Origin of the sequence: Nonomuraea africana, from assembly GCF_014873535.1 — a bacterium.
GTDB classification, from domain to species: domain Bacteria; phylum Actinomycetota; class Actinomycetes; order Streptosporangiales; family Streptosporangiaceae; genus Nonomuraea; species Nonomuraea africana.
On record NZ_JADBEF010000001.1, the window covers coordinates 2,549,866 to 2,603,139 of the forward strand.

Genomic DNA, 53,274 nt, shown 5'->3' on the forward strand with positions numbered 1-53,274 from the left:
TGCCGCGTGTGACGCACCCCGTCCAGCGGGGTTCGCCGGGTCACCCGCTCACCCCGGGGACCCAGAATCTGTCGTTTCTCGAGAAGGCCCTCCGCTCCCGAAGGTGTCCCCAGTATCAGGGAGGGGCTTGAGCAGCAATGGAACGGCCAGCGGCGCTGGCCGAGCCGTAGGGGCTCGCCTTGTCGCCGCTGGCCGTTCCGATGCAGGTGGGCTGTTCAGGGGGTGGGACTGGTCGAGGAGCCTCCTTCGCCTTCCCTCCAGTCGAACCACACGCCCGCGCCACCGCCCTCTACATCGCCCGACAGATGACCAAGATCGCCTCCCCTCAGGACTATCGGGAACAGATCAGCCGACTCCACCAGGCCGAAAGAGGTATCTCCAAGGCCATAGCCAAGGCCATCGAGGAGAAGACCGAACTCCTCGCACAAAAGACCATCTTCGTCTCCCGCTACCTGCGGCTCCGTGAGCTGCAGCGGGAGATCCAAGAAGGGCTCAACGTCGTGGAGTCCTCCAACGGCGCCAACAGCGTCATCTTCTACGGCAAGGGCGGTGACATCGCCGCGAACCGGCGTGAGGAGTTGGTGACGACCGTCTTGTGCCTGCGGATCCTCCAGGCGGCGCTCGTCTCCATCAACACCCCTGATGCTGCAAGACGTCCTCGCCGACCCTGCCTTGGCCCAGCTGCTCAAGCCCGCCGACCGGCGTGGGCTGACTCCCCTGTTCTGGCAACATGTCCAGCCCTACGGCGAGGTACGGCTCGACGTGGCCAAGCGCCTGCCTCTCGGCGAAAGCACCGGCCCGGTCCAGACAGGCAATCAGGCGTAGATCACGACTTGGGCCGGGGCACCCGATGGGCGCGGACCCGGCAGGCGGTTGAGCGCCGTCGTTGCGGCGATGAGTTCGGCCAGGCCCGGCGCTTCGAAGACCGATCCGTTGGTTGCCGTCCGGGTGGCGCCGGGAGCAACCGCGTTCACCGTGATTCCTCGGACTCTGAGCTCGTTGGCCAAGGTCATGCTCATCGCCTCGGCCGCGCTCTTCGTCATGGCGAAGGACATCTGGTGGGGGCCGGCCGGCCGTCCGGGTCGCCACGGACGAGATCGTGACGATGCGGCCACTGTCGCGGAGTCGACATGTTGGTTCGTCGTGTGGATGTCGATGTCTCAAGGCTCTATCGGGCCCTTCGCGGAGTACGCCTCGCATCTGGTCCAGCGACACTGTTTCCGGCGGGAGCTCCGCCAGCCACCAGGTGGCGCCCGCCTTGGCGGAGAGCGTCGGATCGGCGCTGGGCGAGAGGGCGACGGCGATGTCAACGGGCTCGTCTTTTGCTGGCGGAGATCGGTGATGGTGACGACGATCTCGGCGTGCCGGAGCTGACGCTTGGCGGCGGTCTGCGCGGGCCGCGTCCATGCCTCGACGCCTCGTGCAGCTGCTGCAGGGTCGCCGTCGACGGCACGTGGACGCGCCGCCAGACGGGCGGGTGAACCCCGCGCAGGGTGATCTTCAGCTGGTGGATGGTGCCCACGGCGGCCCTTTCCTCGAGTCCCCCGTACCGTACGGCTGCGCCAGAGGTATCCAGCCGCGGTCTTCGGGCGAGGTCGACTTCAGGCCGCCCTAAAGCTTTTCGAGAGGAAACCGTAAGGCTCTGCGGGCACTGTCGAACCATCAGCGACAGCGCTAAGGAGATAGAACATGGAACTCAGCGTTCACACCATGATCAGCCTCGACGGCGTCATGCAAGGGCCAGGCGGGTTCGAGGAGGACCGTGACAACGGCTTCGAGCGAGGCGGCTGGCTGGTGCCGCAGAGCATGGAGGGCCAGCTCGCGCCCATCGGCGAGTGGTTCAAGAAGGCCGGCGCCATCCTGCTGGGCCGTTCCACCTTCGAGATGATGCGCACCTACTGGTCGCAAGTGACCGACCCCGACAACATCGTGGCCACCGCCCTCAACAACTGGCCGAAATACGTCGTCAGCAACACGCTGTCTGACGCAGACGCGGCCTGGGGGAACACCACGGTGCTGCGGGGCGGCGATGTGATCGAGCAGGTGCGCAAGCTCAAGGAGCGGCCCGGCGGTGAGCTTCAGGTCCACGGCAGCTGGCAGCTCGTGCGCAGCCTGCACGACGCCGGCCTGGTCGACGTCTACCGCCTGCTTCAGGTCCCCGTGGTCGTCGGTGACGGCAAGCGCCTGTTCGCCGACGGCGCGGTACCGGCCACCTACCGGATCACCGAATCCGAGGTGCTTAACGGCGGCGGGGGCGCACTCGCGCTCACCCTGAGCAGTGCCGCGTTCGGCACCACCGGCGTCGGTGAGTTCGTGGTCGAGGACGGAAAGGAACAAATCGCCTAACTCGATCGTTAAGTGGGCCTGCAATGGAGCTGGTTTCGTAGAGTATGCGCCTTCCTTGCAGGTCAGGACTGAAATAGGCCAAAAGCGGGCTTTCGTCGACCACCGCGGCGGGCGGCGGCGCGCGACGAAAGGCCGGCGTCGCGGAGTCACCCGCGCGCGTAGGGGTGTCGGGAATCGGAAAACGCGGGGGCGGCATCGGCTCGTGTTCACAGTGCCGCTCCGGTTTCGTCGTCCGCCGCGGTGGGCGCTGGGGCGCGACGAATCCCGGCCGGCATCCCGGCGGTGCGGGCGGCGTGGCGCCAGTCGGCGGTGACGGCCTGGTGCTCGCGGGCGGTGGCGCTGATGGAGGTGGCGAGCCTGGTCAGGCGGTGGGCCAGCTCGCCGAGTTCGGCTTCTCATCCGGTCGGAGGCTCGACATCGGCGCCGCCCTGGCCGTCGTCGACGGCGTCGGTGGTGGCCGTAACGGTGGGGATGCCGGCCAGCTTCACCGCCAGCTCGGCGGCGAACTGCTGGGCCCGGGTCGCTTCGGCGGCCAGGCGGCCGCGCAACCATGTCACCCCGGCCGCGCGCGACTACACCGCCTGCCGGTTGATGGCCGAGGTCTGGGCTGCGCGGCATCCGGTGCTGCTGCTGGGGGTGACGGTGCTGGAGGGCTAGAGGGAATGCCCGGCCGCGCCGGAGCATGCCAGGTCAGGTCAGGAGGCGAGCAGATCCAGGCCGAAGCCGATGATGAACAGCACCACGGCTATCTTGCGGAAGGCGTGCAGCGGGCGGGTTTGGTCGAGCAGGTGGGTGGCGAGGTACCCGGCGACCAGCGCGGGCACCTCGCGGGCCAGGCCAGGAAGGGCTGCCACGTAGGCGCCCGCCGGAGACATGAGCGTGAAGAAGCCGACCATGAGCACACCATGAAGGAGCATCCATTCCAGCGAGGACCCCGCCGTCAGGTGGTAGACGACGCTGCCCAGCAGGGCCACAACGACTACCGCGAACAATCTCTCCCATTTCTTCTCGCTCTGCTCGTACAGGACTTTGTCCTGCGCCGACAGGTGCTCCTTGAAAAACACGCCGACCTGCTCGCTGATCTCCTCGGTCTGTTCGTTGGACAGCCGGCCATCCGTGCGGATGTCCAGACCGGCCAGCACCCGCTCGCGGAAGCCGAGGTAGTCCTCGAGGGTGAAGGGCGCGTCGTGGCCGAAGCCGGTGGGTGGTCGGGTGTTCAGGGACACGACGGCATCCCCGACTCTGCCCCCCACCACGGGCCGGACGTCGACGAAACTGTCGTAAAGCCTGCGCCGCAGAGCGGACAGGCGATGGGAGCGGAGCTTGGCCAGCCGCTGTGCCCGGCGTTCCCGCAAGCGCTGGCTGGCCCCCCGCCCCTTGGCGCGCAGCTTGTCGGGATCGAGCAGATCGATGATGACGGCCAGTCCCGCCGCGAACTGCAGCACCTTGCCGATCCGGCCCCAGACGAGGACCGGCACGTCCCAAAACAGCGGCAGCTCATCGACCGGCTTACCCGCAAACCACAGCCCCCACAGATGACGAGCCGGCACCACGACCACGACCACACCAGCAAGGGCCGAGACGACGATGACCCCGTTGAAGACACGCCCGCGAGGAGGTGACGGCACCCGGCAATCTTGGGCCGTACACGCTGTCCATGTCCACATCCACCGTGTGTGACGTGCTCACCTGACAGTGGCGCCATCGCGTGCAGTTTCCTGCACACCGTATGTTGGGTCGGGCCGGGGCGCGGTGCTGACCTTGCGATCAGTCCGTTTCCCCGGCCCGCCCGCCGAACCCGGCGTGCCCCTCTCAAGGCACCGGGCTCTCCACGTGTCGTGACCGTTGGTCAGCCGCTGGCTTGGGCGGCTGCCGGTGTCGGGGTCCACGGGGTTGGGATCTTGGCCCCGCGGTAGCGGTAGCGAGTCACTGCGACGCTGGCGGCGCCGGTGAATTCGATACCGTCATGGGCGATCTTCCAGGTACCCGGCAGGCAGAATCTGCGGCGCATCTCCTGCCTGCTGAGCCGGGAGTGCTTGCGGAAGATCCAGTTCGCGATACGACCCCAGGCGAGGCTGTCGATCGTGGTGCACACATCCTTGGACACCCCGTGCCGAAAATAGTTCGCCCATCGGCGCAGAGTCCGGTTGAGATCGACAAGCAGCTCAGCCAGACTCATATTGCGGGTTGACCTGTAGGTCTTCGCCTTCACCTTGTCCTTGATCGACTAGATGGCCTTCTTGGACGGCATGGTGTAGACGTAGCGCTTATTCGTCCCTCTCTTCCGCATCCGGCGGATGTGGAAGCTGAGGAAGTCGAAGCCCTCGTCGATGTGGACCACGCGGGTCTTCTCCGGCGACAGCCGTAACCCCAACGGGGTGAGCACGGCCGCCACCTGTTCGCGCAGGGCCTCGGCGTCGTGGCGTTCTCCGATCACCATGACGACGAAGTCGTCGGCGAAACGGATAAGCCGCCAGTTGGCCAGGCCGTTCTTCCTGCGCTTCTCCCGCTTGTAGCTGGTGCCCATCAACTCCTGCCAGTGCTGAGCGAAGTGCTCATCCAGCGCTGACAGGGCGATGTTGGCCAACAGCGGGGAGAGGATCCCGCCTTGCGGAGTGCCTGCCGGTGTCTCCTCTCGATCTCCGGCGGTCGTCATGACCCCAGACTTCAAGAACGCCTTGACCAGTGTGCACACGCGCTTGTCCTTGATCCGCACCCGCAGACGGTCCATCAGCGCCGTGTGATCGATCTCGTCGAAACACGCGGTGATGTCCGCCTCCAGCACCCACGTGTAATGCGTGGGCTCTGAGGCCAGGTGGTGGATCTCGGCAATCGCATCATGCGCGCGCCGGTTGGGGCGAAACCCATACGAGCACGGCAGGAAATCCGCCTCGAAGATGGGTTCGAGCACCGCCTTGAGACTGGCTTGGACCACCCGGTCGGCGACGGTGGGGATCCCCAGCTTGCGGAGCTTGCCGCCCGCTTTGGGAATCATCACCTGCCGCACCTGGACCGGCTCGAACTCGCCCGTCTTCAGCGCGGTCCGAATGTCTTCCAGGAAGGCCTACGACGGCGGAGAGATGGACGGTCTTCCACCTCCATCCGGATAAAACAGCGCCTCGTGGCGCACTGCGGCTGGTGACATGATCCTTAACGTGGATCGAGACGGGTCGAAGGAGTGCTTGCCGGGATGGCCTTCGAACAGCAGGCATCGCTCGGGGTCGTCGACGGGGCCGTCCTCGGCGAGGCAGGGTGGCAGGTCGACCAGCTCCCGGACGCCGCGGTCGGCCCAGCGGAGCCAGGTGTCGCGATCAGCGAAGGACTGGGCCAGCGACAAGGTGCGGGCCCGGGTGGCCTGGCTGTTGCGCTCGTGCGCTCCCAGGTCAATCGATAGGCGGGCCCACTCGGCGTCGGTGAGTACGTTGTAGTGCGGGCACTCGGCTTCGTGGGCATCGCGCTGCAGGCCGATGGTCAGCGAACCGGCCAGCCCTACCGTGGTGAAGGCGCGGTGCACCGCCTCCTGGGGGTCCAGCCCACATAAGCCCAGAACCCATATTGGGATGATCTTGATGGGTGGAGTGCGGGTCCAGCCGAGCTACGGGTAATACCGGCCATGGGTGGATCTTGAAGACGCTGGCCTGGGCAGACGGCAGCGTGCGCGTACGGCTGAGCGCCGCCGCGGCTTCCGAGATCAACCAATCGCGGAAGTCATCTCCAGGCTGGACTTCCGAGATTCCGTATCCCAAGGCCTCGAAGAGGCTCCAGTCCTCTTCCGAGATTACGAACATGATTCCTACCCGACACCCTGCAACTGCGCGCCGACGGCGAGTCGCTGCTCGGCTGCGGCACCGCCCGCACCGGGCGCGGTCGCTGTTCGAGATGCTGGACGGCCAGCCGAACGGACTACGGACGTCGGCCGGGGTCACATCTTGTAGCTGAATTCGTCCGCCGGGCTCGCGGGGGACGAGTAGCCGTCCGACAGCACGGTCACGTTCACGGTCATGGGCTTGCCCACACCGATGCTGGGCGCGGGCGCGGTGGCAACGATCTGGTCGGGCGGGGTGACCTGGACGGACTCGGCTGCGTTGTCGCCGAAGTAGACCTTGGCGTCGGAGCTGAAGTTCACGCCGGTGATGGTGACCGAGGTATTGGTCCATCCGCTGTCCCGGCTGATGCCGGTGACCACCACGGGCGCGGGGCCGCCGTAGGCGAGCTGGCCGAACGGGACGGCCGGGGAGGTGCCCAGGATGGTGGTGACGCGGACGGCGACGACGCCGACGCCCTCGGGCGCGTAGGCGGTGATCTGGGTGCCGTCGTTGCTGACGCTGAACCGGGGGCACGGCACCGTGCCGAAGTCGACCGCGGTGCCGGCGCCGAAGCCACTGCCGGTGATGGTGACCTCGGTGCCCGCCACGCCGACGCTAGGGCTGATGGCGGTCACCACCGGACCTGACGGAACGTCGGGCGCGCCAAGCAGGCTCAGGTAGGTGGAGTTGGCGTGCTGGAAGGCGACCTGACCCATGAAGTCCTGGAGCGACTTCTTGACCACGCTCGGGTCGTAGCTGCCGTCGCTGCCGTAGCTGCCGTTCAGCGGGAAGGCGTCGCCCGGCTGCTCGTAGACGTTGGGGCCGGGGAGGGCGGCAATCGCCGAGATGACCCCGGTGACATCGTCGTCCGCCGCCGGGCCGGGCGGATCGGGGTAGTAGCACTTCTTGACGCAGTCGAGGTCGGTCCAGGCCTGCGGTACCAGGTCGTAGGCGTTGTAGTAGCGCTCGTTGGCGACCCAGTCCACGGAGTTGACGTAGGCCGCGAAGTCCGAGCCGCCGGCGGTGGGCGCGGCAAAGGTGTAGAGCGCGAACTGCGGGGTCGTATCGGGCCAGGGCTGCGCCTGGAGGTAGGGCGCGACCATGGTCGCGATACAGCCGCCGAGGCTGTGGCCGATCACGTAGACCGTCGGGTTCGGCGGTGCCTGGCAGAACGCGTTGGTGAGCGCCTGCACCAGGGTGACACCCACCGTGCTCATGGTGATGACCTGGGTGAACGCCTCCATCGCACCCTTGGAGACGGAGACCGGGCTCGGCGGCGATCCGACGGCGGTGAACGGGATGACCGTGCCGACGTCGAGGTCTTCGAGGATGTCGGTCACGTTGGCGACCGTGCCACGGATGACCACGGCGAACTCGTTGGAGCCGTCGGTGTTCTTCGCGAGGTACGCCATGTTCGCGTTGTCCGCGCTCAGCCCGACCCACTGCAGGATCCAGGTGCCCCGGGTCGCGAGGGAGGAGTCGGCCAGCTGCTGGTTGATGCCCAGGAAGACCCGGTTGGTCTGCTGCGCCAGCGTCTCCCCCGACGGGCGCGGGGTGGCCGCGGTCGCCGCGATCGCCGCCAGCGTCATGGCCACCTGGGGTACCGTCGATTGGAGCGGTTCGTTCGACATGCTCACTCCCCTGGGCTCGCCCGATCGAGCCGAAGTAGGTCGTCCAAAGCGCACCTTTTGCACGCCCCGAAACTACGGAATGTATCATTCCCGCTACTAATAGTGACAAACGATAGAGAGTCGCCCGGTCGCAGCAGGTGAGCGGGGCGCAGCTCAGAAGCGGGTTTCGGTCGGGACAGTCGGGGATGAGTCCGGCGTTCGCGGGCCCGCGATAACGCTGTGCGACGCGTTCTTCCCAGGTCGGCGTGCTCGGTAAGTGCTTTATGTCAACCCGCGCCTGGTCTGTCGGATCCACGTCAAGATCGTGAATGTGGGTTTTGGGCTTATGTCGGCTGACCCCCTCCTGGACGCGCTCGGCGTCGTCGCGCAGCTGTTCGGCCAGCAGGGCGACGTGAGTGTGAAAGCGATCGCAGGCGATCAGCAACGCGGCGATCGGGTCGGCGCTGTGGGGGGCGCTCAGCGGTCATGACGCCGGCTCGCGACCTGACCCGGGTCACGCTGGTGCGCGATGACACCCCGACCGAGACCACCAAGCGCTACCCACACGCCGGGCCGCTGCTGGGCGCTCGGTGGAATGAGGATCTGGTGGCCGGCTGCTGGCCGGACCTGCTGCGCATGGCCGGGTCCCTCAAGTACGGCCAGGCCACCGCCTCCCTCATCGTCGGCAAGTGGTCGGCCGCCTCCCGGCAGAACACCCTGGCCGCCGCCCTGAAGGAGTGGGCATGCTACGCAGGACCGTCCACCTGGCCAAATACCTGTCGGACCCAGCCTTCAGAAGGAAGATCTCCCGGCCATTCAGGGGGACGGCGAGAGACTGTTTCGGTGGCTCGATCTGCCGCATCTTCCCTGGTGATGGCGATGCTAGACCGTCGGCATGCTTGATCCATCTCAGTGCTGAGGCTGCTCAGCTTCGGGGAGAACCCGCGCAACGGCGCGCCGGAACCCTTCCGAGCATTCGGACATGTTGGCGTGGTAGCGCCGAATCCAGCGGGTGCGATGGAGATTGTAGGGGCGAACGTTCGGAGGTCGGCCCATGCTGGCGATGGCAGCCGGGTTGAGGTGGTGGTGCAGGTCGAGCCAGGCCTCTTCGAACCGCGCCAGGACGTCGCAGACGGACTCGGCCTTGCCCTGATAGCTGCCTCCCGAGACCATGACGCCGGGCCGGGTCGTGGGCTTTCGCTTCAACGCGTTGATCATCAGTTTGTTGAAGAAGAGCTTGGTACCGTGCTCATCGGCGTCTCCAGCAGCGGCAGATTCGCATGGGTTGCGGCGCGTTGCAGGTCATGAAGGATGCTTTCCTTCTCGCTCAGCGTCCGCCAGCCCGCCCCATCCAACGGTCCGGTGAAGAGGCGTGGGGTCATTCGTCGTCTGGATCTGTCAGCGCCACGATCGGTGCGATCTGCAGTGGTGTCGCGGCCCTGCCGGCGATCTCGCGCCCTTGATTCAGTGTGTAGTCAAGCTGCCTGGCCAGGTGTGGGAGGGTCGCCGGAGGTAGATACGCATCAGCGCCGGCGTCGAGCAGGCGTCGGACCGGGCCGTGGTACTGAACTCCGAGCTCGTGGTCCTCGATTTCGGTGACGATGACGCGAGCCTTCGGGAACATTGATCGAAGCCCTCCGATCAGTTGCGGGCTGCCTGGGGGTACCAGCAGCACATCGGCTGTTTTGGGGGCTGCGCGCAGGTCGAGCACTACGTAGTCCGCCCCGAGCTGTGTCGAAAGCGCAACCCGGGCCTTCTTCGACAGTGCCATCGCGGTGACCACGACTGTCACGCTCTCGTTGGCCCTCGGTGCTTGATCGGTGGCCTCATCCGACGCGCCGCGATCGACGATGGCGCCTTGCACCACGTCGACGGTGCTGGAGATTGTCGCTATCGACGCGCCGTCACGCGTGATGACCACGTTCTCACCGGGCCCGAGGGCGTCGATGAGCGCCACGACGTCTTCAGGGAGGCGGGTCACGTCGATTCGCTTGGTGGAACGCGGGGCCCGTCTGCGGATCACGATGCCTGGGACAGGCGGGGAGCTGCCGTGCGCAACGTGGGCGAGAACGTGGCCGCAACACAACACAGTGCCAGGCAAGCCGACAACCCAAGGATGGCCGGTACGGCTCCCGCGTACTGGGTGAGCAGGCCGCCGAGCAGCGGGGCGAGCGGGGTGGCGCCGGAGAAGGCGAGCATGAGCACCCCGTGAATGCGGCCTTGCAGGTGATCGGGAGTGGCGCGGGCGATCTCGACCCCCAGCGCGACGTTCAGCGCGGGCGCGGCCAGCATGGCGAGGAACAGGACCGCGGGAGCCCAGTACGAGCCCAGGGGAAGCACCACAAGCGGCAGAGCGGCTGCCACGAACCAGGTGCCCACGAGGAGGAGCCGTCCGATAGGCAGGACTCGCATGAGGCGGGCCGAGATCAACGACCCCGCCAGACCGCCCGCGCCCAGGGCCGCCATCACCAGGCCCACGTCGACCGGGGTGCCGACCATCACGATGATCGGCAGCTTGATGGCAGTGACCAGCAGGTTGACCGCGATTGCCAGACCGCCGGCCGCCCTGAGCAGGTGCTGGCCCCACAACCAGCGGAACGCCTCGCCGATGCCCTCACGCATGCTCTGCCGTACGGCAGGCGTCTCGGGACGTCTGGGTACCCGCGCGAACACGACACAGACGAACGACACCAGATAGGTCACGGCGTCCACGAGGAAGGGGATCGCGCGGCCGAGGGAGAACAGCAGGCCACCCAGCGCCGGACCGGCCAGACCAGCGGCGCGCTGGCGGGCCTGTTCCTGGGCGTAGGCGGTGGGCAGCTGTTCGCTCGGCACCAGCGCGCGGACCGAGGCGCCATGCGCAGGCCAGAAGAGGGAGCCTGCCAAGCCGTTGACCACGGCGACCGCCAGCAGGTGGGGCATGGTCAGCGAGTCGGCCAGCAGAGCGAGGCCCAGGCTCGCCATGGTGGCGACCCGGACCAGGTCGGCACCCAGGAGGATGCGCCTGCGGTCCCATCGGTCCACGAGTGCCCCGGCGGGCAGGCCGAAGATGGTCTCGGCGGCCATGGCGACCGCGCCGACCAGGCCCGCCTGGATGGGCGAGGCGGTCATGGCCAGCACGACCAGGGGAAAGGCCATCCAGGAGAGAGTCGAGCCAAGCTCCGAAGCGGCCGAGCCCACCCAGAACATTTGGAATCGCAGGTTCTTCCTCAACGGTTGCATGGACCGACAAGGTAACTTATACAAGAAATCTTATACAAGCTCTCTGGTAGGATCTCTCTGTGGAAGAGACTCGGCGACACCACCTCGGACCTGGGGAAGTGGGCACGCTCAAGGCGCTGTCCCACCCGACGCGCGTCCGGCTGCTCCTCGCGGTCTCGGAGATCGGGCCCGCTACCGTGGGCATGCTGGCCGAGCGGGTGGGCGAGGCGGTGGGCGGGGTCAGCTACCACCTGCAGCAGCTCGCCAAGCACGGGCTGGTGGCCGAGGTGCCGGAGCTGGCGCGCGACAAGCGCGAGCGGTGGTGGCGTTTCGCGCACGTCAGCGGCCTGTCGATGGCGGCCTCGGAGTTCGCCGACGACCCGGTGGGGCAACTCACCCAGCGGGCCGCCCTGCTCGCGTGGACCGACGCCACCGCCGAACGGATGCGGCGAGCGGTGGAGACCATGCACACCCTGCCGCAGGAGTGGTGGAACGCAACGCAGCCCGGCATGCGCGGCCCGCTGCGGCTGACCGCGGAAGAGCTCGGCCTGCTTCGCGACGAGTTGAACGCGGTGATCGACCGCTGGCGCCAGCACAGCAAGTCCGCCGCCGACCAGGAGGGCCGGTTGCGGGTCCACCTCCCCATCCACCCGCTGGTCTCACCCGAGCATCCACACGGGGACGAGAGCCCCTAGTACACCAGTGACACTTCGCAATCTTCGGCGTTGTGGCCGCATGGGAACGGCCACTGCAAGATCATGCGGAGTTTGCGAGAACAACGAAGATCGCGCAGTGGCCGTGTTTCCGGTGCTCGTTGGTCCCCGGTAAGAAAGGGCCAGCACCCCTCACCGGCTACGGTCCTGCACATGCTCCGCGATCACGACGAAACAGCCGCCATCGTTTGACGCAGGGGTCCTGAGACTACCGTTTCAGCCGTCGCACCTAATGATCATCTCTACCACCAATTTCTGCACTCATCCTCCTCGGAGGCCTACGGCACGTTCGAGACGATCTCGCAGCGGGTTGCGGCGTCGATCCCTGCCTCCCCATCGCAGTCGTCTGGGGTACCGGGGCCGCCGTCGAGGAAGTCGTTGCGGGGGCCCGCCCTGAGCGTGTCGATGCCGTCGCCGCCGTCGAGGAGGTCGTTGCCGCCTGCCGTGCCGACGCTCGCGGTGACATCGAAGTCGGTGTTGTCGCCGAACAGTGCATCGTTGCCCCCACGGCCGGAGATCACATCGTGGCTGGCGCTGGTGACGGTGGCATCCACCACGGCGCTATCGCCGACGAGAAAGTCGTCCGCGCTGCCGCCGATGATCCGGTCCCTGCCCGAGCCGGTGGCCCTCCCGCCTGCGGGGTCATTGATGTTGTGGTCCCCGATCGCCGCGAATCCGCCGTCAGTGCCCAAGTCCAGGAGGTCATTCCCGCCGTTTCCGCTCGCGTTCTGGGCAGCGTTACTGTCACCGATGAGGATTTCGCTGCCGGGCCCACCCAGGAGTAGATCGTCCTCGCCGTTCATGAGGTCATTGCCGTCGCCGCCGAACAGGCGGTCATTTCCGCCACCGGAAGCATGTCCGCTCGGGCTGAAGATGTCGCCGTGCACGCCGTCACCGCGCTCACCGGCCGCCAGGTCGTCGGCTGGGACCGCGACGCCTGGAGCCGCTCCATCTACAGCGACTCCTCCTGGTACGCCTGCCTGGCCGACTGAGCAGGTCCGCGGATTGGCGGACATGCCTACGCGTCCAGGCCCGGCTTCAGCAGCCAGCACCCCTCAGCCGCATCGATGGTGAACACCGGCTCGGCGAGCCCCTCCACCAGCTCAATCGCCACCGCAGCCCGCTCCCGCACATGCTGGGCGTCCTGCCAGGTAATCGACGCAGGCGTCACGACCACACCCTGCTCCAGGCCGACGTACAGGCCATCTTGCCAGCGAGTCGTTCCAGCGACCGCCGACGTTGAACAGCGGTCCGCCGGGGAGCCGGCCAGGCCCTCAGCGGTGTGAGAGATTAAGACACGTCACAGGGCGATCCGCTGCAGGGTCCCCCCCTTCGCGCCGGTGAAGACAAGGCTCCGCACGTCGGCTCCAGGGGGATACTCGACGGCCCAAAGCCCGAGCCCGGGACTGGCGCCCCGTGTGAGGGTGCCTGGAACCTTCCGCCCGTCCCTGGTGACAGCCGTCACTCCGTGTACGTCGTCCTTGGCCACACCGAACCAGACGTGCACGCCGCGAAGCTTGCCCTGCCTGCGGGCGAACTCCTTGGCGGCGAGGGGCGGAAATCCGGAGCAGGAGCTACCGTTCGGCCCGCTCTCGCAAAGGAAAAGCTCGTTCTTGCGGGGCGCGTCGCTCACCCACATCAGCAGCGGCGGCACGGAGGCGACCTTCCCCTTGGGGGGATACCTCTTCTTCAATTCCGCGAATCCCTTGTAGGTGGGCCGTGGCGTGGCCGTGATGGAGGGCGTGGCGGAGGGTGTGGCGGGCACGGCGACAGCGACGCCGTTCTGCCGCGGCCACGGGTGAACCGTCCCGACCGCAAGGACGGCCGCCGCGACCGCCACCGCGGCCGTGGTCCCGGCGACGGCAGCACGATGACGTCTGCGCACGGCACGTCCTGCTGCCATGGCCTGGTTCACGTCAACCGCGGTAGGCGGCTGCTCGTGCGTCGCCAGCGAGTCGAACATCTGCTTGACATCCATCAGTGGTCCTCCGTACGTGCGAGGCGGGACTCCGGCGCGCCGAGCATCGAGCGCAGGGTGGCGAGGCCGCGGGCGGTCTGGCTCTTGACGGTTCCGGTGGAGCAGCCGAGCGCGTGGGCGGTCTGTTCCACGCTCAGGTCGCAGTGAAAGCGGAGTACGAGGGTGGCGCGTTGGCGCGGAGGGACGGCGGCGAGGGCTCGGTTGACGTCCATGGCCATGTCCCGGTCGCCGGTTTCGAACGGCTGGTGGGATATCGCGGACGCCAGCCGTACCCGGGAAAACCAGCCCCCTCGCTGTTCGGCGAGGAAGACCCGGATCAGCATCACCCGTACGTAGGCGTCGAGGTCATCGGCGGCTCGCGCCTGGCGCCATTTGACGTAGAGCCGCGTTATCGCCGTCTGCACCAGGTCATCGGCGCGGTGCCAGTCCTGGCACAGCGGGTAAGCGATCTTCCGCAACCAGGACAGCCGGCCACTCACGTAGGCGGTGTACTCCTCGTCAAGGCTCATGGGTCTCCCAGATCGATGGCTTCACATCCCAGGAGATGCTTCCGGCCCGGGCGCCGGTTGCATGGGACGGGCAGGCTTGGGATCGTCGGGCGGCGGTCAGCAGCAGGTGCGGTGTCGGGCGAACCGCTCCTGTAGGGCGGTTGCGGGCTGTGCTGGATCGCCTGGGCCGTCGCGTCGCCCGCGATGCGGCCGGCGAGGGTGAGCGCCATGTCGTGGGCAAGAGCAGCGCGGGAAGCAGGCCGAGGAGTTGCTCGCGGGCACCGGGCCCGCGTGGAGCGTCGCCGGGCTGGCGCTTATCGCATTCCTGGCCGCGGTGGGAGCCAGTGCCCGCGCGTTCAGGTGGTCACGGGCTGCTTAATGAGTCGGGACCCCCGCCCTGATCGGCCTCTCCCTGCCTGGTCTCACCAAGCGGCAGAGCGAGATCGCGGTGCTGGCGGCGCAGAGGCTGACCAACCGCGAGATCGCCGAGCGCCTGGTGGTCTCGATCCGCACGGTCGCCAACACCTCTACACCGTCTACGAGCGCACGGGCGTCCTCGCCGGGACGTCCCCTTTGCCGGAGGGTTGGAGGTCGTCGCGGAGGTTCTGCACTGCCGCGTGCCGGTCGGAGAGCTGGCGGGCGATGCGGCGGTGGCGTGAGGAGTTCGATGCCGCGCTGGCGGATGCCCAGGCGCTGGGGCTCAACCGGGGTGCGTCGTCGCAGCAGATGAGGCCGGTCATCGGCTCTGGCTCTTCGGTCGGGTCAGCGCCGCCCTGGCGGGGGAACGTGGACCCAAGCCATGCCAGCGGCCTGAGCAGCCTGGATCCCGTTGTCGGCGTCCTCAAAGACCAAACAGTGCTTCGGGTCGACGCCCAACTGCTGGGCTGCTAGCAGAAACGGGTCCGGGGCGGGTTTAGCCCGCGGATACTCGCCGGCGCAGACCATCACCTCGAACTTGTCGAGCAGTGCCAGGGCGGTCAGCGTAGCCGTCACCGACTCACGACTGCTACCAGATACGACAGCGAACGGGATGCGTCCGAATTCAGCTTCGATGTGCTCGAGCACGCCGGGCACTGCGGTCAGCTGGGGCAGCATCTCCTGGCAGAGCTCCTCACCGCGGCGAGCGACGGCCAGCACCGGCATGGTCAGCCCCTGTCTTGCATTGAGGTCGGTGATGATGTCGACCACCGCCCGACCGCCCCACGCGTAGAACAGTTCTTCGGAGAACTCACATCCCCACTCGCTCAACGCCTGCTGCCAAGCGAGAAAGCGCAGCGGCATGGAATCGGCTATGGTCCCGTCGCAGTCGAAGAGGTAGGAGCCGACCTCACCGGGGGGAAGACTCAAGATCACCGGGCTATTTTATCGGGAGGCTTTGACCAGCACCCGGTAGGCGGTGTTGTTGCACTTGAACTCGATCGCGGCCAGCAGCTTGGGCAGCATCCGCCGGTAGTAGTTCGCATACGAACTGGTCAGCATCGTCCGCATTTGGGCCGGGGACACCTTCGGGAGCGGAGGGCCGAGAAGACCCACCCGGAGTGTGAGACTCACGGCCTGTTGTGATCTCCAAGAAGACCTCGCCCGGCGGCGCGTCCGCCGCCGCGGGCGGGCTGCGTAGTCACGGAGGGGGCGGTTGACCAGCGCGACGGCGACGACGGTGAGCGCGGCGTCAGGCGCCGAGGGTGCGGACGCGCTCCCAGGCCGGGTCGCGGTGCAGCACGACCTCCGTTCCGTCCAGCAGCTCGTCCGGCGCCGACACCATCACGATCTCGCCCGCCGCCTCCATGTCCAGCAGCAGGTCGCGCACGCGCGGTCCGACCGGCAGCCGTCCCACGGGCAGGTTGAGCACCGACCTGACCGTGTCGGCGATCTCCGACAGCCGGAACGGGCCGCGCGCCTGCCTGACCAGGTCGCGCACCACGGGCAGCGTGATGAGCTGCGCGGCCTCGTCGTGCGCCAGCTGCCAGATGAGCTGCTCGCGGCGGCGGCCGGTGCCGGCGCACGCGCGGCAGGGCCTGGTGTAGCCGGGTACGATCTCCTCCTCGGCGGTGCCGAGGCAGGCCGTGCACCGGTCTCGCTCCATCGCGAGCAGTTCGTCGGAAACACTGTGATCTGTCATCACCGCACACCCTACTAAAACATGCATAACCTACAGTGTTTGCGGGTTTTTTTGCGCGGTGCGACACTGGCCTCATGAGCCCGATGGAGGCCGCCGAGCAGGCGGCCCGGTGGATTCGCGCGTGCGGGATCGACGACGGCAGAGGCCGCCACTGGCGGGCCGGAGAGCGGCCGGCGCTCCCGCACCGGCCCGCCTCGCTCTACTCGGGCGCGGCCGGCATCGTGCTGTTCTTCCTCGAGCTCGCCGCCGCCACCGGCGACGACTCCTATCTGGAGGACGCCGAGCAGGGCGCCCGATACCTGTCGGCCGTCTGGACCGAGCAGAGCGACCCGACCTTCCACGACGGCCTGGCGGGCGTCGTGTTCGCGCTGATGGAGTCGGGCTGGGCCATCGACGACTCCTTCACCCGCGCCGCCGCCGGCGCCGCCGACCTGCTCGCCGCCGCGGGGCCGGCCTGGACGGGAGACCCGAGCCAGCGCGGCGACGGCGGCATCATCCTCACCCTCCTGCACGCCTCGGCCCTGCTCGGCGAGCCCGCCTACGAGCGGGTCGCCGTCGAGGCGGGCCTGCGCATCGCCGCCCTTCCCGTCCCCGGCCACCGCTTCGGCGCGCAGCCGCCCGCCGACCTGCCCGTCGACGCGGTCACACCCGGCTTCCTCTCGGGTACGGCCGGCACCGCGTTCCTGCTGGCCCGCCTGCACGCCGTGACCGGCGACCCCCGCTTCCTCGAGGCGGCCACCAGCGGAGCGGGTTTCGTCCGGGCGGTCAGCGAAGTGACGGGCTCGTGCGCGCTCGTGCCCCACCACGTGCCGCAGGGCCGTCACCTGCACTACCTGGGCTTCTGCTCGGGCTCGGCGGGGGTGGCCAGGATGTTCCACGAGCTGGGCGACTCCGACTGGGTGGACCGGCTGGTCCACGGCATCCTCACCAGCGGCGTGCCGTACCGGGAGACTCCCGGGTTCTGGAACGTCATGTGCCAGTGCTGCGGCGCGGCGGGGCTGCTGGAGCTGTCCGTCGGGCTGTGGGAGCGCGACGACTGCCGCGCGTTCGCCCGCGTGCTGGGTGAGCACCTGGTGCGCGCGCAGCGCGACGGACGCTGGTGGCAGGCCTACCGCAGGCTGCGGCCGCGCGAGATCACCGCCGACACCGGCTACCTGGTCGGCGCGGCGGGCATCGGCGCCGCGCTGCTGCACCTGGACGCGGCCGAGCGCGGCGACGCACGCAGGCTGATCCTGCTGCCCGACAACCCCTTCCCGCTGGCGATGCGGTCAGCACAGCCGTGAAGGGGTGCGCTCCACACGCTCCGCGCCCGCGCCGAGCAGCGACCTGGTCAGCGCCTGCGCGTCGCCCGACATCGCCTGGAAGGCGGTGTCGAAGTGGTCGTCGGTCAGCGCGTGGTCGCCCGCCCTGATCGCCAGCATGATCACCCGCCGCAGCAGCTCCTTGACGAAGGCGCCGGTGGCGCCCTCGGTCGCCGCGACCACCTTGGCGACGTCCGCCTCGATCGGCCGGCTGCGGGCGTAGAGGCGGACCAGCCGCTCCCTGTCCGGCGCGGACGGCGGCGGCACCTCCACCGCCAGATCCACCCGGCCGGGCCGCTGCACCAGGGCCCGCTCCAGCGCCTCCACCCTGTTGGTGGTGAGCACGAACGACACGTCCGCGTCTCCTGAGATGCCGTCCATGGCGTCCAGCAGCGAGAACAGCAGCGGAGAGGTCTCGAACTGGCTGCGGTCCTCGGCGATGAGGTCGACGTCCTCGATCACCACGATGGACGGCTGCAGCTTGCGGGCGAGCGCGACCGCCAGGTCGAGGCGGCGCATACCCGGGCCGGACATCAGGATCGCGGTGTGCTCGCGCAACCGGCCCACCAGGTAGCGCACGGTGTGGGTCTTGCCGGTGCCGGGCGGGCCGTAGAGCAGCAGGCCCCTGCGCAGGTGCTGGCCGGCCGCGACGAGCTGCTCGCGCACCTGGGCGATGCCGACGATGTGGTCCTCGACCGCCTCGAGCCGGCCCTCGGGCAGCACCACCTCCTCGGGGGTGAGCTCGGGCCTGGGCAGGAAGGTGAGCAGCTCGTTGTCCCTGTGCTCGCTGAAACCGAAGCTCAGCACCTGCCCCCTGAACGGGTCGTGCAGGCGCTTGAGCCGCTCGACCTCGTCCCGCACCGCCGTGGCGGCCGCCCGCGACACCGACAGCACGGTCAGCAGCGAGTGGCCGTCGTACTCCTCGACGTTGCTGACCACCATCACCACCGGCGAGCCGTCGGGCGCCACCGTCTCCACCAGGCCGAGCTGCATCACCTCCATGCTCTCGGCGGGCCCGATCGGCGCGGTGCCGTAGTCGGGCCGGCCGAGCAGGCGGCTGCCGTCGCGCATGGCGTACAGCAGCATGTTGATGACGCTCTCCCAGCGGCGCTCGCCGCCCACCACGCCGAACCACCGGGCGCCGGGGGAGTGGGCGGCCAGGTAGCGGTCGGCGCCGATCTGGAGGCCCGCGTGCTCCCACAGGCGGTACTTCTCCTCCACCACGACCACGTCGCCCAGCGTGCAGCCGAGGTGGCCGGTCACCCTGGCCACCAGCGGCGAGGCGGCGTTGTCCTCGGCGATCTTCGTCGAGACCGCGTCGTAGACCTTGGCCAGGTTCACGGCGAGCGCGTGCGCGGCGGCGTGGTCGATGTTCGTCACCCGATCACTGTGACAAACTCCGGGCCGGTCGGGAATGAGTAGCCGCTACTCAGCCGCTCGAAGGGGACGCCTTCGGCGATGCCGGCAACGATCTGATGACTCCGCTACCGTCGCGCGGGGCCGGCGGGCAACGATGGACGCGTGAGCCTGCCCCGCGTCCGCGTCGTCGTCGAAGACCAGTGGGTGCGGGTGGTCCATGAGGGCACCGTGCTGGCGGGGCCGTACGAACTGGGGCCCGTCGAGGCGCGGGAGGAGTGCTCCTCGGCCGCGGACGTGGCGGCCTACGGCAGGGCGCTGTTCGACGCGCTGCTGGCGCCCGCGTGGCCGGCCGTGACGGCGCTGCCCGAGGTCCGCGCGGCCGGCGGGGCGGAGCTGGCGCTGGTGTGGCCGGCGGGCAGCGACCTGCACCGATGGCTGTGGGAGGCCATGCACGACGGCGAGCACCACCTGGCCGCCAGGCCCGACCTGCTGCTGGCGATCACCAGGCTGGTGCCCGGCGGCCCTGCCGTGCCGGAGAGCGCGGCACGGGCGCCGAGGGTGCTGTTCGCCACGGGCGCCGCTCTCACCGACGAGGTGATCAGGCCCGGCGCCATGTTCATGGGACTGCTGCGCGCGCTCGACGCCGACGGCGTGGCCGTCACGCGCGTCGCCCACGTGTCGGCCGACGATCTCGCCGAGGTGTGCGCGAGCTTCCGGCCCGACATCGTCCATCTGGTGGCCCACGGCTCCGTCGACGAGGACGGCGAGTCGGTGCTGATGCTGCGCGGCTCCTGGGCGGGCGCCGCCGAGCTGGCCGCCGCGCTCACCGCGGGAGGACCGGTACGGGCGGTCGTGCTCGGCGCCTGCCACAGCGGCGCGGGCTTCGCCGCCGAGCTGGTCGCGGCGGGCGTCCCACTGGTGTCGGCGATCGCGGGCGAGATCAGCGAGCGGGCCTGCCGGCTGTTCGCCCGCAGGCTGGCCGGCGCGCTGTCGGGCGGCGAGCCCGTCGTGGCGGCATCGGCCAAGGGCCGCAGGGCCGCGCTGATCGGCACCCCTCGCGACCACCTCGACTGGGCCAGGCCCGCGCTGTTCGTGGCCGAAGGGCTCGACGCCACCAGGCCGCTGGTCGACGCCTCGGCGGGACGGCGCCTGGTGCGCTGGGCCGACGAGCTGAGGCTGCGCCACAAACCCCTGCACATCGGCCGCGAGCGCATCCTCGACCAGGTCGACAGGCTCTTCACCGACGAGCTCGGCCTGCTCGTCGCCTGCCGCGACGGCACCATCCGCAGGACGGGCGGCACCAGGCTGCTGCGCGAGGCGGGCTTCAGGCTGCTGCGCGACGGCCACGTCCCGCTGTTCGTCGGCCCCTTCAGCGGCACGGCCCCGCAGAACGCCCGCGAACTCCTGCGCGAGCTGTACTTCCTGGCCGCGGAGGCCGCCGAGACGCTCGGCGGGCCCCCACCCCGCGTGTACGGCAGGCAGCCCGGCGGCTTCGACGAGGCCTTCGAGTGGATCGACGCCCTCGGCGACCCCGACCCCCGCGCGGCCCGCCGTACCCTGGCCGCCGATCTGGCCGCGCTCGGCGACTCCCTCGCGGGCCTGTGCGAGCCGTTCGGCCCGCACACCCGCGTCGTCGTGCTCATGGACGGCCTGCACGCCTTCGGCGACGCGCTCACCGCGCTGCTGGCCATGATCCGCGCCACCGGGCTCGGCACCGCGCAGCGGCCCGTCCCCGTGGTGGCCACCGCCTCGCTCACCGAGGACCACGGCCGCCTGCTGAAGTCCTTCAGCGAGAGAGAGGCGGGAGCGCCGGGCTTCGCCTTCCCCGAGCTGACCGCGCTCGGCGAGGAGGAGGCGGTGCTCGGCTTCCAATGGGTGCTGCTGCACCCGTGGCGGCGCGACAGGGAGCCTGAGTACCGGCGCGTGTACGTGACACCCAAGCACGTGCCGCCCGCGAAGATCCGTGAGGGACTGCGGCTGCTGAAGGGCGACCCGACGGTCGTGGAGGACAAGCTCTACCTCGCCGCCCAGCTGATGACCCTGCACGAGCTGTTCGTCACCGACGACGACGAGGCAGCCTACGCCGACTACCTGGAGCGGTTCGGATGAACTCGCTGGAGCAGGAGCTGGCCAGGCGCGGCGCCGAGCTCCTCGAACGCCGCCTGTCCGGCTTCGACCCGCGCCTGCTGGCCAGGCTGGCGCTGCTGCCCGAGTGGACGGAGGACCTGGCCAGAGCCGTCTCGCTCACCGGCGAGCCACTGGCCGAGCTGCTCGAACGCCTGGAGGGCCTCGGCCTCGTCGAGAGACGGCGGGTGCTGGGCGCCAGGGGGCGCCGGCAGGAGGCGTTCTGGGTGCGCTCGGGCGTCCGGGCGGACCTGGCCAGGCACGTGCGCGCCGTGCTGGACGAGGAGTGCGACCGGCTGGAGGCCGCGGTCGGGGCGATCTCGCCGCTCTCCCCTTCCGCGCAGGCGTGGCTGCTGGCCGTACGGCTGCGCGTCGAGCCCACCGGCCTCGAGCTGGTCGAGACCGTCGACCGCCACATCGAGGACGGCGACCTGGCCGCCGCCTCCCGCCTGGTCACCGCCGCCGAGGTGCTCGGCCAGACCCTCGGCGGCCCGCTCGCCGACGCCGCCCGCCGCGCCGCCTGGCGGGTCGACCGGCTCGCGCGCGCCACCGACGACCTGGAGCACCTGCGCCACTACCTGCACCGGCAGGAGGCGGAGCAGGCGCTGACCGAGCTGATCCTCGGCGAAGGCGAGCAGTGGGCGCTGCACCTGCTGGGCGGCGGGGGCACCGGCAAGACGATGCTCGTGCGCCACCTCGCCTCGGGCCGGTTCGCCGCCGACCGCGGGGTGCCGGCCTTCCCCGTGGCCAGGGCCGACTTCGACCACCTCGACCCCCGCTATCCCGAGCAGCGCCCCGGCCTGCTGTTGCACACCCTCGCCGACGAGCTGCTCGGCTACGGCACGCACCGGCGCACCACGCACGCCTTCCGGGCCTTCGAGGACGCCTCCTTCACGCTGGAGGAGGAGCTGGGCAGGACCGCCCCCGACCGCTCGCGCGTCGAGGCGCTGCTGCGCGACCTCGCCACGGCCTTCGCCCGGTTCGTCGCCTCCCTGCCGGAGCCCGTCGTGCTCGTCCTCGACACTTGCGAGGAGCTGGCCAAGCTCTACCCGCCCGGCGCTGCCGCGCCCGGCATCGAGCACACGTTCCTGCTGCTGGAGCTGCTCAGGGCCGAGCTGCCGCACTTGCGGGTCGTGCTGGCGGGCCGCCGCTGGCTGGTGCCCCCGCCCGAGCCGCTGACGGCGGGCCCGCTGCTGAGCGACCGTCCCTACGTGCGGGTGCTGCAGCTCGGCGGGTTCACCGAGGACGAGGCCGGCAGCTATCTGGCCCGGCGCGCGCCGGGCCTGCCCGCCGGCCTGCGCGCCGCCGTGCTCGCCAGGGCCGGGCAGCGCGGCGACGGCCGTTACAACCCCTTCGAGCTGGCCGCCTACGCGCACTGGGCGGCCGTCGAGCCCGACCTCGACGCGCGCGAGCTGCTGGAGGCTCCCGGCGACCCCTACGTGGAGCGCCGCATCGTCGGGCGCGTCCTGTCGGCCGACCTGCGCGTGGCGCTGGCGGTGGCCGCCGAGCTGGGCCGCTTCGACCTGGACCTGCTCACCCCGGCCCTGTTGCGCCATGGCATCGATCCAGGGCCCGCCTTCGACGCGCTGGCCATGTACGACTGGGTGAACGTGGTCGCCCTGGGCGCCGACGGCCGGGCCAGGGTGATCGAGGTGGACGAGCACCTGCGCGACCGCCTGCGCGCGGTGCTGCCGCCCGCCGACCCCTCGCAGCTGGGACGGGACGCCGCCGCCGTCATCGACGCCACGCCGCTGCCCGAGCTGCCGGTCGAGACGGTCGAGGCCGCGGTGCGGCTGCTGCCGCCCGCCGAGGCGGGCGAGCTGTGGGAACGGCTGGAGCGGCGGATCCTCGACGGTGGGCACTGGGGATGGGCGTTCCAGGTGTGCGTGCGGGTGGCGGCCGTCGAGGAGGGCCGGGAGGGCGACACCGTCCTCGCCGCGATCCTGGCCACCCAGGCGGCCGCGGCGGCCCGGGGCAGGCGTTCCGACCAGGGACTGTGGGCGGTGGTGGCCGAGCACGCCGCCCGCCATCCGGATCCCCGGACCCGGCACGACCTGCGCACGAGGGCCCTGCTCGGCCTGGGCGCGGTGGGCGGCGAGGCCGGCGCGGCGACCGCGTCAGGCCTGCGCCGGATCGCCGACGACCTCGACCACGCCGGCCACCAGCTCATCGGATCGGTGGTGGCCGCGCTTGAGGCCGCTCCGGTCCGGGTCTCGTGGGCCGGCCTCCTGCTCGAGAACCTGCTGGAGGTGCGGGACCAACCCGCCACGGCCAACGCGGCGGCGGCGGTCCTGGCCGTCTCCCAGGCACTGTCCGGCGACGAGGCGGAGGAGGCGGCGCGCTTCGCCGAGCTGGCGCTGACCTTCGCCGAGCTGCCCCCCGGCCCTCCGCTGCTCGACTGGGAGCCGCCGGGCGACCTCCTCGACCGCTGTCGCAGGGCCCGGCTGGAGGTGGCGATCAGGTGGGGCGAGCCGCTCGACGCCGTCCCGTGGGAGCGCTGGCGCGCCGAGGCCCTGGCCGCCACGGACGGAGACGGCCTCGCGGCGCTGACCGTGGCCTTCGAACTCGGCCACCGCAGGATCACCGGCGACGTCCTCGACGAGCTCGGCGCCCGGCCGCCTGGCCCCCTCAGCGTGGAGCTGGCCTGGGCGTGGGCGGTGGCGGGCGCTCCGGAGCGGGGCAGGCAGCTGCTGGAGCGGTGCGTCGAGCACGCGATCAACGAGGGCGACGCCGACCTGGCCGAACGGGCCAGGGTCGCCCTGCTCGGCCTGGCCGCGCGCTGCCGTACGACCGCCTGGGTGCCCGAGGCGGCGCGCATCGCCGCCGCCGGCACCGCCGCCGAACGGGCCGCCGCGAGCAGGCTCGTGGCCCTGATGTCCGGCGGGCGGGCCGACCCGCCCGAGCCCGTCGCCACCGGCGCTCCCGGCAGGAGGGGCCGCGCCCTGCTCGCGGCGGCCCAGCACCTCGTCATCGCGGACCCCTGGCGGGCGGTGACCCTGCTCGCCGAGGCGGAGGGCCTGCTCGCCGAGGCGCAGGACGAGGACGGCGCCAACCAGGCGCTGGTGCTGCGGGTACTGACCGAGGCGTTCTCCGGCGCCCGGACCAGCCCGCAGGCCGTGGTGGACAGGACGCCGTTCTTCCTCAGCGTGCCCGAGTCCGTCGAGGGCTCGCAATGGCCACAGCTCGCCAGGGCCGCCGAGGGCGTGCGGCGGGGGGAGACCAGAGGGCCCGTGCTCGACCGGGCCAGACGGCTGCTGTTCGGCGCCGAGCCGTCTACCTCCCGGCCACACCCCGCCACGAGCAGAGGGATGCTCTGGCGGCTGGGCGCGGCCGTGCTGTACGCGGGCTCGGCCCTCGCCCTCGGCCTGGGCGCCATGGTCGGCCTCGGCCCCGCGGAGGGGATGGAGGTGGTCTCCTACCTGCTCCTCGCCGCCCTGGCAGGGGTCGTCGCCGTGGGCCTGGTGACCAGCGGGAAGGAGAACGGCAACGTCGTTCTGCTCCTGCTCGGCGCGTGGGCGGCGGGCGCGGCCCTGGCCCTCGCGGCCGCCGCCCTGCCCCACGGCTGGGTGAGGGGGACGGCCTTCGCCGTGTCGTTCCTGCCCGCCGCGCTGGCCGGCGGCGCCTACGCGTACCTGTGGTCGGTGGTCCTGCGCCATCCACCCGTCTACCAGCTCAGCGTGGACGAGGAGGGCGTCACCGTGTCCGAGCCCGGCTCGGTCAAGATGCTCGACGGCGGTCTCACGGGTGCGGCCGGTCGCTATGTCCGCGCCCCCGCCACCCTCCGGCACGCGGCCATGCGTGACGACGGGTCCATCACGTTCGACCTGGTCGAGCCGCCCGGCACGGGCCCCGTCCCCATGGCGGTGCGGCCGTCGCCGGCGGCGGCCGACCGGCACTGGGAGCGCCGCCTGGCCGAGGCCGTGCCGCCTGCGGTGCGCGACAGGCTGGTCGTCTACCGCGAAGGGTACGGCGAGCGCGCGTCGCGGCGGGCATGGGTGGCCGCGCGCAAGGAGGCCTACCTCGGCCCCCCGCATCTCGCCGCCGGCAGGAAGGCGCCGAGCGCGCGCGGCGGAGCGTTCGGCTACCGCCTGCTCCACCTGGTCGGGCAGGTCGTCGAGACCGCCGCGGGACCGCGGCTGCGCGTCGCCGACGCGGCCGCCACGACCATCTCCAAGCGGGTCAGGAAGGGCGAGCGCCTGATCGGCCCCGAGCTGGAGGACGCGATCGGCCTCGTCGTCCTGCAACCTGAGCCCGACGAGCGGCCGAGGGGACTGGGCGGGAGCAGGGCGGGCTTCCTGGCCGTCGCCGCGCGGGCCTTCTCCCAGGGCGCGCAGGCCGTGCTCGTGCTGCCGACGCTGACCGACGACGTCGCGGCCGCGGTGACCTCGGCGCTGCGAGCGGGCTACCCCGACGGGTGGCGCCAGCCGTACCCGACCGAGCTGCTCGGCCTGGCGCTGGAGGTCAAGCGGATCCTCGGACCCGAGCTGGCCGACGAGATGGTGGTGCTGCTCAAGACCCGCTGACCACTATCCCTACGTGAGCGTCGCGGGCAACCCGAAGGCGCGGCAGGATCTACGAGATGGCGCTCGGTCTCGACGACCAAGACTGCGTCACCTGAGCCTGGTCCGCACCACCAGATCGTGCACGGCGGCGTCGACGCTCGCGGCCTCGGGCAGCCGGGAGGCGGCCATGGCCTGCTCAAGCTCGGCCGTCAGCCGCGCCACGTCCTCCTCGGCCGTCGCGGAGGTGGCCAGAGCGGGCGCGGGGGCGTGCTCGGCCTCGCGCTTGGCCGCCACCAGCTCGGGCAGGTACCCGGGGACGTAGCCGAACAGCCTGGTCAGGTCGGCCTCCAGCGCTCCCGTGCGCATCAGGTGGATGCCGGTGGCCAGCACCCTGAAGGTGTAGAGCAACGGCTTGAGCTCTCCCGTCTTGCCGAACAGCCGCCACTGCGTGCGCGCGAAACCGAGGTAGTGGTGGCCGTGGTTGCGGGTCACCAGGCCGGGCGCGAGCGAGACCAGCTCCTCGTGCACCGGCGAGGAGGCCACCACCAGCGGCGACAGCAGCTGCTCCAGCACGTAGCCGTTGCGGCGCAACAGCAGCCGGCAGAACTTCAGCAGGTCGTGCGTCACCAGGTCGACCTCGACGCCCGAGCGCAGCCACGACCTGTCGATCGTCTCGTCGCCGGTCCGCAGCCCGACGATCTCCTCGACCGGCAGCACGTGCACACCGCGCAGGTCCACGTCGGAGTCGGCGGAGGGGAAGCCGTACAGATGGGCGCCGCTGACCGTCGCGAAGGCCAGCGGGTACGGCTGCTCGCGCGGGATCTGGTCCAGCCAGGGGGGAAGCGTCACAGGTTCGCCCTTCGCACCTCGATGAGGAACTCCTCCACCTTGTCGCGGTCGGGTGCCACAGGAAGCGCGCTGCGGGAGAGCGCCGCCTCGAAGGTGTCCATCAGCGCGGCCCGCCACCGCTGCAGCTCCTCCCACGGCACCAGCCCCTGCCGTACGGCCAGCAGCCGCTCGCGCCGCTCGCTCACGTCGACCAGCGGGCAGCCGTGCTCGACCAGGTGGATGCCGCTGAGCAGCAGCCTGATCATGTGCATGGCCTGCTTCCACTTGGGCGCGGCCGGATCCAGGCGGCGGAACTGGGCGTCGGCGTAACGGGCGAACGTGCGGTGCGCCAGCTGCGACACGAACGCCTCGCGCAGGGCGAGCAGCCGCGACCCGGTCGGCGTGGCGTGCTCGACCAGCGGCGACCACAGCGTCTCCAGCACGGTCGGGTTGGCGTCGAGGGCCAGCGAGCAGAAGCGCTCCACCTCCCACGAGAACTGCTCGGGCAGCGGTCCGTCGCGATGCGTGGGCGGCTTGTCCAGCCGCCAGAACGCCTCGGTGGGCACCACGAACACGCCCCGCCGGTCGGTGTCGGAGCCGGGGGTGTCCAGGCCGTAGGCCCGTGACCCGACGATCACCGACAGGATCAGGTCGTCGCTCACCCGCTCGCCCCCAGCCCGCTGATCGGATCGGCGGCGCCGATCCCGCGCACGTCGCCCAGCCGGCCAGCGTACAGGCGGAGACCGGTGCGGCGGCGGGCAGGTCCACGTTCAGGGGCCACCCTTGGTCGTGCGCGGCACCGGGTCGCTCCGGTAGCGTCGCCTGATATGGCCAGGCTCAAGGACGTCGTGTTCGACTGCCGTCACCCCGCCTCGCTCGCCAGGTTCTGGGCGGCGGTCCTCGACGGCTACCGCGTCGCGCCCTACGACGGCACCGAGCCCTTCGACCCCGAGGACGACCCCACGGTGCTGGTCGAGGGCGGCTCGCCGAGACTGTGGCTCCAGCTCGTCCCCGAGGGCAAGGTCGTCAAGAACCGGGTCCACCTCGACGTCCGCTGCGACGACCTCGAGGCGGAGTCGCGGCGGCTGACGGCGCTGGGCGCCCGCGTCGTCGAGTACGTCGAGGACTGGATCGTGATGGCCGACCCCGAGGGCAACGAGTTCTGCCTCCAGGGCCCCTGACGCTTGCGCGCGGCGGCCGGTCTTGATCTGATCGGGGCGTGAGCGAGCTTTTCTGGGGCGCCGCGGCGCGCGGCATCACCTGGGACGTCGAACCCCGCACCGTCTACGGCGACGGGCGCTGGTTCCCCGACGGCCGGCTCAACACCTGCTTCAACGCCCTCGACAGGCACGTCCTCGACGGCAGGGGCGAGCAGGCGGCGCTCATCTACGACAGCCCCGTCACCGGGGTGAAGCGTACGTACACCTACGCGGCGTTGCGCGACGAGGTCGCCAAGGCCGCGGGGATGCTGCGCGACCTCGGGGTCGGCAAGGGCGACACCGTGGTGATCTACATGCCGATGGTGCCCGAGGCGGTCATCGCGATGCTGGCCTGCGCCCGGCTCGGCGCGGTCCACTCCGTGGTCTTCGGCGGGTTCGCCGCGGCCGAGCTGGCCGTGCGCATCGACCACGCCAGGCCCAAGGTCGTGCTCAGCGCCTCGTGCGGCATCGAGGTCAGCAGGGTCGTGCCGTACCAGCCGCTGCTCGACGCCGCGCTGGCGCAGGCCGGCCACCGGCCCGACGCCGTGGTCGTCCTGCAGCGGCCCGAGCACCGGGCGGAGCTCGGCGAGACCGCCCTCGACTGGGCCTCCTTCGACAGCGCGCCCGCCGACTGCGTCAGCGTGGCCGCGACCGACCCGCTCTACATCCTCTACACCTCGGGCACCACCGGAGCGCCCAAGGGCGTGGTGCGCGACAACGGCGGCCACGCCGTCGCGCTGCACTGGAGCATGAGCCACGTGTACGGCGCGGCGCCCGGCGAGGTCTTCTGGGCCGCCTCCGACGTCGGCTGGGTGGTCGGCCACTCCTACATCGTCTACGGGCCGCTGCTGGCCGGCTGCACGAGCGTGCTCTACGAGGGCAAACCGGTCGGCACCCCCGACCCAGGGGCGTTCTGGCGGGTGGTGGCCGAGTACGACGTGAAGACGCTGTTCACCGCGCCGACCGCGATCCGCGCCATCAAGAAGGAGGACCCCACGGGGTCCTACCTGCGCAAGCACGACCTGCGCCACCTGTTCCTCGCGGGGGAGCGGCTTGACCCCGACACCTATCACTGGGCCGCCGACCTGCTCGGCGTGCCGGTCATCGACCACTGGTGGCAGACGGAGACGGGCTGGCCGATCGCCGCCAACTGCGTGGGCATCGAGACGCTGCCGATCAAACCGGGCTCGCCCACCAAGCCGGTCCCCGGCTACGACGTGCGGATCCTGAATTCCGACGGCGAGGAGTGCCCGCCCGGCGTCGAAGGAGCGGTCGTGATCAAACTGCCGCTGCCGCCCGGGTGCCTGCCCACCCTCTACCGCGACGACGAGCGCTTCCACGCCGCCTACCTGTCGCGCTTCCCCGGCTATTACCTGACCGGCGACGGCGGCTACTTCGACGAGGACGGCTACCTGTTCGTCATGGGCCGCACCGACGACGTCATCAACGTGGCGGGGCACCGGCTGTCCACCGGCGCCATGGAGGAGGTCGTGGCCGCCCATCCCGACGTGGCCGAGTGCGCGGTGATCGGCGTGACCGACGACCTGAAGGGCCAGCTGCCCGTCGGCTTCGTGGTGCTGAAGGCCGGAGCCGAGCGCGCCGCGGGCGAGATCGAGGCCGAGCTGGTCGCGCTCGTCCGCGAGAAGATCGGTCCGGTGGCCGCCTTCAAGAAGGCGGTCGTGGTGGGACGGCTGCCCAAGACCCGCTCGGGCAAGATCTTGCGCGGCACGATGCGTGCCATCGCGGCGGGGGAGGAGTACCGCACGCCTTCCACGATCGAGGACCCGGCCGCACTGGAGGAGATCGCGGGAGCGATCGGGCGGTAATCCCATTGCCCCGCCCTCGGGGCGGCGGCCAGGATCGGGTCATGTACCTGATCGCATTCATCGGCGCCTGTGTCCTGGTGGCCATGGTCCCCGGCGTCAGCACCGCCGTCATCCTGCGCCAGACCGTCAGAGCGGGCCGGGGCTCCGGCCTGGCGGCCATGCTGGGCAACGAGGCGGGCATCCTGCTGTGGGCGCTGGCCGCCGCCTTCGGCCTGTCCGCGCTCGTCCTCGCCTCCGAGCTGGCCTACGACATCATGCGGGTGGCCGGCGCGCTCGTCCTGCTGTACATGGGGATCCAGTCGCTGCGGCGCAAGGACCACACCGAGATCGAGGTCAGGCCGGTCGACGGCGTGCGCAGGTCCTTCCTCGCCGGGTTCGGCACCTGCCTGGCCAACCCGAAGGCCGCGGTGTTCGCGATGTCGTTCCTGCCGCAGTTCGTGCCGCCGGGGCAGAGCGTGCCGCTGACGCTGGTCACGCTGGCCGTGGTGTGGGTGCTGGTGGACACCGTCTGGTACGCCGGGGTCATCTGGGCCGTGGCCAAGGCCAAGGCGGTGCTGGGGCGGCCCGCCGTACGGCGCAGGCTGGAGCAGATCTCGGGCGTGGTGCTCATCGCCCTGGGCGTGCGGCTGGTGGTGGAGTCCAGATAGCGTGGGCTCATGACGAACGACCTGGCCACGCTGGTGCGGCAGACGGAGGACGACGACCCCCTGGCGGCGCTGCGGGCGACGGCCGCGCTGCGGCGCGAGATCGAGCGCATGGAGGCGGTCCAGGTCCGCCGCGCGCGGGTCGCGGGCCTGGCCTGGTCGATGATCGCCGACGCCATCGGCGTCACCAAGCAGGCCGTGCACAAGAAGTACGGCGGGCGCGGGCTGCTCAGCCGAGGAATCTAGCGAACCAGCCCAGCGCGATCTGCCAGGAGTAGCCGAGCCTGATCCGCCCGGCCACGGGCGGCGGCAGCGTGTCGAGACCGCGGTGCTCGAGGCAGACCTCGGTACCGCCCTCGACGGCGGTGAAGCAGACCTCCACCTCCATCGCGCCCGTGCGGTGGATCAGGTCGGCCCACACCAGTCGCCTGCCCGGCTCCCAGATCAACACCCTGCCGGTGTCGACGTGCCCGCCGCCGGCCCAGCGCTCGCGCAGGAAGCCGTCCTCGAACCCGATGCCCACGGCGCGGGCCGGATCGACCCAGCTGTGCGGGCCGCGCACGTACCAGCTGTCGATCTCGTCGGTGAAGACGCGGAAGGCGGTCGCCGGATCGACCGCGACGGTGACCTGCGTCCTGACCGAGTCGCGGGGCCGCTCCGCCTGCTTGTCGTCGTTCACCGTGGCGGCTCCGCGTTCGTGTCGCCGCTCACCGTGCTCGCTCCAGGTGCCTTTCGGGGGCGCTCCGCGTGTTCCTTGAAGGAGCCGAGTTGCTCGTTCCAGAAGGCCTGCACCTGGTCGAGCCACGCCTGCAGCGCGACGAACGGTTCCTGCCGGAGGGCGTAGAGGCGCAGCCGGGCGTCGGCCTCGCCTGCCTCGGCGGCCACCAGCCCTCCGGCCCGCAGCACCCGCAGATGCCTGCTCAGCGCGGGCGGACTCATCCGCACCGCCTGCGCCAGCTCCCCCGCGGGCAGCGGGCCCTCCCTCAGCAGTTCGATGACCTTGCGCCTGGTGGGATCGGCCAGCGCGGCCAGCGTCTTGTCCACATCGTTCACAATACTGTTAACAATTAACCCATTCGGTTATGATGTCAACATGGCTGTGAACCTGGGTTACTACACGCTCTCGGTACGCGATCTCGACAGGGCGGCGGCCTTCTACACCGCGCTGTTCGGCTGGGAGCTCCTCAGGGAGCACGACACCTACCTCCACGCGGGCAACACCGCCGTTCCCACGGGCCTGACCGTGGGCGAGCCGTCGGTGCTGCCGAACCTCTACTACCAGGTCGACGACCTCGACGCCGCCGTCGAACTGGTGGGCAAGCTCGGTGGGCGCGCGGGCGAGATTCAGGAAAGCAAGACGGGCAGGTTCGCGGTCGTCCACGACGACCAGGAGACATGCTTCAGTCTCTGGCAGTCGGCGGCCTAGCGAGAGGTGGTCGGCCCGGGCGCGCCGCACCTTCACACGGGTGCGACGTGCCCGGCACGCTCACCTGAGGTTCTCACCTCAGATGAGGGCTACGCCGGTCAGATGAGTTCTCGGCCCCCCGGTTGGCCGGCCGGAGCCGCCGGGTGGGCGCTGGGGGTTGGTGCCGGATCGCAACTTCGATGGTGATCTACTTTGTAAAGGCGGCGGGCTCGCGTGGTCGTAGCGAGACGGCCGACAGCGACATGAACAGGCACAACGCGACGGGGATGCCGAGCGCGAGCGGCAGCCCGACGAGTTCGGCGGCGCCGCCGATGATCACCGGTCCGAGCATGAGGCCCGCGTATCCCAGCGTCGCCACCTGCGCGATCGCCTCGCCGGCCCGCGCCCGGTCGTGGTTGCCCGCCGCGGAGAACACCTGCGGCACCAGCGTGGCAAGGCCGAGGCCGAACAGCCCGAACCCGGCCATCGCCGCGATCGGCTCGGCCGCCAGGAGCGCCCCGCCGAGCCCGATCGCGGCCAGCAGCCCCGACCAGCGCACCAGCCTGACCGGGCCGAACCGCAGCGCCAGCCGATCTCCGGCGAACCTGCCCACCGTCATCGCGGTGGAGAAGACGGCGAAGCCGATCGCCGCGATCCCGGTACCCGTGCCCAGGTCCTCATGCAGGTAGACCGCGCTCCAGTCGCCCGCCGCGCCCTCGCCGAGCAGTCCCGCGAAGGCCATCGCGCCCATGAACAGCACCTTGCCGTGCCAGCTGACCCGCTTCCGCCGTCCGCCCTCATGGTGGACGGGCACCGACGGCAGCAGCGCCCGCCCGGCGAGGACGGCGAGCAGCGCCAGCGGGACGGTCACGGCGGCGAAGGTGAGGCCGGGGGAGACCTCCAGCCCGGCGAACAGCGCTCCCACGCCCGCGCCGAGCAGGCCGCCCGCGCTGAACATGCCGTGGAAGGAGGACATGAGCGGCCTGCCGTACGCGCGCTCCACCTCGACCGCGTGGGTGTTCATGGAGACGTCGAGGGAGGCGTTGAGCAGTCCCCACAGGAACAGGGTGGCGATCAGGACGCCCAGGTTCGGGGCGAACCCCGGCGGGATCATCGCGAGGGCGCAGGTCGCGCCCGCGGGGACGACGACTCGGGCGCTGCCCAGGCGGTCGGTGATCCGTCCCGCGAACTGCATGCCGGTGACCAGGCCCACGGCCACGGCGAGCAGTCCGAGGCTCAGTTGCCCGTCGCTGAGGTGCAGCGACTGCTTGACCGTGGGGATGCGGGCCGCCCACACGCCTGACACGATGCCGAGGAGGGCGAAGAAGTACGAGACGGACATCCTGGCCCGGCGCGGGATCACCCAGAGATTGTGTCAGATGAGCACTTTGTCGAGGAATGTAGACAGCTCGCCTGCTCCTCCATCGCGTCCCACCCCTCGGGGGCCACGCATGGAGTGAGCTCTCGCTCTTCGGCGCTTCCGGGGGTCCCGGCAGCAATGTGACCCGCTTCGTAAGGCGGCTCATCCCTGAGTCGGTCTGGGAGCGGCGGAGGGTGGTTTCGTCGTGGTCGCGGAGCATGCGCAGAACGGTCGCCGGGGAGGGGTGCCGATCTTTGGTCTTGCCGCGGGCACAGACCCGATCCGCACGTGCCTGGCCCTGCGTCGACCGCTGTGGGGGCAGCTCCTCTGCTGTGTTCGTGGTCGCGCCGGTTTGCGTTCGAGCGCGCTCGAAGCCATAGCGTCGCCGCCATGACGACACAGACCTGGATCATCACCGGCGCGTCCCGCGGTTTCGGGCGCGCACTGGCGGAGTCGGCGCTCGCGGCGGGCGACCACGTGGTGGCGGCGGTGCGCCGGCCCGAGAGCGTGGCCGACCTGGAGGCCGAGTACCCGGACACCTGCCTGATCGCGACGTTCGACGCCCGAGACATCTCTGCGGCCTCGGGCCTCGTGCGGGACACCCTCGACCGCTTCGGTCAGCTCGACGTCCTCGTCAACAACGCGGGCCGGGCCGTGGTCGGAGCGGTCGAGGAGGTCAGCGACGCGCAGCTGCGTGAGCTGATGGATCTGCACCTGTTCGGCCCCGCCGCGCTCGTCCGCGCGGCGCTGCCCGCGATGCGCGCGCGGGGCACCGGGACGATCGTGCAGATGAGCAGCCAGGGTGGGCGGATGTCGTTCCCCGGCGTGTCTGCGTACTCCGCGTCGAAGTTCGCCCTCGAAGGCTGGTCCGAGGCCCTGGCGGGGGAGGTCGCGCCGTTCGGGATCCGCGTGATGATCGTCGAGCCGAGCCGGTTCCGGACCGACTTCAACGCGGCCGACGTGCTCGAGTTCACCGAGACGTCCGAGACCTACCGTGACCTGCTCGCCGACGTCCGCGCGGACATGGCCGGGACCGACGGCCGCCAGGAAGGCGACCCGGTGCGGGCGGCCGAGATCATCGTGTCCCTCGCGCACAGTGACGAGGTGCCGCTGCGGCTGCCGCTCGGGCGCGAGGCGGTCGAGCGCATCTCGGGTGCGTACCGGCGTGGCCTGGACGAGGTCGAGCGGTGGGCCGAGACCGCCCGCAGCGCCGACTTCGAGGGTGTTCCGGCGTCGGTCCGGCCGATCTAGGCTGGCTGTCATGGCCACCGACGATCTGATGACCAGGGCGCTCGAAACGCTCGGGGACGACGGCCCGCTGTCGGTTGAGGCGATCCACCGCCTCACCGACCTGGCCGGCGTGCCCGAGTCGATGGTGATCGCCGAGGTCGCCGACCTCCTCGACATCTCGCCCCACACGCTGCGCTACTACGAGCGGGCGGGGCTGGTCGAGGTGGCCCGCGACAGCAACGGTCATCGCGTCTACGACGCCGAAGCGGTGCGGCGCCTGGTGTTCCTCACCCGGATGCGGCTGTCCGGTATGCCGATGCGCGACCTGCGGCACTACATCTCGCTCGTCGACGCCGGGGAGCACACGGTGCCCGAGCGGCTCGCCATGCTGCTCGAACATCGCGACACCATCCGCCGCCGGATCCGTGAGCTGACCCTTTCCCTCACGGCGACCGAGTACAAGATCGCCACGTACGGAGGCTCGACCGGGCCGGACGTTCAGGACCTCGAAACCGACCGCACGGCGCTGCCGGACGAGCCGCTGCGACGGGCGCTACCAGCAGGATGAGGAACGCCGACGCTCGCCGGACTGCCGTCGGTGATCCGACCCGCGTTCTTCCACACCACCGAGATCCGCGCGGTCGGCGACCGTCTCGGCCTACCGCGTGTCTGTCACCGGCGGGGAAGCGTCTCGTCCAATGCGGCGGTCCTTCGCCTGCAGTGGCTCCCCGACCTGGCAAGGCAGGTTCGTCGACTGGGCGTTGATCGGCGACGCGTCGGGGCCCCGGAAAATGTCGGTGGCGTTGAGCATGATGGTCCACATGAGTTCGTGGCAGGAGTTCGAAGGGCAGGCGCCCGAGCTGGCGGCGATCGTGCGGGCGCTGCTCGACGCCAACAAGCACAAGACGATGGCCACCGTGCGAAAGGACGGCTCGCCGCGCATCAGCGCGACGGAGGTCGACTTCAGGGACGGCGAGCTGTGGCTGGGGTCGATGCCGGGCGCGATGAAGGCGCTCGACCTGCGGCGTGATCCTCGGATGGCGCTGCACGCGGCGCCGACGCCCACCGATGACGAGGATCCTTCGCGCTGGCAGGGCGACGCGAAGCTCGCGGGACGGGCGATCGAGATCACCGACCCTGAGGTGTTGGCGAGGTTCGAGATGCCGGGGGAGGGGCCGCACCTGTTCAGGGTCGACCTCACCGAGGTGGTGTGGACCCGCGTCGAGGGCGACGAGCTGGTGATCGACATGTGGCATGAAGGGAAGGGCGTGCGCCAGGTCAGACGCAAGTGACCGACGGCAGGCGGCCCACCCCGTGGCCGCTGCCTCGTTGACCACCGTGGTCGACAACCCTGTCGCGCCATCCGCGTTCGTGGTGGCGTTCGGTCCCGGCCGGGTGGTGGAAATCGGAGGCGGCGTCGACGCTCGCCGTACACAGGGGCGGCGTGGACACGCCGTAGGGGGGTGACCCACATAAGCCCAAAACCCACATTGGGATGATCTTGAAGAGTCTTCCGGCCGGTTGATGGCATGGTGACTGGGTGCGGCCCCGGGCTCGATGGCTACGGCCAGGGGCGGGGTTAGAGCTGCCGGGTACTGGCCGCAGATTCGTCGTGTTCGCGGAGGAGCCGCAGGACGGTTGCGGGCGACGGATGCTGGCCCTTCTTCTTGCCCTTTGTGATGACAAGCCGCAGGGCGATGTCGCGCAGGCTGAGCTTCTGCTCGCGCAGGAGCAGTGCCATGGACAGCATGGCCCGGGACGGTCCTGGCGAGGCGAAGCGAGATGGGTATGGCTCTTCTCGAGTGAGATCGCGAGTCAGCGTGGAGGTCCGGCGCACGATCAAGAAGCACGGTGCGCCGGTACCGAACCGACCGGGCGCCGCGAGCGCAAGAAGGCCCAGGCCTGCCAGTCCCCGGCCGACGCGCATCTCTGAGATCACGTCAGGTGGCCTCGGGCGGGTGAAGTGTGCGGCGAACGGACTGATCGGCTCAAATGCCCCAACAGCACCGCCCGCTACGTCTGCCACCCTGGGCTTATACACGCAGCTTTGCCAGGCGGTCGGCGGCCTCGTGTGGTGTCATGTCGGCGCCTCGCTGGTAGGCGGTGTCGTAGTCGGTACGCCCGAGCAGTTCCGCGAGCACCTCCGCGAGGCAGCGCAGTTCGGTGTCGCCGTGGTCGAAGGTGCCGCGGATCGCCTGGCTCAGGCCGAGCGCGGTGGTCGCGCCGGCCGGATCGCCCTCCAGGAACAGCAGCCTTGCCAGGAGGTGAGCGGCCGAGGGGGCGTCCATGTTCTGCTGTGCTACTTGGACGGCGCGGGGCAGCAGTTCGCGTGCGCGTACGGTGTCCCCGGCGGCGAGCAGGTTGGCCACCCGAGCAGGGAGCACCCGATCGGCGGTGATCCCGGCCGACAGGGGCAGCTCGCGGGCGAGCGTCTCCATGCGATCGAGCTCTTGATCGGCGCGTTCGACCTCTCCGGCGCGGCGGTACAGCTCGGCCGAGGCGCCAAGGACCTCGATCTCCAGCACCGGCTGGCCACGCCGCCAGGCCTCTCGTTCGGCGGTTGCGATGTCGTGCCTGGCGCCGGTCAGGTCGCCGGCGCGCATGCGTTCAGTGGCGAGCCCGAGGCGGGTCGAGACCTCATCTTGCGAGCCGAGGTCGCTGGCGATGGCGATGCTGTGCTCGTAGGCGGTGATCGCCTGGTCGTGGTCGCCGGCGATGGCGTGGATCTGCGCCAGGCCGTACAGCGCCTTGGCCGTCCACCACCGATCGCCCGCCTCCTCGAACGCGCGCAGCGCCGCTGCCATCGCGGTCGCGGAGCTCTCCCGGTCACCCCGTTCGCGAAACCGCATGGCTTCGATCATGAAGGTGCAGGCGATCGCCCAGCGGTCCGAGCCGCCGCGTACCCGCGCGATCTCCTGATCGAGCAGCTCATCCAGCCCGAGTACGGCCGCCATCACCAGCACTATCGTCAGCAGCATCGGATAGCGGCGCAGCGCGCCGGTGCGCGCGCAGTCGTCGATGAGCGCGCGCAGCCGCTCGGGGTCGCTGATCGGCCCGCCCTCGACGCCCACCAGGTGAATCGCGGTGAACGCGGCCCGGGCGGCCGCGGGCAGCGCGTCGCCGAACTCGGCGACCTTGGCGACGTAGGCCTCGGCCCGAGCGTCGTAGCGGAGCATGACCCAGTACCAGTACAGCGGCCCGAGAATCCGGGCCGCGGTCTCGGCGTCGCCGCCGTCGATGGCCGTGTGCAGGGCGTACATCAGGTTGTCGTACTCGGCCTGGAACAGCCGCAGCGACTCCGCCTGCTTGTCCGAGCGCAGCAGCGGCTCGTGTTCTTCGGCAAGGGCGGCGAAGTGCCGCGTGAGCCTGTGCAGGACGGCTTCGCGTTCCCCCGTGAGCCGGAGTTTGTCCGCCGCATGGGCTCGGATGGTTTCCAGCATCCGGTACCCGTCGCCGGCCCGCTCCACGATGGACTTGTCGACCAGAGAGCCCAGGAGGTAGACGACTTCGTCCGGGGAAAGCGCCCCCTCCGAATCCACGCAGACCGCCTCGATCACGGCGACACCCGTCCGCGCCGGAAATATCGACATCCGAGCGGCCAGTGTGCGCTCTTGTGAGGTGAGGAGGTCCCAGCTCCATTCGATGACCGCATGGAGGGTCTGCTGGCGGGGCTGGGCGGTCCGGTTGCCGGTGCTGAGCAGCCGGAAGCGGTCATCCAGCCGCCGGGCGATCTGGTCGGCGCTCATGGTCCGCAGGCGCGCTGCGGCCAGCTCCAGGGCCAGCGGCAGTCCGTCCAGCCGGCGCACGATGTCCACGACCGGTCGTGCGGTGGGCGCGTCCAGTGCGAAGCCGGGCCGTACGGCCGCCGCCCGGTCGAGGAACAGCCGCACCGCGGCCGATGCTGAGGCACGAACGGGATCCGCGTGCGCCGGGGGGAGGTCGAGCGGGCCCAGGCGGCACAGCGTCTCACCCATGACCTCGAGCGGCTCCCGGCTCGTGGCCAGGATGATCAGGTCCGGCCGGCGCTCCAGCAGATGCCCGGCGAACTCCGCGACGAGTGCGGAGATCTGTTCGCAGTTGTCCAGCACCAGCACGCCTTCTCCACCAGCGAGCAGGTTGACCACCCGCTCCAGCGGCGTGCCAGACGGCTGGGCATCGGCGACGCCGAGCGTGCCCAGCACCGCCTCCGGCAGCACGTCGGCCGTGTTCACCCCAGCCAGAGAAACGAGCCAGACCCGGCCGCGCCGATGGGCCCGATGCCGGCTCACCGCCTCCACGGCCAGCCGGGTCTTGCCCACTCCTCCGGGTCCCACGACGGTGACCAGCCGGGAGGTCTCCAGCAATCCGGTCAGCAACTTCAGCTCGTCCTCCCGGCCGACGAAGCTGGTCAGCTGGGCCGGCAGACGTCCTCGTACCGCCTCCGGTCGAGCTTGTTCCGCCTGGGGGATCTCCCGCTCACCCCGTAGCACGGCGAGGTGCGTCTTGCGGAGGTCCTCGGAGGGGTCGACGCCCAGTTCCTCGGCGAGCGTTTCGCGGACCTTCTCGAACACGGCCAGCGCATCGGACTGGCGGCCCGCCGCATGCAAGGCCCGCATCCGCAGCCCGGCCAGCCGTTCCCGCAACGGATGGGCCGCGGCCGCCGCCTCCACATCGGCCAGGATCTCGCCATGGCGCCCCAGCCGCAGCTCCGCCTCGAAACGGTCTTCTGCGGCCCCGACGCGCAGTTCGTCCAGGCGCGCGCCAGCCGTACCGGCAAAAGGGATGTCGCGCACATCGGCCAGCGCCTCTCCCCGCCACAGCGCCAGCGCGTCCTCCAGCAGCGAGGCCGCCCGCTGCACGTCACCTGCGGCCAGTTCGCGCCCGCCTCGCCTTGCCAGCTCCTCGAACCGGACCGCGTTGACCTGCTCGGCGCGTACGTGCAGGCGATATCCGCCGGCCACCCTCTCCACCACCCCGGCCTCGCCCAGGGCCTTGCGCAGCCGATGTACCAGCGCATGCAACGCGTTGACGGTGTCGCCGGACACGCGTTCGCCCCACAGGGCGTCGAGCAGCGCATCGACGGACACCACTTCGCCCGCGGCCAGTGCCAGCCTGGCCAGCAGCGCGCGAACCCTGGTGCCGCCCAGCTCGATCGGCGCGCCATCGTCGGCATACGCCAGAACCGGCCCCAACACCTCAATGCGCATGCTTGCCAGGTTACCGATCAAGCACTGCCTTACAGCCGGCCGGTGTGGCTGGAAGCGGGATATAAGCCGACTGTCAGAGCTGCCGGACATCGTTGAGGACATCGGAAGAACCACCCGGAAGGCAGTGCGATGGCAATGAATGAGAACGTGCAGCAGGTACTCGACTGGGCAGTGGCCGAGATCGGCATTCCCGGCATCGTCGCCGAGGTCAAGGACGGTGACCGGACCTGGTTCGGCACCGCCGGCGTGGCCGACATTCGGACGGGCTCCCCGCGCGTGCCGGGCGAGTACTTCCACGCCGGCAGCAGCGGCAAGGCCTTCACCGCCGCGACCCTCCTGGCCCTGGAGGCCGAGGGCCGGTTGAGCCTCGACGACACGGTCAACGCTCATCTGCCCGACGTGCTGGACGTCAACGGCTACGACGGCGACAAGATCACACTCAGGCACCTGCTCAGCAACACCAGCGGCCTGTTCGCCACCGGCCTGGCCCCGGAGGTCAGCTACCGCTACGCCACCCGCTCCGGGTTCGACCAGCATCGCTTCGACACCTTCAGCACCGAGGAACTGCTGCGGGTGGCGGTGTCCCAGCCGCCGGTCGGTGCGCCCGGCGAACGCTTCGAGTACGCCAACGGCGGCTTCTACATCGCCGGCGCGATCATCGAGAAGGTCACCGGCAACAGTTACGCCGACGAGGTCGACCGCCGGGTCGTCCAGCCGCTCGGCCTGACCCACACCTGGGTGCGCTCCGCCACCGACACCGGTTACCCCACTCCGCACCCGCGAGGCTACTCCCACCAGTTCCTCAAGGACGGCGCCGATCCGGCCGCGGTCACCCCGGAGAACTGGCAGTCACTGATGGAGGAGCCCGGCCTGCCGCCTCTGGACGTCACCGTGCTCAACTCCTCCCTGGGCTACGCGGCCGGCAACGTCGTCACTACCACGGCGGACATGATCCGCTTCTTCGGCGCGATGACCACCGGAAGCCTGCTGCCGCCCGCCCAGCACCGGCAGATGTGGACCACCGTCTCCACCGAGGGCGGCTACTGGATGCCGCACGCTCGCTACGGCCTGGGCCTGTTCGAGTTCGACAAGCAGGCGACCGGCGGCCGGACGCTGCGCGGCCTCGGCGGCAGCTTCTGGGGCTCCTATTTCTTCGCGGTCGGCACCCCCAACGGCCCGCACACCATCGCTGTCCACACCAACACCGAGTGGAAGTCCTGGGACCCCATGTTCAAGATCATCGAAGCGGAGTTCGGCGTCTCCATTGGTGCGTAAGCACCCACTGAAAGAAGAACCTCAATGAATGCCTTTGACACACCGCAGCCGATCAACGCCGTCGTCTCGTGCACTGAGGCCGACATCCGCATCAACGCGACCCAGCGCACCGACACCACCGTCGATGTACGGCCGGCCAATCCGGCCGACGCCACCGACGTCGCAGCCGTCGAACGCACCCGCGTCAACTACGCCGACGGCCGCCTGACGGTCAAGGACCGCTCGAGCATCCGATCCCTGCCCGGCCGCATCGCGGTGACGATCGAGTTGCCCAGCGGCTCGGCGCTCGACATCAGCGTCCGCGACGGGCTCCTGAACGGCCAGGGCCGCCTGGGCGAGGTACAGGCCCACCTGTCCCAGGGCGACATCCACCTCGACCACACCGGCGAGCTGCGCCTGAGCACCGACGACGGCGACATCACCGTCGCCACCTCCGGCGGCCCGGCCGCGCTCACCACCACCCACGGCCAGATCAAGGTCGGCGAGAGTATCGGCACCATAGTGATCGGCAACGGCACCGGGAACGTCACGGTGAACCGGGCAGAAGACGGCCTGCGCGTGACCGTCGAGCAAGGCGCCGTCAAGGTCGGCGCGATGGCGCGCGGGCGCGCCGATCTGAACGTCGGCGCCGGGACGATCAACGTCGGGATCCCGGATGGCACCGCCGTACTGCTGGACGCCAAGACCACGCTCGGCAGAGTCCGCGACAACCTGGGCGACGACCAAGAGGTGTCCGACGGCAACACCGTCGAGCTCCACGCCCACGTCGCCCAGGGCGACATCCTGCTCCACCGTGTCACCGGCTAACTCACGTATTCCCCTGCGCGAACACTCCACTTGAAGGAAAGGCGATCTACCCATGACCAAGACCCTCCGCACTGCCGCCTGCCTGCTCGCCGCCGCAGTAGCCGTGACCGCAAACGCGTCGGCGGCGGTGGCCGACGACCACGCCGAAGTCCAGCAGGTACTCGACCAAGCCGTGGCTGACGGCATGCCGGGCGCCATGGCTGACGTCCGTGACGGCCGCGGGTCATGGTTCGGTACGGCAGGCGTGGCCGACACCGACACCGGCCGCAAGCGCCGACAGCAGGAATACTTCCGGGCCGGCAGCACCACCAAGACGTTCGTCGCGGTCGTGGTGTTGAAGCTGGCGGCCGAGGGCCGGCTCAGCCTGGACGACACCGTGGACAAGTGGCTGCCCGGCGTGGTGAAGGGCAACGGCCACGACGGCAGCAAGATCACCATCAGGCAACTGCTCAACCAGACCAGCGGCATCTTCCCCTACACCTCGGATGAGGGCCTGGCGACCAAACAGTGGAGCACCGCCTTCCTCAAGGGCCGTTTCGACAGCTATCGTCCCGAGCAGCTGGTGAAGGTGGCCATGGCCAACCCGCCCTCCTTCGCGCCGGGCAAGGGCTGGGGCTACTCCAACACCAACTACACGCTCGCCGGGATGATCATCGAGAAGGTCACCGGCAGGTCCTACGCCGAAGAGATCACCCGGCACATCATCCGCCCGCTCGGCCTGAGGAAAACGTACCTGCCGGGCGAAGAGCCGAAGCTGCGCAAGCCGCACGCACGGCACTACGTCAAGTTCCTGGTCGGCGAGGACACCACAACCCCCTACGACCTCACCGACATGAACGCCTCCTGGGCCGGGGCGGCCGGCAGCATCGTCTCCACCATGAGCGACCTGCACACCTTCTACCGGGCAGTGCTCAGCGGCCGTTTGCTGCCGCCCGCACAGCAAAAGGAGATGTTCACCACCGTCTCCACCAAGGGCGTGCAGTGGATCGACAACACCGCCTACGGGCTCGGCGTCTTCTCCCAGAAGCTGTCCTGCGGAGTGACGGTCTGGGGCAACGGCGGCCGGATCCACGGCTCCTGGACCTACGCGATGGGCACCCGAGACGGCAAGCACATGCTCGTCACCAACATCAACGGCGACTGGGGCAATCCGATCAGCATTCTCACCAAGGAAATGGAAGCGGAGATGTGCCCGCCGAGTTCACGATAACCGCTCGATATCCCCTGCTCATCCGGTCTCGCGAGCGCGAGACCGGATGAGCTCGCGAACCGCATGCAGCTCGGCGCACATCTTCCCGGCCATGCCGAACCTGGAGAGCACCGGCGGCACGCAGGTGGGCATGTCCGCAGGGGCGAAGGACAATCGCGCCATCGAGGCAAGAGCCGAGGCGCTCACCTTCACCACCGCGCCCTGATGGAAGACGTCGAGGCCGCCGGCCCGGTCCACGTCCATCTGCACACACGATCCACCAACCCGCATGCCGACGACTTCGCCCGGCTGTGCGACGTGGACACGCACGGCCCGTTCCGTCAACGTGTACGACGGCATCGCTCGGCTGCACGAACCGGGCGGCATCAGGGCTGTGGAGGTCACCCTGTGGCCGATGGCTCGCCGGTTCCGACGCGGCCACCGCATCCGGCTGCGGGTCTCCAGTGGCGCCCATCCGCGTTTCGGCCGTAACCCGGGAACCGGCGAGCCGCTCGCGACGACCGGGACGGACCTGCTCGCCTCGGAGCACGAGATCTTCCACGACTCCGACCATCGCTCAGCCGTCTGGTTGCCCCTCACGAAGGAAACTCCATGAAGCTTCTCGTTCTCGGTGGTACGCACCACGTCGGCCGTGCCGTCGTCGAAGCCGCACTGCAACGCGGCGACGAGGTGAGCACCCTCAACCGAGGCATCAGCCGCCCACCGGCCCCCGATGTCCGGGCGCTCATCGCCGACCGCACCGACACGGCATCGGTGAAGACCGCACTCGGCGACGGCGAATGGGACGCCGTTATCGATACCTGGATCTGGGCGCCGCGCGTCGTGCGCGACAGCGCCCGCCTGCTCGCCGACCGTGCCGGGCATTACGGCTATGTCTCCACGCGTGGCGTGCACCGCTGGCCATGGCCACCGGCCGCTGACGAGAGTGCCCCGCTCGTGGAAGCCGACCCCGGCAGCGAGGACGGCTCCGACTACGGGGCGGCCAAGCGCGGCGGCGAGCTCGCCGTACTGGAATCCTTCGGCGAACGCGCCCTGCTGGCCAGGGCCGGGATGATCCTCGGCCCGTACGAGGACGTGGGCCGCATCCCCTGGTGGCTGCGCCGGCTGGAGAAGGGCGGACGTGTGCTCGCCCCAGGCCCGGCCGAGGCGCGGTTGCAATACATCGACGTGCGCGACCTGGCCGACTGGCTGCTGCGCTCGGCCGATCGCGGCCTCGGCGGCGCCTACACCGCCACGGGACGACCCCGCGCCATCACCACCGAGGACCTGCTGACCACCGCACTGGAGGTGACCGGCTTCGCCACCGAACTCGTCTGGGCACCCGCCGACCTGATGCGCCGCGAAGGCCTCACGCTCGGCCTGGAGCTCGGCCTGTACCTCCCGGACGGCACGGTGCCGAGCGGGATGCACGACGCCAACACCGGCGCCGTCTTCAGCGCAGGGCTCACCATCCGCCCGCTGCGCAACACCCTCGCCGACACCTGGGCCTGGCTCCAGACCGAAGGCGACCCCGCCCCACACCCAGACGCCCCCTCCACCGACACCTGGATCGACGCCGCCACCGAACAGCGCGTCCTTGCTCAACTCTGACCAGCAAGGACCACCATCTTCATGCGTGCCATCATGGGAGCGGGCATCGTCGGCCTCGCCGCCGCCATGCGCCTGTCCCAGATCGGCTGGGTTCGCCGCGAAGACCGAGTGCGCGGGTGATAGGCCGCCGCTCGGTCAACTCCCTCCTGGACCCCGCCCGCCGCGCTCCGGCCGCCCGAGCGGGCCGCCGGCACGGCCTGGAGGTCGCGTCCCAGGTCGCCGCCGTGTGGAACGACTGACCGTACGTGGCTGGGTCAGCGGGTGGCGCTGAGCTGGTCGAGCAGCAGCGTCAGGCGGGCCTCGCGGCCTGAGGCGGGGAGTCGGCCGCCGCGGGACAGGACGATCAGCCCGTGCAGGGCGCTCCAGGCGACCTCCGTCAGGATCGCCGGGTCGCGGCCGTCGGCGAACTGCGCGACCCCGGACAAAAGCGCCTGGAAGCCGTCCCGGAGCGGCTCCGGGGTGTCGTCCTGGCCGAACGGCAGGTCCACGGCCATCGTGAACATGGCGTCGTACAGCGCGGGGTTCTCCTCGGCGAACGCTATGTAGGCCCTGGCCAGCCCCTCCAGCGCGGCCCGCGGCTTGCCCGCCCGGGTCGCGGCGCGCAGGCGCACGGCCAGTTCCGTGAAGCCCTCCAGCGCCACCGCCGCGACGATGGCGTCCTTGCCGGCGAAGTGGCTGTACAGGACCGGCTGGCTGTACTCGATCTCGTCGGCCAGGCGGCGGGTGGTCACGGCGTCCCAGCCCTCGGACTCGGCCAGCTTGCGGGCGGTCTTGACGATCAGGTCGTGGCGCTGGGCGCGTTCGCGTTCTCTGCGCTGCTGTGTGGACACCCTCCAGATGCTAGCACCGCTAGACATATGAGCGCCGCTAGTCTAGCGTCGCTAACACTTCTAGCAACGATCGAAGGAGACGGCATGGTCACCATCGCCATCTGGCTCGCCGGACTGATCGCCATCGGGATCATCCTCATCGGCATCCGCTTCCTGCTGCAGCCGGTCGCGTCGGCGGCGGGCTACGGGGTTCCCGTGTCCATGAACGCGTACCTGACCGTCAAGGGCGTACGGGACATCACGGCCGGGCTCGTCGTGCTCCCGGCCCTCGTGACGGGAAACCAGCACATGCTCGGTTGGCTGATTCTCGCCAGTGTGTTCGCCCCGCTGGGCGACATGGTCGTCGTGCTCAGGAACGGGGGTCCGCGGGCGGTGGCGTTCGGCGTCCACGGCCTCACCGCCGCGGTGATGGTGGTGGTCGCGGCCATTCTCATCCTGGTGTGAGGCGTGTTTTTCTAGAGGGACGTTCTTAGTGGTCGCGCCTGGCGCGGCGACGTGCGAACCGGCCCACGGTGCGCAGGCGTGCCGCCTCCTCTGATGGGCGCGTGGGCGGCGGGCGAGGTCTGAAGGCGCCGAGGGTCTGCTTTCTATCTGGTCTTCTGCACGTGGGTCGTGTCGGAGTCGAGGAGGGCACTGGACGGCCGAGGACGAAGCCCGAGTACAGCGCAACGCCGCCGAAGCGGTCTTCGAATCTACTTTGTAAAGGGCGTGGGTTCGGTGCACGCGCCGCGCGTCAGTGCACCGAGAAACCGCCGTCGACGAAGAGCATCTGGCCGGTGACGAAGGCGGAGGCGTCGCCGGCCAGGAAGACCGCCGCGCCGCGGAAGTCGGCCGGCACCCCGTTGCGCCGGACCATGTGGCGGGCGGCAAGCTCCTCCACGCGTCCGGGGATGGACTGCGCGGGCTCGGTCAGCGGGGTGAGCACGAAGCCCGGAATGATCGTGTTGACCAGCACGCCGTGGCGGGACCAGGCCTCGGCCTGTGAGCGGGTGAGCCCGGCGATGGCGGCCTTGGCGGCGCCGTACACGCCGCTGTCGCCGAAGGCGCTGACGGTCTGCTGGGAGCCGATGTTGATGACCCTGCCCCAGCCCCTGGCCGCCATGAGGGGGCAGTAGTGCTGGCCGAGCAGGTAGGGGGCGGTCAGGTTGACGGCGATCGTCTGCTCGTAGTCGTCGTCGGTGAGCTCGGCCATGGGCTTGCGGATGTTGTTGGCCGCGTCGTTGACGAGGATGTCGATGTCGCCCGCCTCGGCGATGACCCGCTCGACGCCGGCGCGCTCGCCGAGGTCGGCGCTGATCCACGAGGCCCGTACGCCGTGGGAGTGCAGGCGGTCGGCGGCTCGCCTGAGTTCCTTCTCCCTGCGGGCGGCGATGACCACGTCGGCTCCGGCCCGGCCGAGGGCCTCGGCGATGGCGTAGCCGATGCCGGAGCTGCCGCCGGTGACCAGGGCTTTGCGGCCGCTGAGGGAGAAGAGTTCGCGGAGGTAGTCAGACACGTGCGGCAAGGTATCAGCCGCGTGGGCGGGTGGTCAGGGGTGGGGCGTGCCGTCGTGGCCGGAGAAGAAGGCGGTCAGGACGGGGGCGAGCGCTTCGGGCTTGACCAGGTGGGTCTGGCCGGGGAGTGCGAGGGGGCCGCTGGGTCCTTGGGCGCGCCAGCACATGGCGCCGTCGACGAGGACGAGCGCGGGGCCCTGGCCCCTGCGGTCGTAGGCGATGGTGGTGCCGTCGGCGGAGGTGACCTTGTTCATGGGGAACTCCTGGTCCCGCGCGCGGGCGTGCCTGCCCGCGCGCGGGGTTCGAGGCGGGTCAGGAGGAGAGGCCGGCGAGCCAGGTGGTCCAGGCGCGGTCGGCCTCGTCGGGGTCGGCGCCCGGGGTGAACAGGTGGTGCTGGGCGACGGTGCCGCCGCCGAACCCGTCGACGAAGCGGTACATCGCGTCGCCGGTGCGGATGCCGATGGTCTGGGAGTTGGTGAAGTAGACGACGCCTTCGGTGGGCTCCTGTCCCGGCGGGGTGAGGGTGAGGGTGTCGCCGGTCTGCGGCTGTCCGAGCGTGGCGCGCAGGCTCGCGAAGTCGCCCGGTCCGAAGGCGGTGACGGGCACCGCCGTACGGCCGGCGAAGTGCGTGAGGTATTCGGCGAGGGTGGCGTAGAACAGGGCCAGTCCGGCGTTCATGGCCTCGAACTCGGTCTCCCAGTCGTCGCCCGGCAGGAAGCCGCTGGTGACGACGCGGACGACGGTGCTGCTCGAGGCGCGGCCCTCGATGAGGAACTCGTAGGCGACGAAGCGGCCGTCGGCGGCGGTCTCGCTGGTGGCGGCGAGGTGTTTGCCCGGCTCCCAGGCGGTGACGGTGTTCTCGGGGGTGTAGTCGGCGAAGACGGTGCGGATGAATCCGTCCTCGACCTGGTTGCGGCCCATGAACCAGGAGTCGATGCCGGGTCCGGTGGCGATGGCGTCCCAGACCTGTTCGGGGGTCGCCTCGACGGAGAGCTCGTGGTGGAGCTCGAACTCGTGCGGCATGTCATGTCTCCTGGGTGTCGTGGTTGACGCTGGGGTGGACGGCGAGGATGACGCGGTGGGTGCGGCCGCCTTCGGCGTGCTCGTCGTGGTACTTGCTGACGAGGGTGGTGACGGCGGTGGCCAGTTCCTCGGCGAAGGCGGCGCGGTCGGCGGCGGTGGCGAAGCGGACCTGGCCGTCGAGGGCGAAGGTGGCGACGCGTTTGCGGGCTTTGGCCGCGCCGGTGATGAGGGTGCCGACGTCGCTGACGAGTCTGGCGGCGATGGCCAGGAGCCAGCGGGCCGACAGGCGGTCGGGTGCGCGGCCGGGGTCGGGTTCGACGCCTGCCATGGCGCGGGGCGAGATGACGTAGGAGGAGGCGGTGGCGCGCATGACGCGCTCGGTGACGTTGCCTTTCCTGCGTTCCTCGACGAGTTCGACCAGGCCGTGCCGTTCGAGGGTCTTGAGGTGGTAGTTGATTTTCTGCCGGGGGAGGCCGACCTTGGCGGCCAGCATGGTGGCCGAGCCGGGCTGGGAGAGCTCGGCCAGGAGCCGCGCTCTGATCGGGTCCAGCGACGCCTCGGCGGCTGCCGGGTCCTCGATCACCGTCACGTCGAACATGGCTTCACTCTCTCACCGACAATTTTTATTGTCAAGGCGAGGGTGCGACGATGAAGGCATGGTCGAGACCGAGGCAGCCGGTCATGGACCGGACGTGGAGGAGTGGCTGGACAGCCTGGACGGGCGGGCCCGTGGTCAGGTGGAGGAGCTCTCCGCGATGGTCGGGCGGGCCGACCACCGGCTGGAGCAGTCGATCAAGTGGGGGCGGCTGACGTTCACCGTCGAGGGGAACTGGCACCACTGGTTGTGCGGCATCGCGGTGACGAAGAAGGGCGTGAAGCTGGTCTTCCACAAGGGGGCGCTGCTGGCGGACCAGGGGCGGATCCTGGCCGGCTCGGGGCGCTACCTGCGGGAGATGCCGGCCGAGACCGCCGTACGGCAGGCCGGGGCGGTCGCCGAGCTCGTGCGCGAGGCGATCGCCCACCAGACCGACCTGCCGGAGTGACCGAGGCTACGGGCTGAGGGTGTCGGCCCGGGTCTGGAGGAAGGCGCGCTCGGCGGCGTTCGCGCTCAGGTCGATCGCCGTCGCGTAGGCCTGGGCCGCCTCGGCGTCGCGGCCCAGGCGGCGCAGCAGGTCGGCGCGGATGGCGTGGAAGAGGTGGAAGCCGCCGAGATCGAGGTCGTCGACGAGGTCCAGCGCGACGGCCGGGCCGTCCGTCTCGGCCACGGCGACCGCCCTGTTGAGCGCCACGATCGGGGTGGGGCTGAACAGCAGCAGCTGGTCGTAGAGCGCGACGATCTGACGCCAGTCGGTGACGGGGCCGTCGCTGTGCACGGCGTTGATCGCGGCCTGGATCTGGTACGGCCCGGCCTGGTCGCGGCGCAGGCACCGCCGTACGATCTCCTGGCCTTCGGCGATCAGGTCGTGATCCCACAGCGCCCTGTCCTGCTCGGCCAGCGGCACCAGCGCGCCGTCGGGAGTGGTGCGGGCGGCCCTGCGCGACTGAAGCAGGAGCATCAGCGCGAGCAGGCCCCACACCTCCGGCTCGTCGGGCATGAGCTCGGCCAGCAGGCGGCCCAGGCGGATGGCCTCGGCGCACAGGTCCTCGCGCACCAGCCGGTCGCCGGCGCTCGCGGTGTAACCCTCGTTGAAGACGAGGTAGAGGACCGACAGCACCGCGCGCAGCCGGTCGGGCAGGTCGGCCTCGCGCGGGATGCGGTAGGGGATGCGCGCGTCGCGGATCTTGCCTTTGGCGCGGACCAGGCGCTGGGCCATCGTCGGCTCGGGGACCAGGAAGGCTCTGGCGATCTCGGCGGTGCTCAGGCCGCCCAGCAGCCGCAGGGTCAGCGCGACCTGGGCGGCGGTGGACAGCGAGGGGTGGCAGCAGGTGAAGATCAGGCGCAGCCGGTCGTCGCGCACGGGTCCCTCCACCTGCGCCGGTTCGTCGGTGGCCGCGATGAGGGCGGCCTGGGCGTGGCGGTCGTCGCGCGAGGACTCGCGGCGCAGCCGGTCGATGGCCCTGTTGCGGGCAGTGGTGATGATCCAGCCCGCGGGGCTCGGCGGCGCTCCCGCGGCGGGCCAGCGCCGCATGGCCTCGGTGAAGGCGTCCTGGACGGCGTCCTCGGCCAGGTCGATGTCGCCGAAGGCGCGGACCAGGACGGCGACGGCGCGGCCGTACTCCTCGCGGAAGATGCCCTCGATGTCTGGCATGTCAGTCGTGCAGTGGCCGCACTTCGATGGGCAGGGTGGTGGCCAGCGTGGCCTTGCGGGCCCAGTCGAGGGCGGCGTCGAGGTCGTCGGCCTGGATGACGACGAACCCGCCGATGTGCTCCTTGCCCTCGGCGAACGGGCCGTCGGTCATCAGCACCCCGCCGTCGTCGGGCCGCAGGACGGTCGCGGTGCCCACCGGGTGCAGGCGTCCGGTGAAGACCCACGCGCCCGCCGCCTTCGCCTCGCTCTCCCAGGCCTCGACGTCGCGCATGATCGGGCCGAGCACCTCGGGAGGGGGCGGGTCGCCGTCCGGCTGGTAGATGCTGAGCAGGTACTTCTTCATCGGGTCCGCCGGTAGGTGGCGACGATCACGCCGGTGGTCGTGGGTGTGCTGTCGACGAGCTCGAAGGCGGCGCGCGGGGCCTGGTCGGCGAACATCCTGCGGCCCGAGCCGAGGACGAGCGGGTGGACGATGAGCACGTACTCGTCGACGAGGTCGCGGACGGCCAGCCAGCGCACCAGCTCGCCGCTGCCGAGGACGGTGAGCGGCTGGGTGAGGCGCTCCTTGAGCGCGGGGACGTCGTCGCCGGTGACGGTGCTGGAGTTCCTCCACGGCAGGGGCTCGGCCAGCGTCGTGGTGGCGACGTACTTGTGGGCGTTGTCGAGCGCCTCGGTGTAGGGGTTGTCGGGCTGGTGCGGCCAGAAGGTGGCGAAGTCCTCGTAGGTGCGCCTGCCGAGCAGCAGGGGGCCGCCTTCGGCCATGCCCGCCCCCATGAGCTTGCCGAGCACGGGGTCGTTGTACGGTCGCGCCCAGCCGCCGTGCTCGAAGCCGCCCCTGGTGTCCTCGTCGGGTCGCCCGGGGGCCTGCATCACGCCGTCGAGGCTGATGTTGTTGATCACTGTCAGCTTGCTCATGAGTGGTGTCCTCTCTCCTCACCCTCTACACGAACGCGCTCATGCCGTATCGACATCATGTTCCCGCCATCTTGATGTAGTGTCACTACAAAAACTTTGGAGAGTCATGGGTGCGGTCCTCATCCTCGGCGGATACGGCGCCGTCGGCAGGCAGGCGGCGGCGGAGCTGGTGCGCGACCGGCCCGGCGGCACCGTGATCGTGGCAGGGCGCGATCCCTCCGCGGCGCGGCCCGTGCCGGGGACCACCGCGATGCGCGTGGACGCCTCCGACCCCGCCGACCTCGACAGGGCGCTGGAGGGCGTCGAGGCGGTGCTGATGTGCGCCGAGCTCGACAACGCGGCCGTGGCCAGGGCGTGCCTGGAGCGGGGCGTCCACTACCTCGACGTCACCGCCTCCCACCGGTTGCTCGAGGCGATCGCAGAGCTCGACGAGCTGGCCGTACGGCGCGGCGCGACGGCCGTCCTCAGCGTCGGCCTGGTGCCCGGCGTCACCAACCTGCTGGTACGGCACTGCGTCGAACGCTCCCGCACCGGCCGGGCCCGCGTCGGCGTGCTCCTCGGCTCGGGCGAGCGGCACGGACCCGCCGCGATCCGCTGGACCCTTGACGGCCTCGGCCTGCTCGAGGAGTCGTGGACGATGCGCTTCCCCCGGCCGTACGGCGAGCGCACCGTCCACCGCTTCCCCTTCTCCGACCAGTACACGCTGTCGGCCACCCTCGGGATCGACGAGGTCGGCACCGGCCTGGCCCTCGACTCACGGCCGCTCACCGCGCTGCTGGCCGCCGCGCGCCGGCCCACCGTCGGCCGCCTGCTACGCCGCCCGAAGGTGCGTGAGGCACTTGTGGCGGCGCTCGGCCGGATCCACCTCGGTGGCGACGGGTTCGCGGTGACCGTACGGTCGGGTCAGGCCGGGGCATCCTTCAGCGGGCGGCTGCAGAGCCGCGCCACCGGGCTGACCGCCGCGCTGCTGCTGCTGCGGCTGCCCGGCCTGCCGCCAGGGGTGCGGCACATCGAGCAGCTGGTGGAGCCCGCCGAGTTCCTCACCGAGCTGGCCGCCCACGGCTTCGACCTGGACCTCGGCGCCTGAGAAGTCGGTTCCCGCCTAGAACATCCGCCGGACCCTGAGGATGTTGTCGGTGCGGGTGCACGGACGGCCGTCGGGGGTGGGCTGCTCCCGCTCGTACTCCTCGCAGCGCTGCACCTCCCACTGTCCGTCCTGCAGCTCCAGGCTCTCGAGGACCTCCTGCGGGGTGGGGAAGTGGACGTCCGGGTGCGGGCCCGGCTCCCATGAGGGGAAGCCCACGTGCCCGACGACCAGGAGGACGCCGCCCGGGGCGACGGCCGCGGCGGCCGTCCTGAGGATCTTCTCCCGCGGCAGGTCGACCGGCGAGTGCAGGAAGTGGGCGGAGACGAGGTCGAAGGCGCCGTCGGGGAAGGACACGCCGAGGTCGTGCCGCTGCCAGTCGATGCGGTCGGCCACTCCCGCCTGCGCCGCGTGGGCCGCGGCGCGGTCGAGAGCGACGCGGGAGATGTCGGTGGCGGTCACCCGCCATCCCCTCTCGGCGAGCCAGACGGCGTCGCCCCCTTCACCGCATCCCAGGTCGAGAGCGGTGCCCGGCGCCAGGTCCGAGACCTCGCGCACCAGGGCGGCGTTCGGTTTGCCGCTCCAGATCTGGTTGCTCTCGGCGTAACGGCCGTCCCAGAACTCCTCCTCGGTGACGTCCTGCGCGGCGTGGGCGTGGTGGTGTCGCCTGGCCGCGACGGCCCGGCGGGTCTCCTCGGCCACCAGGTCGGCGTTGATCGCCGCGCCCGCGCGGACCCCTGCCGCGGCCGCGGCGATGACCTGGTCGGTGAGGCTGGCCACGTTGCCCGCCACCCAGACGCCCGGCGTCGCCGTCGCTCCTGAGGGGTCGGCGGCGATGTAGCCGCCGACCACGTGCCCGCCCATCTCCTGGTCGGTCGGCTCCAGGCCGAGCCCGGACAGGAGGCCCGCGCGGGCGGTGAAGCGCGGGGCCACCACCACGACCTGGCGGGGGAGCACCCTGCCGTCGGCCAGGCGAACCCCGGTGAGCCGGTCGTCGCTCACCTCCAGTGCCGCGACCTCTCCCTCCACCACGCTGATGTCGCGCGCGGCCAGCTGGGCGTACTCCTCGTCACTCAGCCCGCCCGCGGTGTGCAGGAAGACGGTCACGTCGCCGCTCCACTGCCGCCACAGCAGAGCCTGGTGTACGGCCAGCGGCCCGGCCGTGGCCAGGACGCCGATCGCCTGGTCGCGCGCCTCCCAGCCGTGGCAGTACGGGCAGTGCAGCACCTCGCGCCCCCAGCGCTCGGCCACGCCCGTCACCTCGGGCAGCTCGTCGACCAGCCCCGTGGTCACCAGCAGCCTGGCGGCCGCGACGGTCGACCCGTCGGCGAGCGTCACGCGGAAGCCGTCGCCCACGCGCTCGGCCGACACGACCTCGCCCCGCTCGATCCGGCCGCCGTAGCCGGTCACCTCCGCGCGACCGGCGGCCAGCAGCTCGGCCGGCGGGACCCCCTCGCGGGCCAGGTACCCGTGGACGTGCCCGGCGGGGGCGTTGCGCGGCTGTCCCGCGTCGATCACCAGGACCGAGCGTCGCGCCCGTGCCAGGGTGAGCGCGCCGCTGAGCCCCGCCGCG

The 53,274-nt window shown here is 70.6% G+C and carries 61 protein-coding genes and 1 pseudogene (2 of these 62 cut by a window edge); 28 read left to right on the top strand and 34 right to left on the bottom strand.

Features of this window, described 5'->3' with window-relative positions; all coding sequences use genetic code 11:
* The 3 genes and pseudogenes from H4W81_RS11850 to H4W81_RS11860 form a co-directional block, all read left to right on the top strand.
* Nucleotides 1–12, top strand: partial view of a class I SAM-dependent methyltransferase gene (locus H4W81_RS11850; RefSeq protein ID WP_192774857.1) — the final stretch only. The gene continues 783 nt to the left of window position 1, outside the view; the window shows 12 of its 795 coding nt (coding positions 784–795); the start codon falls outside the window, past its left edge; the stop codon is at nt 10–12.
* Nucleotides 13–305: 293 nt separating this feature from the next.
* Nucleotides 306–629 (top strand): annotated as a pseudogene (locus H4W81_RS49970) (Tn3 family transposase); the annotation flags it as partial.
* 13 nt (nt 630–642) lie between these two features.
* On the top strand, nt 643–825 hold the full coding sequence (locus H4W81_RS11860; RefSeq protein ID WP_192774858.1) for a hypothetical protein: 183 nt from the start codon (nt 643–645) through the stop codon (nt 823–825).
* Here the strand turns inward: H4W81_RS11860 and H4W81_RS11865 are convergent.
* Nucleotides 816–1,043 carry an SDR family oxidoreductase gene (locus tag H4W81_RS11865; protein ID WP_264083149.1) on the bottom strand — a complete coding sequence of 76 codons (228 nt, stop codon included), beginning with the start codon at nt 1,041–1,043 and terminating at the stop codon, nt 816–818. The genes H4W81_RS11860 and H4W81_RS11865 overlap by 10 nt on opposite strands.
* Before the next feature lie 263 nt (nt 1,044–1,306).
* Nucleotides 1,307–1,663 (bottom strand): IS1096 element passenger TnpR family protein, encoded by a 357-nt coding sequence (locus H4W81_RS49975; protein WP_192774859.1) that lies wholly within the window; start codon nt 1,661–1,663, stop codon nt 1,307–1,309.
* Nucleotides 1,664–1,710: 47 nt separating this feature from the next.
* On the opposite strand from H4W81_RS49975, the gene H4W81_RS11875 reads away from it, so the two are divergent.
* Entirely contained in the window at nt 1,711–2,346 is a 636-nt protein-coding gene (locus H4W81_RS11875; protein WP_225958568.1) for a dihydrofolate reductase family protein, read from the top strand.
* Nucleotides 2,347–2,628: 282 nt separating this feature from the next.
* Nucleotides 2,629–3,003, top strand: coding sequence for a hypothetical protein (locus H4W81_RS11880; protein ID WP_192774861.1), 375 nt, complete (start codon nt 2,629–2,631; stop codon nt 3,001–3,003).
* 38 nt (nt 3,004–3,041) lie between these two features.
* On the opposite strand, the gene H4W81_RS11885 is transcribed toward H4W81_RS11880, so the two are convergent.
* The 5 genes from H4W81_RS11885 to H4W81_RS11900 all read right to left on the bottom strand — a co-directional run bounded on the left by H4W81_RS11885 (nt 3,042) and on the right by H4W81_RS11900 (nt 7,783).
* Nucleotides 3,042–3,974, bottom strand: coding sequence for a hypothetical protein (locus tag H4W81_RS11885; RefSeq protein WP_192774862.1), 933 nt, complete (start codon nt 3,972–3,974; stop codon nt 3,042–3,044).
* 221 nt (nt 3,975–4,195) lie between these two features.
* On the bottom strand, nt 4,196–4,570 hold the full coding sequence (locus H4W81_RS46975; RefSeq protein WP_337959981.1) for a group II intron maturase-specific domain-containing protein: 375 nt from the start codon (nt 4,568–4,570) through the stop codon (nt 4,196–4,198).
* A 3-nt stretch (nt 4,571–4,573) separates the two neighbouring features.
* Nucleotides 4,574–5,341 (bottom strand): reverse transcriptase domain-containing protein, encoded by a 768-nt coding sequence (locus H4W81_RS11890; RefSeq protein ID WP_225959587.1) that lies wholly within the window; start codon nt 5,339–5,341, stop codon nt 4,574–4,576.
* A gap of 69 nt (nt 5,342–5,410) precedes the next feature.
* Nucleotides 5,411–5,860 carry a hypothetical protein gene (locus tag H4W81_RS11895; RefSeq protein WP_192774863.1) on the bottom strand — a complete coding sequence of 150 codons (450 nt, stop codon included), beginning with the start codon at nt 5,858–5,860 and terminating at the stop codon, nt 5,411–5,413.
* A gap of 408 nt (nt 5,861–6,268) precedes the next feature.
* Nucleotides 6,269–7,783: an IPT/TIG domain-containing protein gene (locus H4W81_RS11900; RefSeq protein WP_192774864.1), complete on the bottom strand. Its 1,515-nt coding sequence runs from the start codon at nt 7,781–7,783 to the stop codon at nt 6,269–6,271.
* A gap of 256 nt (nt 7,784–8,039) precedes the next feature.
* Between H4W81_RS11900 and H4W81_RS11905 the strand changes: the two genes are divergently transcribed.
* Entirely contained in the window at nt 8,040–8,252 is a 213-nt protein-coding gene (locus tag H4W81_RS11905; protein ID WP_192774865.1) for a hypothetical protein, read from the top strand.
* Entirely contained in the window at nt 8,249–8,665 is a 417-nt protein-coding gene (locus H4W81_RS49980) for a Tn3 family transposase (RefSeq protein ID WP_192774866.1), read from the top strand. The genes H4W81_RS11905 and H4W81_RS49980 overlap by 4 nt, the downstream gene beginning before the upstream one ends.
* Nucleotides 8,666–8,671: 6 nt before the next feature.
* Here H4W81_RS49980 and H4W81_RS11915 read toward each other — a convergent pair whose 3' ends face one another.
* From H4W81_RS11915 to H4W81_RS11925, 3 genes are all read right to left on the bottom strand, one after another.
* Complete coding sequence (locus H4W81_RS11915) at nt 8,672–8,980, bottom strand: hypothetical protein (protein ID WP_192774867.1); 309 nt, start codon at nt 8,978–8,980, stop codon at nt 8,672–8,674.
* 160 nt (nt 8,981–9,140) lie between these two features.
* Nucleotides 9,141–9,719 (bottom strand): hypothetical protein, encoded by a 579-nt coding sequence (locus tag H4W81_RS11920; protein WP_225958569.1) that lies wholly within the window; start codon nt 9,717–9,719, stop codon nt 9,141–9,143.
* A 62-nt stretch (nt 9,720–9,781) separates the two neighbouring features.
* Nucleotides 9,782–10,984, bottom strand: coding sequence for an MFS transporter (locus H4W81_RS11925; protein ID WP_192774869.1), 1,203 nt, complete (start codon nt 10,982–10,984; stop codon nt 9,782–9,784).
* 59 nt (nt 10,985–11,043) lie between these two features.
* On the opposite strand from H4W81_RS11925, the gene H4W81_RS11930 reads away from it, so the two are divergent.
* Nucleotides 11,044–11,658, top strand: a complete 615-nt coding sequence (locus H4W81_RS11930; RefSeq protein WP_192774870.1) for a helix-turn-helix domain-containing protein — start codon at nt 11,044–11,046, stop codon at nt 11,656–11,658.
* A gap of 296 nt (nt 11,659–11,954) precedes the next feature.
* Here the strand turns inward: H4W81_RS11930 and H4W81_RS11935 are convergent, their stop codons facing one another.
* The 4 genes from H4W81_RS11935 to H4W81_RS11950 all read right to left on the bottom strand — a co-directional run bounded on the left by H4W81_RS11935 (nt 11,955) and on the right by H4W81_RS11950 (nt 14,163).
* Complete coding sequence (locus H4W81_RS11935) at nt 11,955–12,563, bottom strand: calcium-binding protein (RefSeq protein WP_192774871.1); 609 nt, start codon at nt 12,561–12,563, stop codon at nt 11,955–11,957.
* A gap of 131 nt (nt 12,564–12,694) precedes the next feature.
* Nucleotides 12,695–12,853, bottom strand: a complete 159-nt coding sequence (locus tag H4W81_RS11940) for a hypothetical protein (RefSeq protein WP_192774872.1) — start codon at nt 12,851–12,853, stop codon at nt 12,695–12,697.
* Nucleotides 12,854–12,976: 123 nt separating this feature from the next.
* Complete coding sequence (locus H4W81_RS11945; RefSeq protein WP_192774873.1) at nt 12,977–13,654, bottom strand: hypothetical protein; 678 nt, start codon at nt 13,652–13,654, stop codon at nt 12,977–12,979.
* Nucleotides 13,654–14,163, bottom strand: coding sequence for a SigE family RNA polymerase sigma factor (locus H4W81_RS11950; protein WP_192774874.1), 510 nt, complete (start codon nt 14,161–14,163; stop codon nt 13,654–13,656). Before H4W81_RS11950 ends, H4W81_RS11945 begins: the two co-directional genes overlap by 1 nt.
* A 391-nt stretch (nt 14,164–14,554) precedes the next feature.
* Here H4W81_RS11950 and H4W81_RS49985 point away from each other — a divergent pair, with 391 nt between their 5' ends.
* Entirely contained in the window at nt 14,555–14,872 is a 318-nt protein-coding gene (locus tag H4W81_RS49985; RefSeq protein ID WP_420538750.1) for a LuxR C-terminal-related transcriptional regulator, read from the top strand.
* Between the two features lie 32 nt (nt 14,873–14,904).
* Here H4W81_RS49985 and H4W81_RS11960 read toward each other — a convergent pair whose 3' ends face one another.
* The 3 genes from H4W81_RS11960 to H4W81_RS11965 form a co-directional block, all read right to left on the bottom strand.
* The gene (locus H4W81_RS11960; protein ID WP_192774875.1) at nt 14,905–15,495 is read right to left on the bottom strand and encodes an HAD family hydrolase; all 591 of its coding nucleotides are present in this window, start codon (nt 15,493–15,495) and stop codon (nt 14,905–14,907) included.
* Between the two features lie 9 nt (nt 15,496–15,504).
* The gene (locus tag H4W81_RS48495; protein WP_264083150.1) at nt 15,505–15,630 is read right to left on the bottom strand and encodes a hypothetical protein; all 126 of its coding nucleotides are present in this window, start codon (nt 15,628–15,630) and stop codon (nt 15,505–15,507) included.
* 181 nt (nt 15,631–15,811) lie between these two features.
* Entirely contained in the window at nt 15,812–16,261 is a 450-nt protein-coding gene (locus tag H4W81_RS11965) for a hypothetical protein (RefSeq protein WP_192774876.1), read from the bottom strand.
* A gap of 74 nt (nt 16,262–16,335) precedes the next feature.
* Between H4W81_RS11965 and H4W81_RS11970 the strand changes: the two genes are divergently transcribed.
* Complete coding sequence (locus tag H4W81_RS11970; RefSeq protein ID WP_192774877.1) at nt 16,336–17,544, top strand: lanthionine synthetase LanC family protein; 1,209 nt, start codon at nt 16,336–16,338, stop codon at nt 17,542–17,544.
* Here the strand turns inward: H4W81_RS11970 and H4W81_RS11975 are convergent.
* Nucleotides 17,530–18,942 (bottom strand): AAA family ATPase, encoded by a 1,413-nt coding sequence (locus tag H4W81_RS11975; protein ID WP_318781687.1) that lies wholly within the window; start codon nt 18,940–18,942, stop codon nt 17,530–17,532. The genes H4W81_RS11970 and H4W81_RS11975 overlap by 15 nt on opposite strands.
* A 141-nt stretch (nt 18,943–19,083) precedes the next feature.
* On the opposite strand from H4W81_RS11975, the gene H4W81_RS11980 reads away from it, so the two are divergent.
* Together H4W81_RS11980 and H4W81_RS11985 are read left to right on the top strand one after the other, a co-directional pair.
* A complete protein-coding gene (locus H4W81_RS11980; RefSeq protein ID WP_192774878.1) occupies nt 19,084–21,030 on the top strand; it encodes a CHAT domain-containing protein in 1,947 nt (648 codons plus the stop codon).
* Nucleotides 21,027–25,568 (top strand): hypothetical protein, encoded by a 4,542-nt coding sequence (locus H4W81_RS11985; RefSeq protein ID WP_192774879.1) that lies wholly within the window; start codon nt 21,027–21,029, stop codon nt 25,566–25,568. The genes H4W81_RS11980 and H4W81_RS11985 overlap by 4 nt, the downstream gene beginning before the upstream one ends.
* Nucleotides 25,569–25,655: 87 nt before the next feature.
* On the opposite strand, the gene H4W81_RS11990 is transcribed toward H4W81_RS11985, so the two are convergent.
* Entirely contained in the window at nt 25,656–26,396 is a 741-nt protein-coding gene (locus H4W81_RS11990; protein WP_192774880.1) for a nucleotidyltransferase domain-containing protein, read from the bottom strand.
* On the bottom strand, nt 26,393–27,037 hold the full coding sequence (locus H4W81_RS11995; RefSeq protein ID WP_192774881.1) for a nucleotidyltransferase domain-containing protein: 645 nt from the start codon (nt 27,035–27,037) through the stop codon (nt 26,393–26,395). The genes H4W81_RS11990 and H4W81_RS11995 overlap by 4 nt, the downstream gene beginning before the upstream one ends.
* Before the next feature lie 165 nt (nt 27,038–27,202).
* Between H4W81_RS11995 and H4W81_RS12000 the strand changes: the two genes are divergently transcribed.
* Genes H4W81_RS12000 through H4W81_RS12015 form a run of 4 tightly spaced genes read left to right on the top strand, consistent with a single transcriptional unit; the run spans nt 27,203 to nt 30,290 of the window.
* Nucleotides 27,203–27,556: a VOC family protein gene (locus H4W81_RS12000; RefSeq protein WP_192774882.1), complete on the top strand. Its 354-nt coding sequence runs from the start codon at nt 27,203–27,205 to the stop codon at nt 27,554–27,556.
* A 38-nt stretch (nt 27,557–27,594) separates the two neighbouring features.
* Nucleotides 27,595–29,400: a propionyl-CoA synthetase gene (locus tag H4W81_RS12005; RefSeq protein WP_192774883.1), complete on the top strand. Its 1,806-nt coding sequence runs from the start codon at nt 27,595–27,597 to the stop codon at nt 29,398–29,400.
* A 41-nt stretch (nt 29,401–29,441) separates the two neighbouring features.
* Nucleotides 29,442–30,047 (top strand): LysE family translocator, encoded by a 606-nt coding sequence (locus H4W81_RS12010; protein ID WP_192774884.1) that lies wholly within the window; start codon nt 29,442–29,444, stop codon nt 30,045–30,047.
* 9 nt (nt 30,048–30,056) lie between these two features.
* On the top strand, nt 30,057–30,290 hold the full coding sequence (locus H4W81_RS12015) for a hypothetical protein (RefSeq protein ID WP_192774885.1): 234 nt from the start codon (nt 30,057–30,059) through the stop codon (nt 30,288–30,290).
* On the opposite strand, the gene H4W81_RS12020 is transcribed toward H4W81_RS12015, so the two are convergent.
* Nucleotides 30,274–30,723, bottom strand: coding sequence for an SRPBCC domain-containing protein (locus tag H4W81_RS12020; protein WP_192774886.1), 450 nt, complete (start codon nt 30,721–30,723; stop codon nt 30,274–30,276). The genes H4W81_RS12015 and H4W81_RS12020 overlap by 17 nt on opposite strands.
* The gene (locus H4W81_RS12025; protein ID WP_318781688.1) at nt 30,720–31,088 is read right to left on the bottom strand and encodes an ArsR/SmtB family transcription factor; all 369 of its coding nucleotides are present in this window, start codon (nt 31,086–31,088) and stop codon (nt 30,720–30,722) included. The genes H4W81_RS12020 and H4W81_RS12025 overlap by 4 nt, the downstream gene beginning before the upstream one ends.
* A gap of 49 nt (nt 31,089–31,137) precedes the next feature.
* Here H4W81_RS12025 and H4W81_RS12030 point away from each other — a divergent pair, with 49 nt between their 5' ends.
* Entirely contained in the window at nt 31,138–31,470 is a 333-nt protein-coding gene (locus tag H4W81_RS12030) for a VOC family protein (RefSeq protein WP_192774887.1), read from the top strand.
* A gap of 187 nt (nt 31,471–31,657) precedes the next feature.
* Here H4W81_RS12030 and H4W81_RS12035 read toward each other — a convergent pair whose 3' ends face one another.
* Nucleotides 31,658–32,812, bottom strand: a complete 1,155-nt coding sequence (locus tag H4W81_RS12035) for an MFS transporter (RefSeq protein WP_318781690.1) — start codon at nt 32,810–32,812, stop codon at nt 31,658–31,660.
* A 387-nt stretch (nt 32,813–33,199) separates the two neighbouring features.
* On the opposite strand from H4W81_RS12035, the gene H4W81_RS12040 reads away from it, so the two are divergent.
* The 3 genes from H4W81_RS12040 (at nt 33,200) to H4W81_RS12050 (ending at nt 35,331) form a co-directional block, all read left to right on the top strand.
* Nucleotides 33,200–34,060, top strand: a complete 861-nt coding sequence (locus H4W81_RS12040; RefSeq protein ID WP_192774888.1) for an SDR family NAD(P)-dependent oxidoreductase — start codon at nt 33,200–33,202, stop codon at nt 34,058–34,060.
* A 10-nt stretch (nt 34,061–34,070) separates the two neighbouring features.
* Nucleotides 34,071–34,607, top strand: a complete 537-nt coding sequence (locus H4W81_RS12045; RefSeq protein ID WP_192774889.1) for a MerR family transcriptional regulator — start codon at nt 34,071–34,073, stop codon at nt 34,605–34,607.
* A gap of 253 nt (nt 34,608–34,860) precedes the next feature.
* The gene (locus H4W81_RS12050; protein ID WP_192774890.1) at nt 34,861–35,331 is read left to right on the top strand and encodes a pyridoxamine 5'-phosphate oxidase family protein; all 471 of its coding nucleotides are present in this window, start codon (nt 34,861–34,863) and stop codon (nt 35,329–35,331) included.
* A gap of 287 nt (nt 35,332–35,618) precedes the next feature.
* Here H4W81_RS12050 and H4W81_RS12055 read toward each other — a convergent pair whose 3' ends face one another.
* Nucleotides 35,619–35,789 carry a hypothetical protein gene (locus tag H4W81_RS12055; protein WP_225958571.1) on the bottom strand — a complete coding sequence of 57 codons (171 nt, stop codon included), beginning with the start codon at nt 35,787–35,789 and terminating at the stop codon, nt 35,619–35,621.
* A gap of 283 nt (nt 35,790–36,072) precedes the next feature.
* On the bottom strand, nt 36,073–39,327 hold the full coding sequence (locus H4W81_RS12060) for an ATP-binding protein (RefSeq protein ID WP_225958572.1): 3,255 nt from the start codon (nt 39,325–39,327) through the stop codon (nt 36,073–36,075).
* A gap of 27 nt (nt 39,328–39,354) precedes the next feature.
* On the opposite strand from H4W81_RS12060, the gene H4W81_RS12065 reads away from it, so the two are divergent.
* From H4W81_RS12065 to H4W81_RS12085, 5 genes are all read left to right on the top strand, one after another.
* Nucleotides 39,355–40,500, top strand: coding sequence for a serine hydrolase domain-containing protein (locus H4W81_RS12065; RefSeq protein ID WP_192774891.1), 1,146 nt, complete (start codon nt 39,355–39,357; stop codon nt 40,498–40,500).
* 24 nt (nt 40,501–40,524) lie between these two features.
* Nucleotides 40,525–41,307: a DUF4097 family beta strand repeat-containing protein gene (locus H4W81_RS12070; protein WP_192774892.1), complete on the top strand. Its 783-nt coding sequence runs from the start codon at nt 40,525–40,527 to the stop codon at nt 41,305–41,307.
* A gap of 52 nt (nt 41,308–41,359) precedes the next feature.
* Nucleotides 41,360–42,517 (top strand): serine hydrolase domain-containing protein, encoded by a 1,158-nt coding sequence (locus H4W81_RS12075; protein WP_192774893.1) that lies wholly within the window; start codon nt 41,360–41,362, stop codon nt 42,515–42,517.
* Between the two features lie 268 nt (nt 42,518–42,785).
* On the top strand, nt 42,786–43,112 hold the full coding sequence (locus H4W81_RS12080) for a CocE/NonD family hydrolase C-terminal non-catalytic domain-containing protein (RefSeq protein WP_192774894.1): 327 nt from the start codon (nt 42,786–42,788) through the stop codon (nt 43,110–43,112).
* Nucleotides 43,109–44,107, top strand: coding sequence for an NAD-dependent epimerase/dehydratase family protein (locus H4W81_RS12085; RefSeq protein ID WP_192774895.1), 999 nt, complete (start codon nt 43,109–43,111; stop codon nt 44,105–44,107). The genes H4W81_RS12080 and H4W81_RS12085 overlap by 4 nt, the downstream gene beginning before the upstream one ends.
* A gap of 254 nt (nt 44,108–44,361) precedes the next feature.
* On the opposite strand, the gene H4W81_RS12090 is transcribed toward H4W81_RS12085, so the two are convergent.
* Nucleotides 44,362–44,937 (bottom strand): TetR/AcrR family transcriptional regulator, encoded by a 576-nt coding sequence (locus tag H4W81_RS12090; RefSeq protein WP_192774896.1) that lies wholly within the window; start codon nt 44,935–44,937, stop codon nt 44,362–44,364.
* A gap of 84 nt (nt 44,938–45,021) precedes the next feature.
* On the opposite strand from H4W81_RS12090, the gene H4W81_RS12095 reads away from it, so the two are divergent.
* Complete coding sequence (locus H4W81_RS12095) at nt 45,022–45,381, top strand: DUF4267 domain-containing protein (protein ID WP_192774897.1); 360 nt, start codon at nt 45,022–45,024, stop codon at nt 45,379–45,381.
* 289 nt (nt 45,382–45,670) lie between these two features.
* On the opposite strand, the gene H4W81_RS12100 is transcribed toward H4W81_RS12095, so the two are convergent.
* Genes H4W81_RS12100 through H4W81_RS12115 form a run of 4 tightly spaced genes read right to left on the bottom strand, consistent with a single transcriptional unit; the run spans nt 45,671 to nt 48,051 of the window.
* Nucleotides 45,671–46,441, bottom strand: coding sequence for an SDR family NAD(P)-dependent oxidoreductase (locus H4W81_RS12100; protein ID WP_192774898.1), 771 nt, complete (start codon nt 46,439–46,441; stop codon nt 45,671–45,673).
* 24 nt (nt 46,442–46,465) lie between these two features.
* Nucleotides 46,466–46,684: a hypothetical protein gene (locus tag H4W81_RS12105; protein ID WP_192774899.1), complete on the bottom strand. Its 219-nt coding sequence runs from the start codon at nt 46,682–46,684 to the stop codon at nt 46,466–46,468.
* Between the two features lie 58 nt (nt 46,685–46,742).
* A complete protein-coding gene (locus H4W81_RS12110) occupies nt 46,743–47,453 on the bottom strand; it encodes an SRPBCC family protein (RefSeq protein WP_192774900.1) in 711 nt (236 codons plus the stop codon).
* A gap of 1 nt (nt 47,454) precedes the next feature.
* The gene (locus H4W81_RS12115) at nt 47,455–48,051 is read right to left on the bottom strand and encodes an ArsR/SmtB family transcription factor (protein ID WP_192774901.1); all 597 of its coding nucleotides are present in this window, start codon (nt 48,049–48,051) and stop codon (nt 47,455–47,457) included.
* Between the two features lie 58 nt (nt 48,052–48,109).
* On the opposite strand from H4W81_RS12115, the gene H4W81_RS12120 reads away from it, so the two are divergent.
* Complete coding sequence (locus H4W81_RS12120; RefSeq protein WP_192774902.1) at nt 48,110–48,496, top strand: DUF1801 domain-containing protein; 387 nt, start codon at nt 48,110–48,112, stop codon at nt 48,494–48,496.
* A 6-nt stretch (nt 48,497–48,502) separates the two neighbouring features.
* Here the strand turns inward: H4W81_RS12120 and H4W81_RS12125 are convergent, their stop codons facing one another.
* Genes H4W81_RS12125 through H4W81_RS12135 form a run of 3 tightly spaced genes read right to left on the bottom strand, consistent with a single transcriptional unit; the run spans nt 48,503 to nt 50,617 of the window.
* Complete coding sequence (locus H4W81_RS12125) at nt 48,503–49,702, bottom strand: RNA polymerase sigma factor (RefSeq protein WP_192774903.1); 1,200 nt, start codon at nt 49,700–49,702, stop codon at nt 48,503–48,505.
* A 1-nt stretch (nt 49,703) separates the two neighbouring features.
* Nucleotides 49,704–50,045, bottom strand: a complete 342-nt coding sequence (locus H4W81_RS12130; protein ID WP_192774904.1) for a YciI family protein — start codon at nt 50,043–50,045, stop codon at nt 49,704–49,706.
* Nucleotides 50,042–50,617, bottom strand: a complete 576-nt coding sequence (locus H4W81_RS12135) for a dihydrofolate reductase family protein (RefSeq protein WP_192774905.1) — start codon at nt 50,615–50,617, stop codon at nt 50,042–50,044. The genes H4W81_RS12130 and H4W81_RS12135 overlap by 4 nt, the downstream gene beginning before the upstream one ends.
* Before the next feature lie 106 nt (nt 50,618–50,723).
* Between H4W81_RS12135 and H4W81_RS12140 the strand changes: the two genes are divergently transcribed.
* Entirely contained in the window at nt 50,724–51,704 is a 981-nt protein-coding gene (locus H4W81_RS12140; protein WP_192774906.1) for a saccharopine dehydrogenase family protein, read from the top strand.
* A gap of 15 nt (nt 51,705–51,719) precedes the next feature.
* Here the strand turns inward: H4W81_RS12140 and H4W81_RS49255 are convergent, their stop codons facing one another.
* On the bottom strand, nt 51,720–53,274 hold the 3' portion of the coding sequence (locus H4W81_RS49255) for an FAD-dependent oxidoreductase (RefSeq protein ID WP_192774907.1). It continues 65 nt past the right edge of the window; the window shows 1,555 of its 1,620 coding nt (coding positions 66–1,620); its start codon lies off the right edge, out of view — the gene reads right to left on this strand; it ends in the stop codon at nt 51,720–51,722.

Excerpts from the sequence above, each read along its gene's own strand:
- H4W81_RS11860 (WP_192774858.1), top strand. The coding sequence starts at position 643 with ATGCTGCAAGACGTCCTCGCCGACCCTGCCTTGGCCCAGCTGCTCAAG.
- H4W81_RS11865 (WP_264083149.1), bottom strand. The coding sequence starts at position 1,043 with ATGACGAAGAGCGCGGCCGAGGCGATGAGCATGACCTTGGCCAACGAG.
- H4W81_RS49975 (WP_192774859.1), bottom strand. The coding sequence starts at position 1,663 with ATGGTTCGACAGTGCCCGCAGAGCCTTACGGTTTCCTCTCGAAAAGCT.
- H4W81_RS11875 (WP_225958568.1), top strand. The coding sequence starts at position 1,711 with ATGATCAGCCTCGACGGCGTCATGCAAGGGCCAGGCGGGTTCGAGGAG.
- H4W81_RS11890 (WP_225959587.1), bottom strand. The coding sequence starts at position 5,341 with ATGATTCCCAAAGCGGGCGGCAAGCTCCGCAAGCTGGGGATCCCCACC.
- H4W81_RS11900 (WP_192774864.1), bottom strand. The coding sequence starts at position 7,783 with ATGTCGAACGAACCGCTCCAATCGACGGTACCCCAGGTGGCCATGACG.
- H4W81_RS49980 (WP_192774866.1), top strand. The coding sequence starts at position 8,249 with ATGACGCCGGCTCGCGACCTGACCCGGGTCACGCTGGTGCGCGATGAC.
- H4W81_RS11915 (WP_192774867.1), bottom strand. The coding sequence starts at position 8,980 with ATGATCAACGCGTTGAAGCGAAAGCCCACGACCCGGCCCGGCGTCATG.
- H4W81_RS11925 (WP_192774869.1), bottom strand. The coding sequence starts at position 10,984 with ATGCAACCGTTGAGGAAGAACCTGCGATTCCAAATGTTCTGGGTGGGC.
- H4W81_RS11945 (WP_192774873.1), bottom strand. The coding sequence starts at position 13,654 with ATGGATGTCAAGCAGATGTTCGACTCGCTGGCGACGCACGAGCAGCCG.
- H4W81_RS11950 (WP_192774874.1), bottom strand. The coding sequence starts at position 14,163 with ATGAGCCTTGACGAGGAGTACACCGCCTACGTGAGTGGCCGGCTGTCC.
- H4W81_RS48495 (WP_264083150.1), bottom strand. The coding sequence starts at position 15,630 with ATGCGGACGATGCTGACCAGTTCGTATGCGAACTACTACCGGCGGATG.
- H4W81_RS11965 (WP_192774876.1), bottom strand. The coding sequence starts at position 16,261 with ATGACAGATCACAGTGTTTCCGACGAACTGCTCGCGATGGAGCGAGAC.
- H4W81_RS11970 (WP_192774877.1), top strand. The coding sequence starts at position 16,336 with ATGAGCCCGATGGAGGCCGCCGAGCAGGCGGCCCGGTGGATTCGCGCG.
- H4W81_RS11985 (WP_192774879.1), top strand. The coding sequence starts at position 21,027 with ATGAACTCGCTGGAGCAGGAGCTGGCCAGGCGCGGCGCCGAGCTCCTC.
- H4W81_RS12000 (WP_192774882.1), top strand. The coding sequence starts at position 27,203 with ATGGCCAGGCTCAAGGACGTCGTGTTCGACTGCCGTCACCCCGCCTCG.
- H4W81_RS12010 (WP_192774884.1), top strand. The coding sequence starts at position 29,442 with ATGTACCTGATCGCATTCATCGGCGCCTGTGTCCTGGTGGCCATGGTC.
- H4W81_RS12015 (WP_192774885.1), top strand. The coding sequence starts at position 30,057 with ATGACGAACGACCTGGCCACGCTGGTGCGGCAGACGGAGGACGACGAC.
- H4W81_RS12030 (WP_192774887.1), top strand. The coding sequence starts at position 31,138 with ATGGCTGTGAACCTGGGTTACTACACGCTCTCGGTACGCGATCTCGAC.
- H4W81_RS12040 (WP_192774888.1), top strand. The coding sequence starts at position 33,200 with ATGACGACACAGACCTGGATCATCACCGGCGCGTCCCGCGGTTTCGGG.
- H4W81_RS12045 (WP_192774889.1), top strand. The coding sequence starts at position 34,071 with ATGGCCACCGACGATCTGATGACCAGGGCGCTCGAAACGCTCGGGGAC.
- H4W81_RS12050 (WP_192774890.1), top strand. The coding sequence starts at position 34,861 with ATGAGTTCGTGGCAGGAGTTCGAAGGGCAGGCGCCCGAGCTGGCGGCG.
- H4W81_RS12055 (WP_225958571.1), bottom strand. The coding sequence starts at position 35,789 with ATGCTGTCCATGGCACTGCTCCTGCGCGAGCAGAAGCTCAGCCTGCGC.
- H4W81_RS12060 (WP_225958572.1), bottom strand. The coding sequence starts at position 39,327 with ATGTCCTCAACGATGTCCGGCAGCTCTGACAGTCGGCTTATATCCCGC.
- H4W81_RS12065 (WP_192774891.1), top strand. The coding sequence starts at position 39,355 with ATGGCAATGAATGAGAACGTGCAGCAGGTACTCGACTGGGCAGTGGCC.
- H4W81_RS12070 (WP_192774892.1), top strand. The coding sequence starts at position 40,525 with ATGAATGCCTTTGACACACCGCAGCCGATCAACGCCGTCGTCTCGTGC.
- H4W81_RS12075 (WP_192774893.1), top strand. The coding sequence starts at position 41,360 with ATGACCAAGACCCTCCGCACTGCCGCCTGCCTGCTCGCCGCCGCAGTA.
- H4W81_RS12080 (WP_192774894.1), top strand. The coding sequence starts at position 42,786 with ATGCCGACGACTTCGCCCGGCTGTGCGACGTGGACACGCACGGCCCGT.
- H4W81_RS12085 (WP_192774895.1), top strand. The coding sequence starts at position 43,109 with ATGAAGCTTCTCGTTCTCGGTGGTACGCACCACGTCGGCCGTGCCGTC.
- H4W81_RS12095 (WP_192774897.1), top strand. The coding sequence starts at position 45,022 with ATGGTCACCATCGCCATCTGGCTCGCCGGACTGATCGCCATCGGGATC.
- H4W81_RS12105 (WP_192774899.1), bottom strand. The coding sequence starts at position 46,684 with ATGAACAAGGTCACCTCCGCCGACGGCACCACCATCGCCTACGACCGC.
- H4W81_RS12110 (WP_192774900.1), bottom strand. The coding sequence starts at position 47,453 with ATGCCGCACGAGTTCGAGCTCCACCACGAGCTCTCCGTCGAGGCGACC.
- H4W81_RS12115 (WP_192774901.1), bottom strand. The coding sequence starts at position 48,051 with ATGTTCGACGTGACGGTGATCGAGGACCCGGCAGCCGCCGAGGCGTCG.
- H4W81_RS12120 (WP_192774902.1), top strand. The coding sequence starts at position 48,110 with ATGGTCGAGACCGAGGCAGCCGGTCATGGACCGGACGTGGAGGAGTGG.
- H4W81_RS12125 (WP_192774903.1), bottom strand. The coding sequence starts at position 49,702 with ATGCCAGACATCGAGGGCATCTTCCGCGAGGAGTACGGCCGCGCCGTC.
- H4W81_RS12130 (WP_192774904.1), bottom strand. The coding sequence starts at position 50,045 with ATGAAGAAGTACCTGCTCAGCATCTACCAGCCGGACGGCGACCCGCCC.
- H4W81_RS12135 (WP_192774905.1), bottom strand. The coding sequence starts at position 50,617 with ATGAGCAAGCTGACAGTGATCAACAACATCAGCCTCGACGGCGTGATG.
- H4W81_RS12140 (WP_192774906.1), top strand. The coding sequence starts at position 50,724 with ATGGGTGCGGTCCTCATCCTCGGCGGATACGGCGCCGTCGGCAGGCAG.